Raw genomic sequence first — 57,112 nt, 5'->3', positions numbered from 1 at the left:
CGGGGCGATGCGCGAGGACGTCGAGCGCAGGCTCGCCCAGCACGCCCGCGGGGAGGTCGTCCCGTGGGCCGTCCGCCGCACGGGCGACGGCGCCGTCCTCGGCGTGACGACATTCCTCAACATCCGCGCGGACAACCGGCGCCTGGAGATCGGGTCCACCTGGATCGCCGGCAGCGCCCAGGGCACCGGGGTCAACACCGAGATCAAGCTGCTGCAGCTCACCCACGCCTTCGAGACGCTCGACTGCATCGCCGTCGAGCTCCGCACGCACTGGCACAACCGACGCTCGCGGCGGGCCATTGCCGCTCTCGGGGCCAAGCAGGACGGTGTGCTGCGCAACCACGACCTGTGGCGCGACGGGACGGTCCGGGACGTCGTCGTCTTCTCGATCATCGACCGCGAGTGGCCCACGGTACGGCTGGGGCTCCGCGAGCGGCTGCGGGCGCAGGTCTCCGGCTGACTCGGCGCCGCGTCGGCGCCCCGCGGGCTCAGCCCTGCGGAAGGTCCATGGTCGCCGGGTCGCCGCCGGTGCGCTCCCCCGCGTCCAGGGCGTCGATCGCCGCCATCTGGTCCTCGTCGAGCTCGAAGCCGAAGAGGTCGATGTTCGCGGCGACCCGCTCGGGCGTCACCGACTTGGGGATGACGATGCGTCCGTGCTGGACGTGCCAGCGCAGCACGACCTGCGCGGGCGTGACGCCGAGCTCGTCGGCGGCTCCGGTGACCGCCGGCTTGGTGAGCGCGGCGCCACGGCCGAGCGGTGAGTACGCCTCGACCGCCACGCCGGCTGCCGCGGAGGCGTCGGCCACCGCGCGGTTCTGGTAGCCGGGGTGGACCTCGACCTGGTTCACCGCGGGCACGACGTCGGTCTCCGTGCGCAGCCGCTCGAGGTGCTCGGGAAGGAAGTTGGAGACTCCGACCGAGCGGGCCGCGCCGTCGGCGTGGAGCTTCTCCAGCGCCCGCCAGGTCTGGACGTACCCGTCCTTGCTCGGCACCGGCCAGTGGATGAGGTAGAGGTCGACGACGTCGAGCCGGAGCGCCGTGCTCGAGGCGTCGAACGCGGCGAGCGTCTCCTCGAAGCCGTGGTCCTTGTTCCGCACCTTGGTCGTGACGAAGACGTCCTCGCGGGGCAGCCCGACGGCGCGGAGCGCGGCCCCCACGCCCTCCTCGTTGTCGTACCCCGCCGCGGTGTCGATGTGGCGGTACCCCACCTCGAGTGCCGCCTCCACGGCGCGCTGGGTCTCCTCGGCCGGGACCTGGAAGACGCCGTAGCCCACCTGCGGGATCTGCACGCCGTTGTTGAGGGTGATGACGGGAACGCTCACGTCGGTCTCTCCTTGAGTCACATGCGGTGGATCGGGGCGCCGGCCGCGACGGCGCCGAGCTCGGAGATTGTCACACCCTCGAGCGTGCGCAGCATGCTGCGACCGGGAGCGGGCGGGATCTCCACCATGAGCGGGACGGCGATCGTGGCCGCTCCGGCTGCCTCCGCGGACGCGACGCCCGGGACGGAGTCCTCGATGGCCACGCAGCCACGGACGTCTGCGCCGAGCATCCGGGCCGCCGTGAGGTAGGGCTCGGGGTGGGGCTTGGGGTGGGTGACCGCGTCGCCCGTGACCACCGCGGCGAAGGTCCCCTCCGGGAGCGTCTCGAGGACCGCCTCGGCCATCTGGCGGTAGGACATCGTCACGAGCGCGTTCGGCACACCGGCCTCGACCAGCGCGGCGAGCAGCTCCCGTGCGCCCGGCCGCCACGGCGGGCCGTCCGTGCGGATGCGGTCCGTGACGCGGCCGACGAGCTCCGCGGCGACCTCGTCCTCGGTCCCGGGCACCCCGAGCGCGCGCAGCGCCGCGGCGGTGTGGACGATCGGACGCCCGACCATCGCCAGGCCCTGCTCGTGGGTCCAGGTCCCGCCGTGCTCGGCGGCCAGCTCGGACTCGGTGGCGATCCAGTACGGCTCGGTGTCGACGAGGGTGCCGTCCATGTCCCACAGGACCGCGGCGGGCGACGGCGGGCGGTGGGTGGGCAGCACGGAGGGCGTGGAGGAGGGTGTGGGCATGGCGTCCCAGTCTAGCCCGCGACACCCCCTCGCCCGGGCGCGCGCATAGGGTGAGGGCATGACCGACGAGCTCGACCCCACCGCCGACACGGAGCGCACCCCGGCGATCCTCCTCGCTGCCTTCGAGGGCTGGAACGACGCCGGCTCCTCCGCGAGCCAGTCGCTGGAGATGGTGGCGGACGCGTGGGAGGCCCGCAGCGTCCACGAGCTCGACCCGCAGGACTTCCACGACTTCCAGGTCAACCGACCGCTGAGCGTGCGCGACGAGGACGGCAGCCGCGTGCTCAAGTGGCCGACGACGACGATCTCGGTGGCGACCTCGCCCGTCGCCGGCCGCACGGTGCTCCTCGTCCAGGGCATCGAGCCCTCGTTCCGGTGGCTCGACTTCTGCGAGGAGATCCTGGACGTCGCGCAGCAGTGGGACGTCGGCAGCGTGGTCAGCGTCGGCGCGCTGCTCGCCGACGTCCCGCACACCCGTCCGGTCCCCTGCCAGGTGACGAGCGACGACCCGGGCGTCCAGGCGCTGCTCGGCGTCGAGGGCTCGGAGTACGAGGGGCCGGCAGGGATCGTCAGCGTCCTCGCGCAGCTCGCGCAGGAGCGCGGGATGCACGCGATGTCGCTGTGGGCGGCCGTCCCCCACTACGTCGCCCAGCCGCCCTCACCGAAGGCGACGCTCGCCCTGCTGAGCGCGCTCGAGGAGCTGGTCGGTGAGCCGCTGCCGCTCGGGGAGCTCGTCGAGGAGGCCCGCGCCTGGCAGGCCGGCGTCGACGAGCTCGCCGAGCAGGACCCCGAGGTCGCGGAGTACGTCCGCCAGCTGGAGGAGGCCAAGGACACGGCGGAGCTGCCCGAGGCGACCGGCGAGGCGATCGCCCGCGAGTTCGAGCGTTACCTGCGCCGTCGGGACCCGGGGAGCGGGCCCCAGTCCCCCGGTCGGTGACGGCTCAGTCGCCGGTGCGGGGCGCCTGCTGTCCCTCGCGTTCACGGGTCAGCTCGGCGTTGAGCACGCCGCCGGCGAGGATGACGATGCTGCTCAGCCAGAGCCACACGACCCCGGCCAGCACGAGCCCGATCGCCTGCGCCGCCCCGGTGACCACGGCACTGGGGGCGTTCTCGACGCCGGGGGCGTCCGGCCCGGCGACGTGGAGGTAGGCGCTGAACGCGAACGCGACGAGCACCAGCCCGGCGGTGCCGACGCCGGCGCCGGGCAGGCAGCGCTGCCACGTCGTGCGGACGTTGGGGCCGTACCGGTAGAGGATCGTGAGGTAGGTCGCCGTCACGGCCGCCAGCGTCGGCCACCGCGCGAGCGACCAGGCGACCTCGAAGACGGTGCCCAGGCCGAACCGGTCGGCGATCTCCCGGCCGTCCCCCAGCAGGGGGCCGATGACGACGAGGGCGAGGACGGCCACGAGCGTGAGCACGGCGCCCAGGGCGAGCGCGATCCCCAGGACGTACTGTCCGACGACGTTGCGTCGCTCCGGGACCCGGTACGCGTCGTCCAGGGCCCGGATGACCGCCCGGAACATCCGGCTCGCCAGCCACAGGGCGACCAGGACGCTTCCCACGGCCACCCCGGTGCGCTCCTCACGGAGCAGCCCCTCGATGAGCGGGGCGAGGACGTCCGCCGCCACCTGCTCGGCGAAGACGGTCGAGACGGCGTCGACGAGCGTGTCCTCGATGCGACCGACGGCCTCGGTGCCGACGATGCGTTCGAGGAAGCCGAGGCTGGCGCCGAACGCGGTGAGCAGCGGCACGAGCGAGATCAGCGCGTAGTAGGTCATCTCCGCCGCCAGGCCCGTCACACGCACGTCGGTGGCCCGCCCCACGGACCGCACGGCGACGGCGAGCAGGTTGGTGCTCCCGGGACCCACGTGGTGGCGCTCGGCCCAGCCCTCCACCCGCTCGACCACGCCCGGGGTGTCCGACGAGCGGTCCCGGAGCCGGTCGATGTACCGCCGGTTGACCGCCGCGCCGACGACGACAAGACCTCCGCCGGCAAGGGCAGCGACCAGCACCGTCAGCCAGGGCCGCCACGGCTCCGCGACCGTCTCCATGACGACGAGGCCGGTCACTCCCGCGCCGAGGACGGCGAGGATCGTCGTCGCCGCCGGGCTCAGCCGCTCCCGGGTCGGTGTCCAGCGCCGCGCGAGCACCGCGCAGCCCAGTCCCACGAGGACGACCGCGACCGGCAGCACGCCGTCAGACGACGACGCCGAGCAGCGCGTCGACGGTGCGGGCGGCCAGGCCCGGGCCGCGGTCCCGCTCGGTGCGCGCGGCACCGTCGTCGTACTCGGCGGCAGCGACCCACGCGTCGACCGCATGGATGGCGGACGGGGCGTCGAGGTCGGTGGCCAGTGCGGTCCGCACCTGGTCGAGCAGACCGGTGGCGTCCGGACCGACGTCGGCCCGCATCGCCCGCCGCCAGCGGGCGAGGCGCTCGGTGGCGGTCTCCAGCTGGGCGCCGGTGTACTCCCAGTCCTCCCGGTAGTGGTGGGCGAGCATGACGAGGCGCACCGCCATCGGGTCGACGCCCGCGGCGGTCAGCTGGGACACGAGGACGAGGTTGCCCAGCGACTTGCTCATCTTGGAGCCCGCGTAGGCGACCATGCCGCCGTGGGCGTGGACGGTCACGGGCTCGTCCTCGCCGGAGAGCATCCGCAGGTGCGACTCGCTGCAGGCGTGGTGGGGGAAGACGAGGTCGCTGCCACCGGCCTGGACCTCGACCGGCAGCCCGAGGAACTCACGCGCGATACAGGCGCACTCGATGTGCCACCCCGGCCGTCCGGCGCCCAGGCTCGCGCCCTCCCAGCTCGGTTCGCCCGGGCGCTCGGTGCGCCACAGCAGCGGGTCGAGCGGGCGCCGCTTGCCGGGACGGTCGGGGTCGCCGCCGCGCTCGGCGAAGAACTCGGCCATCTCGGCGCCGGACAGGCCGGTCTCCGTCGCGAAGGCCGGGTCCGCGGAGGTGTCGGCGTAGACGTCCCCGACGCCGTGGCCGTCCCCGTCGGGCACGTCCACCCGGTAGGCGGCGCCACTGGCGAGCAGCTCCTCGACGGCGGTGACGACGAGCGGGATGGTCTCCACCGCACCGACGAAGTCACGCGGGGGGACGACCCGCAGGGCGGCCATGTCGTTGCGGAACAGGTCGGTCTGCTCGGCCGCCAGTGCCTGCCAGTCGACACCGATGAGCGCCGCGCGCTCGAGCAATGGGTCGTCGACGTCGGTGACGTTCTGGACGTAGCGCACCTCACGCCCGGCGTCGAGCCACGCCCGCACGAGCAGGTCGAAGCCGAGGTAGGTGTTCGCGTGCCCCAGGTGGGTGGAGTCGTACGGCGTGATCCCGCACACGTAGAGCGTCGCCGGCCCCTCGAGCGACGTCGCGGAGAGCTCGCCGGTACCGGAGTCGGTGAGGCGGACCTGCTGGCCGCGGCCGGGGAGCTGAGGGATGGCGGAAGCGGACCAGGAGTGCACGAGCCGCAGCCTAACCCGGCCCGTCAGCCCACGCTGACCCGGACGCGGTTGCGCCACGGGTCCTCGACCTCGAGCGTCCGCCCGTCGTGACGGAACTGGAGCCCGCGGCTGCGCAACCGGTCACCGAGCGCGCCGATCTCGTCGTCGTCGGGGACGACGACGTCGACGACGCCCAGGCCCAGCGCGGGGACCCGCGGACCGGCACCGGCGCTGTTCCACGTGTTCATCGCCATGTGGTGGTGGTAGCCGCCGGCCGAGACGAACAGGGCGCTGGGCATCTCGAAGGTGGCCTCGAAGCCGAGGGTGGTGACGTAGAAGTCACGGGCCGTCGTCGTGTCGCCGACCTGGAGGTGCACGTGACCGACGACGGCGGGGTCCTGGGCCGCGTTCTCCAGCCGGTCCACGGTGAGGTGCTGACCCAGGTAGGCGTTGGGGTCCAGGGCGATGGTGTCCATCGCGACCTGCCCGTCGGTCCAGCGCCACGTGTCGCGGGGGCGGTCGAGGTAGAGCTCGATGCCGTTGCCCTCGGGATCGGTGAAGTAGAAGGCCTCGGAGACGAGGTGGTCCGAGCTGCCGACGAAGCTGCGCGGCGCGAGACGCGCGAGGGAGGCGACGGCCGCCGAGAGGGCGCCGGCGTCCTCGAAGAGGATGGCGGTGTGGAACAGGCCGGCGTCGCGGCGGCTGCCGCGCGGCAGGGTCGGGTCGTGGCGCAGCACGATGATCGGGCGCCCGCCGCGGCCGAGGACCGTCTCGTTGCCCTCCGCGCTCAGCACGGTCAGCGCGAGGCCGTCGACGTAGTAGGTCGTCAGCAGGTCCAGGTCGCCCACGAGCAGGGTGACGGGGCCCATGCCGGTGTCGGCGGCGAGCACGTCGCGGTTCGCGGTGGCGCGGGTGTTGGTACCAGGGGTCATTGAGGTCTCCACGTTCGACAGCATAGTTGACACGTCAACCATGTGGTCGGGTGGAGTATTCCCGGTGCGCGGGCGCAGCGTGCCTCGGGGCGCTGCGGTGCCCGGCGGCGGGTGGCTACCTCGCCGCGGCCGCCGCTCCCTCCGCGTCGAGCAGACCGCTGACGACGCCCGCGACCACGAGCACGGCCAGGAGGAGCCGGTAGACGACGAAGGGCATGTAGGAGTACGTCGACACGATCTTGAGGAAGGCGATGATGACGAGGAAGCCGACCCCGAAGGCGACGAGCGTCGCGATGGCCGTCGCCCCCGCGCCGGGCGCTCCGGGCGCCGGGTCGGCCGTGAAGAGCTGGAAGAACCCCGAGCCGAACACCGCGGGGATGGCGAGGAGGAAGGAGTAGCGCGCCGCCGCCTCGCGGGTGTAGCCGAGCACGAGACCCATCGTGATCGTGCCACCGGACCGGGAGACGCCCGGGATGAGCGCGAGCGACTGCGCCAGTCCGAAGAGCAGGCCGTCACGCAGCGTGAGCTCGCGCAGCTCCTTGCGCTTGCGGCCCAGCCGGTCGGCCGCGCCGAGGAGGACGGCGAAGCCGGCGAGCATGGCCGCGGTGATGAACAGGTGCCGCAGCGAGGTCTCGATCGCGTCCTGGAACAGCAGCCCGAACACCACGATCGGCACCGAGCCGATGATGATGTACCAGCCCATCCGCGCGTCGGGGTCGTCCCGTGGCACCGTGCCACGCCACGGCCCCACGGGCAGCGCCCCGAACCAGGCCGTGAGGATCCGCCAGATGTCCTTGCGGAAGTAGAGGAGCACCGCCGTCTCGGTACCGAGCTGGGTGATCGCCGTGAAGGCCGCACCCGGGTCACCCCCGCCCGGAAGGAGGTCCCCCACGATGCGCAGGTGTGCGCTGGAGGAGATGGGGAGGAACTCCGTGAGTCCCTGGACCACGCCGAGCACGATTGCTTCCCACCACGTCACGAGGGATCACCTTACGGCCGGGACGGTCGCGGGCCGCCCACCGTGGTGCGCGCCGCCGTGTTTTCTTCGCCACGCTGCGGCGCCGGTAGCGTGACGCCATGGAACTTCGCCGGGCGGGACGCAGCGGGCTGCTCGTGTCGTCGGTGGGTCTGGGCACGATGACCTGGGGCCGGGACACCGACGAGCACGAGGCAGCCGAGCAGCTCACCCTCTTCCTCGACGCCGGCGGCACGCTCGTCGACACCGCCGCCTCCTACGGGGACGGGGCCGCCGAGGGCCTCCTCGGCGGCCTCCTGGCGGAGGTCGACCGCCGCGACGTCGTGCTGTGCTCGAAGTCGGGCGTGCGGCGCACGGGCCACGGCACCCGCGTCGACACCTCCCGCTCGACACTGCTCGACACCCTCGACGAGACTCTCGCGGCCCTCGGCACCGACCACCTCGACCTGTGGCTCGTCCAGTCCCCCGACCTCGACGTCCGGGCGGAGGAGACGCTCTCGGCGCTGCGGCACGCCGTCGCGACGGGCCGCACCCGGTACGTGGGCCTGTCCAACCACCCCGCCTGGTACCAGGGGTACGCGGCGGCCACCCTCGCCGACGACGCGACGGGACTGGCCGCCGTCGAGGTCGAGTACTCCCTCCTCGAGCGCGGCGTCGAGGACGAGGTGCTGCCCGCTGCCGGGGCCCTGGGGACCGGGGTGCTCGCCTGGTCCCCGCTGGGCCGCGGCGTGCTCACCGGGAAGTACCGCAGCACGATCCCCGCCGACTCCCGGGCCGCCTCGCCGCACCTGCGGGGCTTCGTCGAGCCCTACCTCAACGACCGGTCGCACGGCATCGTCGAGGCCGTCGCCACCGCGGCCGACGGGATGGGTCGCATGCCGCTGGAGGTGGCCCTCGCCTGGGTGCGGGACGCCCCGGGGGTGAGCTCGGCCATCGTCGGCGCCCGCACCGCCGCCCAGCTGCGCGGGGTGCTCGCCGGGAGCGACCTCGAGCTCCCGGGCGCGATCCGCCGGGCGCTCGACGACGTCAGCGGCGGCTGAGGAGGTTCACTCCTCCTCGTCGTCCTCGTCGTCCTCGTCGAGCTCCTCGTCGAGGCTGAAGTTCTCGATGTCGTCGTCATCGTCGTCATCGTCGTCGTCGCCGTAGGCCTCGAGGGGCACCTCGACCTGGTAGCTCGTGTAGAGGGCGTCGTCGTAGGTGAAGAACGCGTCCTCCACGGCCCCGGCGGCGTCGTCCACCGCCGGCGACGACGACGGGTCCTGCGCGCTGCTGGCGGCCTCGAAGTGAGCTTCGAGCGCGGCGATGAAGCGATCCAGAGCGGCGCGCGGGTCGGTAGTCATGGGGAGACGGTATCGCGCCTGGTAGGAATGGCACACCCCGCACCGGGAGCCCCGAGCTTGGGAGACAATGGGTCACGACATGGACTGGTACATCCCTGATTCCCCGCCCCGTCCCGGCGTCTTCAACGCCTCCCAGTACGAGTTCCGGGTGCTCTCCCTCCCCGCCTCGGCGAGCCGCAACCAGGTGCGCCAGCTCCTCACCGAGGAGGCCGAGTACGGCCGGTGGGAGCTCGCCCGCACCCGCCTGTACATGGGCGGATCGCGCAAGGTCTGGCTGCGCCGCAAGATCATCAAGGTGCGCAGCACGCTCTGAGGCCTACCGGGCCGTCGGCCCCGCCGGGTCAGGCGGCGCGCAGGAGGCGTTCGAGGACGCGGACGCCGAAGCGCAACGCGTCGACAGGCACCCGCTCGTCGACCCCGTGGAACATCCCGGCGAAGTCCAGCTCGGGCGGCAGCTGGAGCGGGGCGAAGCCGTACCCGGTGATCCCCAGGCGTGCGAGCGACTTGTTGTCGGTGCCTCCGGAGAGCATGTAGGGCAGCACGACGGCGCCCGGGTCCTCGGCGTCGATGGCGGCCACCATCTGGTCGACGAGCTCGCCCTCGAAGGGCACCTCGAGCGCGATGTCGGCGTGGATGGGTTCGATCCGCACACCCGGTCCCGCGAGCTCGTCGAGCACGGTCCGCACCATCTCCTCCTCGCCGGGCAGGTAGCGGACGTCGACGGCGGCCTCCGCGCTCCCGGGGATGACGTTCGCCTTGTACCCGGCGGTCAGCTGCGTGGGGTTGGCGCCGGTGCGCAGGGTGGCGCCGACGAACTTCTGCGCCGGGCCGAGCGCCCGGACGAGGGCGTCGATGCCGTCCGGATCCTCCGGGTCGAAGGTCGTGCCGGTGAGCTCCGCGACGCCGCCGAGCAGCTGGCGGACCGTGCCGGTGAGGTGCAGGGGCCACGAGTGCGCGCCGATCCGCGCGACCGCACCGGCGAGCCGGGTGACCGCGTTGTCCGTGTTCACCTGCGAGCCGTGCCCGGCGCGGCCCTCCGCGAGCAGCCGGAGCCACGCCAGGCCCTTCTCGGCGGTCTGCAGGAGGTAGACGCGACGCCCGTCGATCTCCACGGAGTACCCGCCGACCTCGCTGATCGCCTCGCTGGCGCCCTCGAACAGCTCGGGTCGGTGGTCGACCAGCCACCGCGCGCCCTTGGCGCCGCCCGCCTCCTCGTCCGCGAAGAAGGCGACGACGACGTCACGCGCCGGCCGCCAGCCGGTGCGGGCCATGTCACGGACGACGGCGAGGATCATCGCGTCCATGTCCTTCATGTCCACGGCGCCGCGGCCCCAGATCATGCCGTCGCGGACCTCCGCGCCGAACGGGTCGACCTGCCAGTCCGCGGCCTGCGCCGGGACGACGTCGGTGTGGCCGTGGAGCACGAGCGCAGGCCTGGACCGGTCGGTCCCCTCGATGCGGAGCACGACCGATGCGCGGCCGGGCTCGGACTCGATGAGCTCTGGCTCCCAGCCGACCTCGGTGAGCAGCTCGCACACGTACTCGGCCGCCGCCCGCTCCCCCGGCCCCGATCCGTCGCCGTAGTTCGAGGTGTCGATCCGGATGAGCCGCCGGCAGATCTCGACGACCTCGTCGGTGGACACGGGCGTGGACTGGGGTGCAGGGATCGCCATGTCCCGACCCTAACGCGCGCCACCACGCCCCCAGCACGGCCCGGCGCTCCAGGGAAAGTCCCCCACCCCCCTCCCCCCAGGCGCCGACAGCGGAGTTGTTGCGGCGCCCGCTGCAACAACCCCACTCTCGACGCAGGGGTCGGGAGCGCGCCCCACCCCCCGCGCGGCCCGAGCCCCCGCCCCCCCCAGGCGCCGACAGCGGGGTTGTTGCGGCGCCCGCTGCAACAACCCCGCTCTCAACGCAGGGGTTGGGAGCGGGAACCTCCTCCCACCGGCGCCGACAGCGGGGTTGTGTCCACGATCGCCGCAACAACCCCGCTCTCGACGCAAGGGTTGGGAGCGCGCGCTCGCTCCCCCGGCCCGGGGGGCCTGGTCAGTCGGTGAGCAGGCCGCGGCGTTCGAGGAGGGGCTGGATGTCGGAGTCGCGGCCGCGGAGCTCGCGGTAGAAGCTCAGCGGGTCGGCGCTGTGGCCCCGGGAGAGGAGCACCTCGCGGAAACGCTGTCCGGCGGCCCGACCGGCTGCGCCGTCGTCGTCCCTGGGGGCATCGGTGCGGAACCACTCGACGGTGTCGGCGTCGAGGACCTCGCTCCAGATGTAGGAGTAGTAGCCCGCGTCGTAGCCACCGCCGAAGGTGTGGTTGAAGTACGTCGAGCGGTACCGCGGCGGCACGAGCGGGTGCGCGACGCCCGCCCGCTCGAGCGCCCGCGCGGAGAACGCCTCGACCTGCGCCGGGTCGGTGGGCACCTCGTCGGGCGTGACCTGGTGCCACGCCTGGTCGAGGAGGGCGGCGCCGAGGTACTCGGTGGTCGCGAAGCCCTCCCCGTACTGCGCCGAGCCGAGCAGCGCTGCCCGCAGGTCCTCGGGCAGCGGCTCACCGGTCTCGTGGTGGCGGGCGTAGCGCTCGATGACCCGCGGGTCCCGCGCCCACATCTCGTTGACCTGCGACGGGTACTCGACGAAGTCACGTGGCACGTTGGCACCGGAGAGCGACGGGTAGCGGACGGCGGAGAACAGGCCGTGCAGGGCGTGCCCGAACTCGTGGAAGGCGGTGATGACCTCGTCCCACGTGAACAGGGTGGGCTCGCCCGGAGCCGGGCGGGTGATGTTGAGGTTGTTGACGACGACCGGCCGCTGCCCGAGCAGGCCGGACTGGTCGACGAGGTTGTGCATCCACGCCCCGCCGCGCTTGCCCTCCCGGGCGTAGTAGTCGCCGACGAACAGGCCGAGCGGGCTGCCGTCCTCCTCGGCGACCTCCCACACCCGCACGTCGTCGGCGTAGCCGGTGAGGTCGGGGCGCTCGGTGAGCGTGATGCCGTAGAGCAGCTGTGCGGCGTGGAAGACGCCCTCCCGGAGCACGCTCTCCAGCTCGAGGTAGGGCCGCAGCACGGAGTCGTCGATGCTGAAGCGCTCCTGGCGCACCTTCTCGGCGAGGAAGGACCAGTCCCACGGCTCGACCGGCCCGCCGTGGACGTCGGCGAGGTCGCGTGCCTCCGCCTCCGCGTTGGCGACGGCGGGCGGCGCGAGACGACCGAGCATGTCGTTGACCGCGCGCGTGGTGCCGGCGGTGCCGTCCGCGGCGACGTAGGCGGCGTGGTGCTCGTAGCCGAGGAGCTGGGCGCGCTCGGCCCGCAGGCGGGCGAGCTCGAGGATCGTGGCCCGGGTGTCGCTCGCCTCGTCGACGCCGGTCCCCCGCTGGACCGACGCCGCGAGCAGCTGCTCACGGAGGTCGCGGTCCTCCAGCTGCGCGAGCAGTGCCTGCTGGGTGGGCAGCTGGAGGGTGATGAGGTGGCCCTCCCGCCCCCGGTCGGCGGCGGCCTGCGCGAGCCCCGCGATCGCGTCCTCGCTCAGCCCCGCGAGCCGGGAGGCGTCGGTGAGGTGGACGGCCCCGGCGTCGAGCGCCTTGACCACGCGCTGGGAGAACTCGGTCTCCAGGGTGGTGAGCCGGCTGTTGAGCTCGCGAAGGCGGTCCTGGCTCGTGTCGTCGAGCCGGACGCCGGAGCGGACGAAGTCCTTGCGGTAGGTGTGGAGCAGCCAGGCGGTCTCGGCCTCGAGGTCGGCGTCGGCGAGGGCCTCGAGGCGGGCGAAGATCCGGCGGTCGAGGTAGAGCGCGTCCCAGTGGGCCGAGCGCAGCGGGGCGAGCTCGGACTCGAGCTCCCGCAGTGGGTCGTCGGCGCGGGAGGAGACGAGTGTGTCGAGCACGGCCGTCACGCGGCGCAGGAGGCTGCCGGAGCGCTCGAGGGCCTCCAGGGTGTTGCCGACGTCCGGCTGCGCCGGGTCGGTGGCGACGGCCTCCCACTCGGCGCGCTGCTCGGCGAGGCCCGCGAGCATGGCCGGGCGCAGGTGCTCGTGGCGCACGGCGGTGAAGTCGGGCAGCTCGAAGGGCAGGGTCGACGGCGTCGCGAAGGGGTTGTCCGCGGCCAGGGTGGTGTCGGTCATGACGCCATTGTCACCCGTCCGCCTACCGGGCGTGCCGGGCCAGGACGGCGGCGACCTCCGGTGGACGGTAGCCCTGCGCCTTGAGCACCTTGCCGTCGGCACGCAGCAGCGGTGCGCCGTCCGGGCCGAGCTTGGAGAGGTTCGCGGCGTGCACCTCGGCGAGCACCGCGGGCAGCGGGATGCCGCACTCCTCGGCCATCCCGTACAGGACGTAGACGAGGTCGGCGAGGGCGTCGGCCGCGCCGACGGTGTCGCGCGTGGCGTCGTCCGCTGCCACCGCGCGCTCCACGCCCGCGGCGACCTCCTCCCCCGCCGCCGTCCCGTAGACGGCGGTGACGAGCTCGGCGAACTCCTCGGCGACGAGCGCCATCCGCAGGTGCACGCGGTCACGGTCCACCGAGGCGGCGTCGTCGGCGATCGGGACGCGGAAGTGCTCGTGGAACTGCCGGACGAGCGCCTCCGGGTCCCGACCCGTCGGGTCGGCGTGCCAGGACGGCGGTCCGTCCCAGGGCGCCGCCGGCTCGCGCGGGTCGTCGGCGAGCAGCGTCCCGACCCACTGGTCGACCCGCTCCCCCCGCTTGACCCCGAGCCCGCGGACCGTGCCCTCCTTGCGGAAGCCGTGCTTCCACACCACCCGCCAGGAGGGCCAGTTCCCGACGTCGGCACGCCACTCGACGCGGTCGAGCCCGAGCCGGTCGAAGGCGGCGTCGAGCACCAGCCCGACCGCGCGGGACGTCACCCCGCTCCCTCGTGCCTCGGGGGCCAGCCAGTACCCGATCTCCCCGCTGCCCTCCGCCCGGGAGACGCCCACCATCCCGACGAGCTCGCCGCCACGACGGATCCCCCACGTGAGGTTGTCCCCCCGTTCCCAGCCGCCGGGCACGAACCCCCCGACGAACCCCTCGCCGTCCTCCCGCCGGTACGGCGAGGGCACGATCGTCCACCGTTGGATCTCGGGGTCCTGACACAGCTCGGTGACGCGGTCGACGTCCGCGAGGGTCGGCAAGGTGAGCACGAGCTCGTCGTCGCGCAGGGTGAAGGGCTCCATGACGGCGCAGGCTACGCGACCCGGGTGTCGCGCCGTCGAGGGGAGCCGGACCGGCTGACGGACGGCCCCCGGTTGCCGGTCCGGGCGGAGCAGTGACCGCCCGCTCCGGATGCGCCCGCGAGCACCCGCCCGAAGGATTGGGCCATGGACATCGACACCGAAGCCATGAAGAACTTCCCGAAGCAGAGCCAGCCGTGGCCGGGCTGGACCGACCGGCTCGACCCGGTACCCGACCACGGCGAGACGAGCTACGTCGGCCGCGGCCGGCTCGAGGGCAAGCGCGCGCTCATCACCGGCGGCGACTCCGGCATTGGGCGTGCCACGGCGATCGCCTTCGCCAAGGAGGGCGCCGACGTCGCCATCTCCTTCCTCGAGGCCGAGCTGCCGGACGCGGAGGACACCAAGACGCACGTCGAGGCGGCCGGCCGGCGCTGCGTCCTCATCCCCACCGACCAGCGCACCGAGGAGGCGAACATCGCCCTCGCCCGGACCGCCGTCGAGGGGCTCGGCGGGATCGACGTCCTCGTCAACAACGCGGGCTACCAGATGGCCCAGGACTCCCTCGCCGACATCACCGACGAGCAGCTGCGCCAGACCTTCGAGACGAACATCTTCTCGATCTTCTGGCTCACCAAGGCCCTGCTCGACGACCTCAAGCCGGGCGCGAGCGTCATCAACTGCACGTCGATCCAGGCCTTCCAGCCCTCGGAGACGCTGCTCGACTACGCCTCGACGAAGGCCGCCATCAACAACCTCACCGTCAACCTCGCCGCCGAGCTCGGGCCGCAGGGCATCCGGGTCAACGCCGTCGCCCCCGGCCCGATCTGGACCCCGCTCCAGCCGGCAACCAAGCCTGCGGAGTCGATGCCGGAGTTCGGCAAGAACGCGCCGCTCGGCCGCGCCGGACACCCGATCGAGGTCGCCACAGCCTTCGTGTTCCTCGCCACCGACGACGCGAGCTACGTCTCCGGCACCGTCCTCGGCGTCACCGGCGGCAAGCCCGTCTTCTGACGGACGTCCCGTGCCCACCCGCGTGAGGACGACGACGGCGGTGCTCGCCGTCGTCGTCGTCCTCGCTGCGTGCGGGGCAGGTGAGACCGCCGACGACCCCGCCCCGACGACGCCGCCGGGAAGCACGACGCCTCCCGTCGAGGCGACTGCCCGGGACGAGCCGAGCGCCGCGCCGACCACCGACGTCCCGCAGGCGCCCGAGGAGATCGCGACCGGGCTGGACGTGCCGTGGGGCCTGGCGTTCCTGCCCGACGGGTCCGCGCTGGTGACCGAGCGCGACACGGCCCGGGTGCTCCACCTGCCCCCCGGCGGGCAGCCACGCGAGCTGGCGACCGTCCCCGGCGTCGTCGCACGGAACGAGACCGGCCTGCTCGGCATCGCGGTCTCCCCGGAGTACGAGGCGAACGGGTACGTCTTCGTCTACCTCACCAGCGCGCGCGACAACCGGGTGCTGCGGATGGTCCACGACGGCGCGGGGCTGCGGCCCGACGTCGTCGTCCTCGAGGGCATCCCGCGCGAGACGTACCACTCGGGCGGGCGGATCGCGTTCGGTCCGGACGGCTACCTGTACGTGGCGACGGGTGATGCGGCCGTGCCGTCCACCGCACAGGACCCGGGCTCGCTGGGCGGGAAGATCCTGCGGGTCGACGAGGACGGCGCGCCGGCCCCGGGGAACCCGACGGCGGGCTCGCCCGTGTGGTCGCTCGGCCACCGCAACGTCCAGGGCCTCGGCTGGGACACCGAGCGCCAGATGTTCGCCTCGGAGTTCGGGCAGGACACGTGGGACGAGCTCAACGTCATCGAGCCCGGCGGCAACTACGGGTGGCCGGAGGTCGAGGGCCGCGCCGACGCCCAGGGGTTCGTCGACCCCGTGCACCAGTGGTCCCCGGCGGACGCCTCACCCAGCGGCATCGCCGTGACGGACGACGCGGTGTACATGGCGGCGCTGCGTGGCGAGTCCCTGTGGCGGGTGCCCCTCGACGGCGGCGACCCGGAGCGCCTCCTCGCGGGCGAGTACGGGCGGTTGCGCACCGTCGCCGTGGCCCCGGACGGGCGGCTGTGGCTCCTTACCTCGAACACCTTCCGCGGCACACCCGCGGAGGGGGACGACCGGATCGTCGCCGTGGGCGAGCAGTGGCTGGCGGAGCGGGCGAGCCGCTGAGCGCGTCCTATGGTGTCCCGGTGGACACGAAGAGGGGCTCGGCACGCGGCGACCTCGAACGGCTCGTCACCCGCGCCGGCCGAGGTGAGCTCGGTGAGCTCCCCGACGTCCACCGCGTCGACGCGCGGGCGCAGTCGGACTTCCGCGACGCCGCCGTCCTCGTCCTCCTCACCCCGACGGCCGCGGCGAGCGCCGGACCGCCCGCGGCGGACCTCTTCCTCGTCCAGCGCTCGCCACTGCTGCGGCAGCACCCGGGGCAGATCGCGCTGCCCGGTGGCCGGCGCGACCCGCAGGACCGGGACATCGTCGCCACCGCACTGCGGGAGACCCACGAGGAGATCGGGCTGGCACCCGGACGGGTCGAGGTGATCGGCACGCTGCCCCGGGTCGCGGTGCCCGTCAGCCGCTTCATCGTGACGCCGGTCGTGGGGTGGGCGGCCGACGCCGACGCACTCGGCGAGGTGGAGGAGGGCGAGGTGCTCCACACGCTCCGGCTGCCGGTGAGCGGCCTGCTCGACCCCGCGTCCCGGGCCACGGTGACGATCCAGGGCTTCGGCAGCGCCGGCTTCGCCGTCCAGGGCGGCTGGGTGTGGGGCTTCACCGGCAACCTGCTCGACCACCTCTTCGACGAGCTCGGCTGGACACGTCCGTGGGACCGCGCGCGGACCTACGAGATGTCCTTCGCCGAAGCGCGCGGGGCGACGCTGCCCCCACCCACGCCCGAGGGGTAGCCCCGCGCGGACCGCGCGGACCGCGCGGGCCACGCAACGGGCCACACTCGGGTCAGGCGATCGTGGCGAACGCGCGGACGGTGAACGTCCCCACGCCCTCGACGGCCGGGGGTGCCGCGGTGAACCGGGCCCCACGGGCGGGCAGGCGGTCCAGGTTGGTGAGGTGCTCGACGACGGGGATGCCCGCGCCGAGCAGCAGCGAGTGCACCGGGCGCTCACCGCCACCCTCGGCGTCGTCGACGTTGAGCGAGTCGATGCCGACGAGCGCGACCCCGGCGTCGACGAGGTACTCCGCCGCCTCCCGGGTGAGGAACGGGGCGCCCCTGCCGTAGGCGGGGCTGCCGAAGTGGCGGTCCCAGCCCGTGTGGATCAGCACCGCCGCACCGCGCAGCTCCCGGTCGGCCAGGGTGACGTCCGTGATCCCACGGCGATCGGTGTCCCAGGCGTCGGCGAGGTGGAAGACCTCGGCGCGGAGGTCGACGAGAGACGCCAGGTCGAGCGCCGCGAGGTCCGCGCCCCCGGCGTATCGGTGGTGCGGGGAGTCCAGGTAGGTCCCGGTGTTGCCGACCAGGGTGACCGACTCGATCGTGAACTCGGTGCCCGGGGCGTAGTGCTCCCGCGAGGCCTCCCGCGTGAGGTGAGCGGTGATGCGGGGCGCCGGCAGGCCGGGGTAGGTGACGAGCCCGTCGCGGATCCGGTGACTGAGGTCGACGACGGCCGGCCGCTCGCGCGGCTCGCCGTGGACCGCGACACCGCGACTGCCCCGGTGCTGCTCCTCGACGACGCGCAGGCGCCGTAGCTCGACCGACTGCACCAGGGCCAGGCCGAGATGCCGGACGAGGAGGGCACCGATGGCGGCCTCGTCCTCCTGTCCCGAGGGCAGGTCCAGCCGGAAGTCCTCGCCACGCATGCCGCCACCGTTGGCGAACGTGATCTCGAAGTCCAGGTGCGCTCGGTACTCGGGCATGCCCGCTCCTGAATGGTCCGGCCGGTCTGTCCGCGGCCCACGGTAGCGCGGCGGATGACCGCCTGACAGGCCCTGGCCCGGGGTGGGGATCGGGCGCCCCGAGCCGGGACGGGGACCGGCGGCGCGGCCCCGAGCCGGGACAGGGACCGGCGGCGCGGCCCCGAACCGGGACGGGGACCGGCGGCGCGGCTCCGCGTCTCGGTGACAGGAGCCACGCGAGCGGGCATGCTGTGGCCACCTCGGACGGTGCCGACAACAGCGGAGGTCGTCGTGTCGCTCCTCGACCGCACAGGCGGCACCCCGCCGCGGACCCTCCCTGCGGAGTCGTTCTGGCGCACCGTCGCGGCCGGCGCCGTCGGCGGTGGCCTCGTCGGCCTGCTCACCGGTGGCGTGCTCGGTCGGCTCCTCATGCGCCTGCTGACGGTGACCTCACCGTCCAGCGCCCGAGGGCGCTTCACGGACGACCTCGCCCCGGTGGGGCGGATCTCCGTGGACGGCACCCTGGTGCTGTTCGCCACCACGATCACCCTCGGCGCGATCGCCGGCCTGGTGTACCTGTGGGTGCGGCGCGTCCTGCCGTCGACACCTCGGACCCGCGCGTGGCTCTTCGCGCTGTTCACGGGCAGCATCGGAGGAGCCATCCTGGTGCACGACCATCCGTCGTTCGACTACTCGGTGCTGAAGCCCGAGTGGCTCTCCGTCATGTCGTTCATCGCCATCCCCACCCTCTTCGGCCTCGTCGTCCCGGCCGTCATCGACCGGCTCGATGCCGCCGGGGGCTGGGCCCGCCGTGGTCCGGTCGCGGCCTGGGCCGTGGCCGGTGCGGCCGTGCTCAACCTGGCGCTGCTGGTCGTCGCCGTCCCGGTCGCCGTCGCGTTCGGGATCAGCCGTTCCCCGGCGCTGACGGGCCTGTGGCGCAGTCGCGCCGTGACGGTGGCGGGACGGGTCCTGTTCGTCGTCCTCGTCGCGTGGGGACTGTACGGGATCGCCGCGGACGTCGCGTCCATCGCGACGGACACACCGTCCGGGGCTCCGCTCAGCCCGTGACACTCAGAACAGGGCCGACTGCATGACCGCCTCGGGTGCTCCAGCGGGCGGCGAGGGTGCCGGGTCCTCGGGAGTGCGCAGCCGCGCGGGCTTGTCGAGGCCGTGCGCCCGGAGCAGCGGGCGCGCACGCTCGGCGAGCCACGTGCGGTAGGCGGACGGTGCGTAGGAGCCGCGCCCGTAGAGGCGCTGGTAGTCGGCGACGAGGTGCGGGCGGTGCTCTCGCAGCCACTGCAGGTACCAGTCGCGCACGCCGGGACGCAGGTGGGCGGCGAAGACGGTGGCCGACGTGGCCCCGGCACGAGCGACGGCACCGAGGAGCGCGTCGAGGTGCTCGCGGGAGTCGGTGAGCCACGGGAGTACCGGTGCCACCATGACGTGGCAGTCCAGGCCGGCGGCGCGCACGGCCTCGACGAGGTCGAGGCGGGCACGGGGGCGAGGAGTTCCGGGCTCGACGAGCTGCTGGAGGTCCTCGTCGATGAAGGCGAGCGAGATGCCGAGTGAGACGGGCACGTGCTGGGCAGCCTCACTCAGCAGGGGCAGGTCGCGGCGCAGCAGCGTGCCCTTGGTGAGGATCGACAGCGGCGTGCCCGAGTCGGTGAGAGCGCCGATGATCTCGGGCATCAGGCGGTAGCGGCCCTCGGCCCGCTGGTACGGGTCGGTGTTCGTGCCGAGGGCCACCTGCTCGCGGGTCCACGTCGGCCGGGCGAGCTCGCGGCGCAGCACCTCCGGGGCGTTGACCTTGACGATGATCTGGGAGTCGAAGTCCGCACCCGTGTCGAGGTCGAGGTAGCGGTGGGTGGCGCGCGCGTAGCAGTAGACGCAGGCGTGGCTGCATCCGCGGAACGGGTTGACCGTCCAGCGGAAGGGCATCTGGGAGGCCTCCGGCACCCGGTTGAGCACCGAGCGGGCGGCGACCTCGTGGAACGTGATGCCGGCGAACTCGGGGGTCCGGACGGTGCGCACCAGACCCGCCATCCGCCGCAGACCCGGCAGCGCGGCGTCGTCGTCGCCCGAGATGTCCTGCCCGTCCCACCGCATGCAGGTAGTCGAACACACGTACGACCAACCGTCAACCACCCGGCCGCCCGCCCACCCCTCCCCTTCCGTCGCCGAGAGCGGGATTGCGACAACTCCGCTCTCGGCGGCAGGGGGTCGCACCCCTTCCGTCGCCGAGAGCGGGATTGCGACAACTCCGCTCTCGGCGGCAAGGGGGTCGCACCCCTTCCGTCGCCGAGAGCGGGATTGCGACAACTCCGCTCTCGGCGGCAAGGGGCGGGGCGCTTGACGGGTTGGTATATTCGTCAAGCCACTCCCCCACCCTGGAGGTCCTGTGCCCGCACGTGCCATCGACGCGCCCGTCTACGTCATGAAGGCGGAACTGTTCAAGGCCCTCGGGCACCCCGTCCGCATCCGCACCCTCGAACTGCTCCGGGACGGTGACCGGCCGGTGAGCGCCCTCCTCGAGGAGATCGGGATCGAGGCGTCGCACCTGTCCCAGCACCTGGCGGTGCTGCGCCGGGCCGGCGTGGTGGACAAGTCCCGTCAGGGCAACACCGTCACCTACACCCTGGTGGACGACTCCCTCGCAACCATGCTCGACGCGGCTCGCGCCTTCCTCTTCGGCTCGCACGGCCGGACCAGCGACGCGCTCGGCGACGACGGGGAGGCGCGGTGAGCGGCCCCACTCCCCTGGCCGCGCGGCCGTCCTGGCGGCTGGCCGGACGGCACCTCGCGTCCCTCACCATCCCCCGGCGGTCGGACTACACCGGGCTCGCCCGGTCCTGGCGAGGCGACCTCGTCGCGGGCGTGACCGTCGGCGTCGTCGCGCTCCCCCTCGCCCTCGGGTTCGGCGTGGCCTCGGGCGTCGGCCCGGCAGCCGGCCTCGTCACCGCCATCGTCGCCGGATTCGTCGCCGCGGTCCTCGGGGGCTCCCACCTGCAGGTCTCCGGGCCGACCGGCGCGATGACCGTCGTCCTCATCCCGGTGGTCGCCCGGTACGGGCCGGAGGCCGTGTTCGCCCTGTCGATCCTCGCCGGGGTCCTCGTCGTCGTCATGGGGCTGGTGGGGATGGGGCGGCTCGTCTCCGTCATCCCGTGGCCGGTCGTCGAGGGGTTCACGCTCGGCATCGGCGTCATCATCCTCGTCCAGCAGGTGCCGCTGGCCCTGGACGTCGAACGCCCGGAGGTGGAGAACGCCACCGCCGCGGCCGTCCAGACACTACGGGTGACCGACTGGGAGCGCGCGGCCGCTCCCCTGGCGGTGACGCTCGGCGTCATCGCCCTCATGGTCCTCCTTGCCCGGCTGCGCCGGTCCCTGCCCGCCTCGCTCATCGCCGTCGCCGTCGCCACCGTGGTCGTCGAGCTCGCGTCACTCGACATCGACCGGATCGGCGCCCTGCCCGACGCGCTGCCCTCCTTCCAGGTACCGGCCTGGGACTCCGCGGCACTCGCCGCGATGCTGCCGTCGGCCATGGCGATCGCCGCGCTCGCGGCACTGGAGAGCCTGCTCTCGGCGCGGGTGGCCGACGGCATGGTGGAGACCGTGCCGGACACCGACGCCAACCGCGAGCTCGTGGGCCAGGGCCTGGCCAACGTCGCCAGCGGGCTCTTCGGCGGCATGCCGGCGACCGGTGCCATCGCCCGGACCGCCGTCAACGTGCGCGCCGGTGCCCGCACCCGCGTGGCCAGCGCGAGCCACGCCGTCGTCCTCGTCCTCATCGTCCTGCTGCTCACGCCCGTCGTCGCGCTCATCCCGATGTCGGCGCTGGCCGGCGTGCTCATCGTCACGGCGATCCGGATGATCGACCTGCACACGGGCCGCGCGATCCTGCGCGCCACCCGGGCCGACGCCGTCGTCTACCTGTCCACCGTCGTCGTGACGATCGTCTTCGACCTCATCGTCGCGGTCCAGGTCGGCGTGGCCGTCGCCGCGCTGCTCGCGCTGCGGGCCATGGCACGCGTCTCGGGCCTGAGCCGGCAGGACCTGCCGCCGGACATGGAGGCCGAGGAGGAGGACGCGCTCCTCCACGAGCAGGTGGCCGTCTACCACTTCCGCGGCGCGCTGTTCTTCGGGGAGACCAAGCGCTTCCTCGACGAGATGACGACGGTCAAGGACGTGCGCGTCATCATCCTCGTGCTGCGCGAGGTGCGCGTCATGGACGCCTCCGGTGCCCACGCCCTCGCCGAGATCATCACCGACCTGCGCCGGCGCGGGATCACCGTGCTGCTCAAGGGGCTGGACGCACAGCAGCTGAAGATGTCCGCGGCCGTCGGGGTGCTCGACGCCCTCGGCGACGACGGCCACTACTTCGCCGACCTTCCCGCCGCGGTCGCCCACGCGCGCAACCATGTGCGCTTCGAGGTCCGGGGCAGCGCCGAGCTGGAGTGCGGCACGGCGCGCGTCTGAGAGCCCGTTCCCGGCGGGTGGCCGGTCACGGAGCAGACCGCCGAGCTCGCAACCGGGGGCGCTGACAACGTGAGGGGTTCGGGTCCCCACAGGACCCGAACCCCTCACGATCGCGGCGCTGCCGGTTCTCAGCCCCTCGGCAGGCGCTCGACGATCTCGCCGAGCTCGCGCCGCGGTCCGGTGAAGAACGGGACCTCCTCGCGCACGTGGCGGCGCGCCTCGGTGGCGCGCAGGTCACGCATGAGGTCGACGATGCGACCGAGGTCGTCGGCCTCGAAGCCGAGCAGCCACTCGTAGTCGCCCAGCGCGAAGGAGGAGATGGTGTTCGCCCGCACGTCGGCGTAGTCCCGGGCGGCCAGGCCGTGGTCGCGGAGCATCGTGCTGCGCTCCTCCGCGGGCAGCAGGTACCACTCGTAGCTGCGCACGAAGGGATAGACGCACAGGAAGCCCCTGGGCTCCTCACCCATGAGGAACGCGGGCAGGTGCGCCCGGTTGAACTCGGCGGGCCGGTGGGTGCCCACCTGGGACCACACCGGCTCGAGGGCGGCGCCGAGCTCGCTCGCAAGCAGCCGGTGGTAGGCCTCCTGGACGGGCTCGACGTCCTCCGCGAACCACCAGACCATGAGGTCGGCGTCGGCGCGGAACCCGGCCACGTCGTACCAGCCGCGGACCGTCAGGCCTGGAACGCTCTCGACCGCGGCCAGGGCCTCACGGACCAGCGTGGTGCGGACGTCGTCGTGCTCCGGCAGCGGCTGGATCACGCGGAAGACGCTGTACATGACGTAGGCGCCCTGCGGCTGGTCGGTGTCGTTCTCACTCATCGGCTGCTCCTCGGGTGGGTGGGCTGTGCCCGACGGCGGCGCCGGGCTGTCGGGTGGACGTGCGGGTGCGGGGCCGACGAGCTGCACATGCTCCCGCCGTCGACACCACGGGGCGCCCCGCAACAACTCCGCTGTCGGCGCCCAAAAGAAAGGGGGGCGCCGCAGTGGGTCAGTCGACCGTACCGGCGAGGACGGGGATGCCGGTGACCTCGCCGAGGCGCATGCGGCAGCTGCCCGGGGGTGCGACGTCCGGGAAGGCGCCGAGCTCACCGCGGACGGTCACGGCGGGGTCCTCGCCCCGCTCGCGGAACGCCCGCTCGAGCACGAGGTCGACGAGCCCCTCGACGAACACCGGCGCGACCCCGGCCGTGGCGGCGCGCGCCGCGTGCAGCCCGAGCTCCTGGGCCGTCTCCATCGCCTCGGTGTCGAGGTCCCAGGCAACCTCCATGTGGTCGGAGATGAACCCGATGGGCGCGATGACCACACGCGTCACGCCGGCGGCTGCGAGGTCGGCGAGGTGGTCGTTGACGTCCGGCTCCAGCCACGGGGTGCGCGGGTCACCGGACCGGGAGCAGTAGGACAGCGACGACGTCACCGACAGGCCGCGCTCGCGCAGCTCGGCGTCGATGACGCGCTGGACGTCCTCGTGCTGCTCGCGGTAGCCCGGGCCGGTGACCGCCGAGGCCTCCTGCATCGTGTCCGGGATGGAGTGCGTCACGTAGGCGACGTGCACGCCCTCGCCCTCGGGCAGCCGGCCGATCGCGTCCAGGACGGCGGCGGTGTTCGCCTCGACGAACCCCGGGTCGTTGAAGAAGGGCCGCACGATGTCGATCTCCAGCTCGGCGCCCTCGGCACCCAGCTCCTCCACGGCCGCCGCGAGGTGCTCGCGGTACTGCCTGCTGCCGGAGTACGAGGCGTAGGCGCTCGTCACCAGGACGAGGATCCGCCGGGCGCCGAACGCGTGAGCGTCGCGGAGCGTGTCGGCGGTGTAGGGGTGCCAGTTGCGGTTGCCCCACAGGACGGGCAGGTCGGCGCCGCGGCGCTTCAGCTCCTCGGACAGCGCGGCGCGCAGCGCGAGGTTCTGCTCGTTGATGGGGCTCTTGCCGCCGAAGGCGAAGTAGTGCTCACCGACCTCGGTCAGCCGCTCGTCCGGCACCCCCTTGCCGCGGACGACGTTGCGCAGGAACGGCACGACGTCCTCACTCGCGTTCGGCCCCCCGAAGGAGCACAGGAGCAGGGCGTCGTACGGGGCGACGGGCGAGGTCATGGTGGGCGGCTCCAGTCAGCGGTCGGGCATGACAAACGGCCCACACCGTAACATCAGATGAAGTACTTGATCTGATGAAGTCGGTGTGTCACGTTTGTGCCGCGACGTCGGTCCGGGGACCCCGGTCCGACCCGCCCGCCGGACTGGGCGAACCGGGCCGGCGTCGCCCTGCCTCGCTGAGGCGCTCGGGCTGACGAGCACCGTGGAGGGGCGCGAGCACATCGTCCGGTGGATCGACGGCGGGCCCCGACGCCCGGTTCCTATACTGACCGCGACACGCGACGATCACAGTGCCCGGAGGCGAGACGATGGCGGGGAGCAGCGGCACGGAGCGCGCCCGCACCACCCTGGCCTACCTGCGCCGCCAGATCACCACCGGTGAGTGGGCCGTCGGGGCGCGGATCCCGATCGAGCCCGAGCTCGCCGAGGCCCTCGGCGTCGGACGCTCGACGATCCGCGAGGCGGTCCGGTCCCTGGCGAGCATCGGCATGCTCGAGACCCTGCCGGGCCGCGGCACCTTCGTCCGCTCGAACGCCCCGACGAGCAGCGTGCTCTCGGAGTTCCTCACCGCCTACACCCTCGAGGAGCTGCTCAGCTACCGCCGGGCGCTGGAGGTCGAGGCGGCCCAGCAGGCGGCCCGGCACCGGACCCCGGAGGACGTCGCCGCCCTCGAGGCCGCGGTGAGCACCACGCTGCGGCCCTCCCACTGCCCCGCGCACGGCGACGGGGAGACCGCGCACGAGCTCGCCTCCCGCTTCCACTACCTGCTCTTCGACGCCGCGAGGAACCGCCTGCTCGCCTCGCTGTACGCCGGCATCACCGAGAAGCTCGCCGAGCCGGGGCACGTCGAGCGCCTCACCCACGCCGGTGACGCGCACTCCATGCAGGCCGAGCACGAGCGCATCGTCGACGCCGTGCGCCGCGGGGACTTCATCGACGCCGTCCACGCGATGGCCGACCACATGGACAACGACCTCGTCATCCTCGCGCCCGACGACGAGGTCATCCCGCCCCTGCGCCGCTCCGCGGACGACAAGGAGCGCATCGAGGCGGCCCGCACCGCACAGCACCGCGAACGCGCCACCGGCTGACGGCTGGGACGCCCGAGGGTTGCCAACGGCCCCTCACGCGGCGAACCCGCACGCCCCGCCGTATCGTCGATGACGTGAGTACCACGGCACCTCCCGGCAACCGGCTTCACGGGCGCTTCGCGAGCGAGCTGCCCGAGCTGGCCGTGCCCTGGGCGGCGGTGGAGGTCGCCGCACCGCAGCTGCTCGTCCTCAACGAAGGCCTCGCCGCCGAGCTCGGGCTCGACCCGGACTACCTCCGCAGCCCGCAGGGGGTGCGCTTCCTCGTCGGCAACGAGGTTCCCGAGGGCACCACCCCGGTGGCGCAGGCGTACTCGGGCCACCAGTTCGGCCAGCACGTCCCGCGTCTCGGCGACGGCCGCGCCCTCCTCCTCGGGGAGCTCCTCGACGCGGGCGGGCGCCCGCGCGACCTCCACCTCAAGGGCTCGGGCCCCACGCCCTTCTCCCGCGGCGGCGACGGCCTGGCCGCCGTCGGCCCGATGCTCCGGGAGTACGTCATCAGCGAGGCCCTGCACGCCCTGGGGGTGCCGACGACCCGCTCGCTCGCCGTCGTCGCCACCGGCCGGGCGGTCCGTCGCGAGACCCCGCTGCCCGGCGCGGTGCTCGCCCGGGTGGCGAGCAGCCACCTGCGCGTGGGCACGTTCCAGTACGCCCGTTCCACCGGCGACACCGAGGTGCTGCGTCGCCTGGCCGACCACGCCGTCGCGCGCCACCACCCGCTCGCCGCAGGGGCCGAGAACCGCTACCTGGCGCTCTTCGAGGCGGTGCTCTCCGCCCAGGCCTCGCTCGTGGCGCAGTGGATGCTCGTCGGGTTCGTCCACGGCGTGATGAACACCGACAACACGACGATCTCCGGGGAGACGATCGACTACGGCCCGTGCGCCTTCCTCGACGCCTTCGACCCGGCCACCGTGTTCAGCTCGATCGACGTGCAGGGCCGCTACGCGTACGGCAACCAGCCGGTCATCGCGCAGTGGAACCTCGCCCGCTTCGGCGAGGCCCTCATCCCGCTCGTCCACGACGACCCGGAGCAGGCCGTCGCCCTGCTCACCGACGCCCTCAACGGCTTCCCGGCGCAGTACAGCGCCGCGTGGACGGCGGGGATGCGACGCAAGCTGGGCCTGGGCGAGCACGTCGACGACGACGTCGCCACCTCCGTCATCGGGCAGGTCACCTCGGCCCTCGTCGACGGTCACGTCGACCACACCGCCTTCTTCCGGCGCCTCACCGCGGCCGCGCGCGGCGACGACGGCCCGGTCCGTGCGCTCCTCGGCGACTCGACGGACTGGGTGGAGCGTTGGCAGGCGCTCGAGCCCGCCGCCGACGTCATGGCCGGCGTCAACCCCGTCTACATCCCCCGCAACCACCTCGTGGAGGAGGCGCTGGACGCCGCGACCGCCGGTGACCTCGGCCCGTTCACCGCACTCCTCGACGTCCTCGCGCAGCCCTACACCGAGCGCCCGGGCCTGGAGCGCTACGAGGAGGCCGCGCCCGCCGGGGGCGCCCCGTTCATCACGTACTGCGGTACCTGACGCAGCGGCGGCGCGCCGGTGCCGGGGACAACGGCCCCGGATGCCCCAGGATGGGCACGTGGACCCAGTCGCGCTCGTCGTCGTGGCCGCCGTGGTGCTCGGCGCGGTGCTGCAGCGGACGAGCGGGATGGGGACCGGCCTGGTCGTCTCCCCCACGTTCGTGCTCGTCGCCGGCCCCGTCGCCGGGGTCCTGCTGACCAACCTCACGACGGTCGTCTCGGCCCTGTTCCTCTGCGTCGCGATGCGCGCCGACATCGACTGGCCACAGTTCGTGCGCATCGCGCCGACGATCGTCCTCGGCTCCGTCCCGGCCGCACTGGTGGTGCGGGCGGCGGACGCCGGCTGGCTCGAGGTCATCATCGGTGCGGCGCTGCTGCTCGCGCTCGCCACCATGGTTCTCGCCACCGACCTGCCCGACCTCGGGCGGGCCGCGGCCCCGGTCGCCGGCCTCACCGGCGGGTTCCTCAACACCGCCGTCGGCGTCGCGGCTCCCGCCATGCTGCTCTACGCCCACGCCACGCACTGGTCCCAGCGGGCCTTCGCCGCCACCCTCCAGCCCATCTTCCTCACGATGGGCACGGTCTCCCTCGCCACCAAGCTGGCGGTGGGGGCCACCTCGGGTGCCGCCGGACTGCCGGAGTGGCCGCTCGTCGTCGCTGCCGTGGCGGCCGTCCCCCTCGGTGTCCTCGCCGGGGGCCCGGTGGCGCGCCGGGTGGGCCCGACGACGGCGCGGCGGGTCGCCGTCGTCGTCGTCACGGTCGGGGCCGGTGCCACCCTCGTCCGGGGTCTGCTCGACGTCGCCGGCTAACACGTTGACCGGGCGCGGCGGCGGCGGGACGATACGCACGACCCGCCGCGGCCTCGGCCGGCCCGGCCCCCGCTCGACGACGAGTCACCCAGCGCGCGGGTGCCCTGGGACCACCGTCGTACCCGCGGGAGACGAGGGAGCATGGACGCGCCAGTGGTGACACAGACCGAGGCCGACGAGCTGCGCGACTCGGTCCGGGGCACCGTGGTCACGCCCGAGGACGCCACCTACGGGCAGGCCCGTGCCGTGTGGAACGGGATGGTCCGGGCCGAGCCGCGCGTGGTCGTGAGGGTCGCGGACGCCGACGACGTCGCGACCGCCCTGGCGTTCGCCCGGGCGCACGGGCTGGGGGTCGCGGTCCGCGGCGGGGGGCACAGCGTCGCGGGCAACGGGACGGTCGACGGCGGGGTCGTCATCGACCTCGGGGACCTCACCACCGTCACGGTGGACGGGGCCACCGTCCGGGTCGGTGGCGGTGCGACGCTCGCGGACGTCGACCGCGCGACCACGCCGCACGGGCTCGCGGTGCCCATCGGGGTGGTCTCCCAGACGGGGATCGGCGGGCTGGCACTGGGCGGCGGCCTCGGCTGGCTCACCCGCACCTACGGCCTCAGCGCCGACAACCTCCTCGACGCCGACCTCGTGACGGCGGACGGACGCACCGTCCGGGCGTCGGACGACCCCGAGCTGCTGTGGGGGCTGCGGGGTGGTGGCGGGAACTTCGGCGTCGTCACGTCGTTCTCCTTCCGGTCCCACCGCGTGGGTCCGGACGTGTACGGCACGAACCTCATCTACCACCGGCCCGCGTGGCGGGCGGCCCTGCGCGCATGGGAGTCCTGGACCCGGGACCTCCCCGATGACATGCAGTCGATCGTCACCGTGCTGACACCACCGGCCGACTGGGACCTCGGCCCCGACCCCGTCCTCATCATCGGCGCGGTGTGGGTGGGGGCGGAGCCCGACGACGGCGAGCGGCACCTCGCCGCACTCCGGGCCGGTGCCCCGCCCGACGCCGAGGAGGTCGGCCAGGTCCCCTGGGCCGAGTGGCAGTCCGCGATGGACGAGCTCTTCCCCCGCGGGTCGCGCGCGTACTGGAAGAACACCTCCTTCGACCGCCTCGACGCCGAGGTCATCGACGTTCTCGAACGTCGCGGCGCCGAGCAGACCTGGCACGGCACGGCCTTCGACATCCACCACATGGGCGGCGCCTACGCCCGGGTGCCCGAGGACGCCACGCCCTTCCCGGCCCGCGACGCGCGGTTCTGGCTCAACGTCTACGGGTTCTGGTCCGACCCCGCCGACGACGACGCACGGACGGCCTACGTCCGCGGGGCCGCCGCGGACATGGCCCCGTTCGCGACCGGCGGGCAGTACGTGAACTTCATGGGCCGGGACCCCGCCGACCCGGTCGTGGCCGCCGAGGCCGTCTACGGGCCGGCGACGCTCGCCCGGCTCGTCGCCCTCAAGCGCAGGTACGACCCGGACAACGTCTTCCGGCGCAACCACAACATCCCGCCGGGCTGACGCGGCCACACTCGCGACTCGCCCGTACAGGTCCGCACGGATCCCGTGTGACCCGTGGCACAGTGTCTGCCAGCCCGTAGGGGGGTGACCGACTGCCAGGGGGAGCTCGTGGACGACATCGTCAATGACCTCAACACGTTCTTCCAGGACGTGTCGGGTGTGGTCTGGGGACCGTGGGTGCTCATCCCGCTGCTCTTCGGCGTCGGGCTCATCCTCACCGTGCGCCTGCGCGGCCTGCAGTTCCGCAAGCTCGGTGCCGCGCTCAGCCTGGGGATCCTCCGGCGCAGGGACGTCGGCGCCGAGGACGGCGACGTGTCCCAGTTCCAGGCGCTCACCACCGCCCTGTCGGCGACCGTTGGGACCGGGAACATCGTCGGGGTCGCCACCGCGATCGGCATCGGCGGTCCCGGAGCGCTGTTCTGGATGTGGGTCACCGGGCTCGTCGGGATGGCCTCGAAGTACACCGAGGCCTTCCTCGGCGTCTACTACCGCCGCACCGACTCCGCCGGCGAGAAGTCCGGCGGGCCGCAGTACTACCTCGAGCGCGGCATCAGGGGCCCGCTGGGCAAGGTGCTGGGTCTGATGTTCACCGTCATGGCGATCATCGCCTCCTTCGGCATCGGCAACCTGGTCCAGGGCAACGCCGTCGCCGAGAACCTCGAGGGCTCCTTCGGGGTCGCCCGGTGGGTCACCGGTGCGGTGCTGAGCGTCGCCGCGCTCGTCGTGCTCGTCGGCGGCATCAAGTCGATCGGCCGGGTCACCGCCGGCCTGGTGCCCCTGATGATCGTCTTCTACGTCGTCGGCGCGCTGTTCATCCTCGTCGTCAACCTCACCGACATCCCTGCCGCGATCGCCCTCATCTTCACCGACGCGTTCAGCGGCACCGCCGCCACCGGCGGGTTCATCGGGTCGACGATCATCATCGCCGTGCAGATGGGCGCGGCCCGCGGCATGTTCTCCAACGAGTCCGGGATGGGCTCGGCCGCCATCGCCGCCGCCGCGGCCAAGACCTCCCACCCGGTGCGTCAGGGACTCGTGTCATGACCCAGACCTTCATCGACACCCTCGTCGTCGTCACCTTCACCGGGCTCGTCATCGTCACCACGGGCGCCTGGCGCACCGAGACCGAGGCCGGGACGATGACCGGTGCCGCGTTCAGCACCGGGCTCCCCGGGCAGTGGGGCCACTACATCGTCACGATCGCGCTGGCGATGTTCGCCTTCTCCACCGTGCTCGGGTGGTCCTACTACGGCGAGCGGTGCATCGAACGCCTCGTGGGACGCCGCGGGGTCGTGCCCTACCGGGTGGTGTTCTCCCTCATGGTCTACGTCGGCGCCACGGTGTCCCTGGACGTCGTGTGGAACTTCGCCGACGTCATGAACGGGCTCATGGCCATCCCCAACCTCATCGGCCTCGTCATCCTCTCCGGGCTCGTCGCCCGCGAGACGAAGAAGTACCTCGAGCACGACCCCGGGCTGACCGCCACGCTCGACGAGGTGCGCGCCTTCTCGGGACGCAGCTTCGCCGACGACCCTGCCTAGACACCACCACCGCCGCCTGCATAGGCTCGGGCGCACAACCCCCGGGGAGCGCCGACGGCGCTGAGAGTGCGGAGAGCCCGCAGACCCGACACCACCTGATCCGGTTCGTACCGGCGTAGGGAGAGGGCACCTGCCGACGTGACGTCGGCAGGTCTTCATGTCACCCGTGGGGCCTGAGAGGGCCCGAGATGAGCACCACCCACCACCAGACCGCGACCACCGCCGCCCCGGCGCAGCTGGGCATCGGCGCGCGGTTCAGCCTCCATCCGCACTGCGACGACTTCGTCCGAGTCATCCTCGACGCGCTCGAGGAGGCGGCCGCCGGCGGTCGCACCGACGGCCTCGTGCTCCAGACCGATGAGGTGAGCACCTACGTCGGGGCGCTCGAGGCGCCCGCCGAGCAGCGCCTCACCGACTACCTCGCCGGTGTCGTCGCCGCCGCCTCCCGGCACAGCGGCGGCGGCCACGTCGTCGCCCACGTGCTCCTGTCCCGAGGCTGCCCCGGCGAGCGGACCTGCGACCTCACCGTGACCGGGCTACCGAGCCCGGAGCCCGTCGTCGTCGAGCCCACCGGGGTGCCCGCCGTCGCCCAGTGGTCCCTGTACCCGCTCCTCGACGGCGGCCCCGACGGCGGCGACCACATGGTCCCCATCGAGGCGGCCATCGCGGCCGCCCAGAAGCGCGGGACCGCCGACGGCGCCGCCCACTACGCCACCCGGCTCACCGGTGAGGTGGCCGAGGTCCTCGCGACCGCCGTCGACGCGTGGGCGGCGGTCGGCGCCCACGTCCCGCACGTCGTCTCGCACCTCACCGTCTCGGTGGGCTCCCCCAGCCTCCGGGCGGACCGGTGAGCGCCGGGCAGCGGCACCCGGCGGCACCGACGCCGGCCCGGGCCCCCGTCTGGGAGCTCAAGGACCTCATGCTCATGGTCGTCCTGGGGGTCGTCTTCGGGTTCGTCTACTGGGCGCTGGTCCAGGCGTGGAACGGGCTGGCGATCCTCATGGGGCCGGCCGGGGACCTCGCCCAGCACGTGCTCTTCGGCGGCTGGCTCCTCGTCGCCCCGATCGTCATCGCGATCGTGCGACGTCCGCTGGCCGGTGTCGTGGCCGAGGTCCTCGCCTCGGTCGTGGAGGTCGTCTTCCTCGGCTCCCCCGTCGGCCCCACGCTGATGATCGCCGCGGCGATCCAGGGCCTGGGCAGCGAGCTGCCCTTCCTCCTCACCCGTTACCGCCGCTTCGGGTGGACCGTCTTCGCGGTGTCCGGTCTCCTCGGCGCCGGCCTCGTGTTCTGCTACTCGGCGTTCCGCGCCGGGTGGTACGGGCAGGACATCCTCGTCCTGCGCCTGGTCCTGCAGCTGGTCTCCGGTGCCGTGCTTGGCGGCCTGCTCGCCAAGGTCGTCGTCGACGCGCTGGCCGGGACCGGTGTCGTCGACAACTTCGCGATCGGCCGGGCGGCGGCACGTCGTGGCTGAGGACCTCGCGGTCGACCTCGCCGGCGTCTGCGTCCACGTCCCGCGACGCCCCGGTCCGGTGCTCGACGGTGTCGACCTCCGCGTCCGTCCCGGCGAGCACGTCCTGCTCCTCGGGGCCTCCGGGTCGGGCAAGTCCACGGTCCTGCAGTGCGTGACAGGCGTCGTCCCGCACACGGTGGCCGCGCAGCTCACCGGTGAGGTGCGCGTGTGCGGCACCCGGACGACCGACGTCGCCGCGGTGGAGCTGTCCCGGCACGTCGGCGTCCTCGCCCAGGACCCGACGTCCTCCGTGTGCCTGCCGGACGTCGAGCAGGAGCTGGCGCTGCCGCTGGAGAACCACGCGGCGGACCCGGAGACCATCGGGCCGCGCATCGCCGCGGCGCTGGCGCAGGTCGGGGCCGCCCACCTGCGCACCCGTGCGACCGGCGAGCTCTCCGGCGGGGAGGCGCAGCGGGTGGGGCTGGCCGCGGCGCTCGTCACCGACAGCGACGTCCTCCTGCTGGACGAGCCGACGTCGATGCTCGACCCCGCGGGGGTGGCCGACGTGCGCGGCGCGCTCGCCGCTGCCGCCTCCCGGCCGGCCGTCGTCCTCGTCGAGCACCGCCTCGACGACCTCGCGGGAGCCGCCGGTCTCGCCGGGCTCCCCGCGCGGACGGTGGTTCTCGGGTCCGGCAGGGTGCTCGCCGACGGCCGCACCGACGACGTCCTGGGCACGCACGCCACCACGCTGCTGCGGGCGGGCTGCTGGCTCCCGCTCGAGTCCGAGCTCCGCGCCCTCACGGGCGCGGCCGGCGGGCTGTCCTCCGCACCCGCGACCGACCTGCTGCACCGGCTCGCGGAGGGCGAGGGCGGCGCCGGCGACGGCCCGTCCCACGAGCCCGGGCCGGTGGCGCTGCGGGCGCGCTCCCTCGCCGTGGCCCGCCGGTCCCGGCCGCTGCTCAGCGGCGTCGACCTCGAGCTCCGGGCCGGTGAGGTCACCGCGGTGCTCGGGCCCAACGGCGTGGGCAAGACCTCACTGCTGCTCACCCTGGCGGGACTGCTGCGCCCGGCCGCCGGGAGCGTCGAGGGTGAGCGGGCCGGGATGGTCTTCCAGAACGCCGAGCACCAGTTCGTGGCCCACACCGTCGCCGAGGAGGTGGCGCACGCGCTCGTCGGTCCGGTCGCGGAGACGGTGGCACGGCAGCTGCGCGCCCACCGCCTCGACCACCTGGCCGAGCAGAACCCCTTCCGCCTGTCCGGCGGCGAGAAGCGCCGGCTGAGCCTGGCGGCGATGCTCGCGCACGGGCGCCCTGTCCTCCTCGCCGACGAGCCGACGCTCGGCCTCGACCGGCGGGACACGATCGCGACGGCTGCAGCGTTCCGGTCCGCGGCAGCGCAGGGGTGCGCCGTCGTGCTCAGCAGCCACGACCTGCGGACCGTCGCGACGGTCGCGGACCGCGTCGTCGTCCTCGCCGAGGGCGGGGTGGTCGCCGACGGTCCGACGGTGCCGGTGCTGCGGGACCCGGACGTGAGGCGACGGGCAGGTCTCACCCTGCCGCCGCTGCTCGCCTGGCTCCTGGAGCACCTGGACGGCGATGCCGCGGCCCGGCGGGTGCTGCGGGCGCTGGACACGGCCGTGGACCAGCCGGAACCGGCCGAGGTACCCGTATGAGCGACGTCGTCGTCCCGGCCCTCGACCGGCGCAACCCGACGGTCAAGCTCGCCCTCGTCTTCGTCGTCTCGCTCGTGGTGATGTTCGTGCTGGACCCGCTCACGCCGGCGCTGCTGTACCTGCTGGCCCTCGGCGGCGTCCTCGCCTCGACGAGCGCCACGCCGCGGACGCTGACGATCGCGCACGTGCCCTTCCTCGCCTTCGCGACCGGGGTGCTCGTCGTCAACGCGCTCAGCAGGCCCGGCGAGGTGCTCTGGCAGGCCGGCGTGCTGCGCGTGACGGCCGAGGGGCTGACTGTCGGCGGGGCGCTGGCCGTCCGCACGCTCCTCGTCGGCGTCCTCGCGATCGGCTTCCTGCTGTCGACCGACGGGGTCGCCCTCATGCACAGCCTGCGGCAGAACGCCCGGCTCAGCCCGCGGGTGGCCTACGCCGTGCTCGCCGGCTACCGGCTCCTGCAGGACATGCCGCGGGAGTGGGTGACGATCCAGCACGCCCACGCGGTGCGCGCGCCCCGGCGGGCGGACGGTCGCCTCCCGCGCGGTCCCCGCCACCTCGGGCGGGTGGTCTTCACCCTCCTCGTCGTCGCCGTGCGCCGCGGCGAACGGATGGCTCAGGCGCTGGAGTCACGCGGCCTGGGGCTCGCGCCCCGCACCACGTGGCGACCGGTGCACGTCACCCGGGCCGACCTGGCGCTGGTCGCCGTGGTGCTCGGCGCCCTCGCGCTGGTCCTCGCGACGAGCGGCTGGCTCGGCGTGCTGCGAGGTCCCGGGGCGCTGACCGGCTGACCGGTCAGGGGCGGTGCACACCGAGGGTGTCGGTGCGGTTGCCGTCCCAGTCTCCGACCAGCACCGTGTCGCCCGGGCGCCCGTAGGTCTGGACGATGTCCGCGTTGCCGCCGGCGATGCGGTTCTTGATGTAGTAGGTGCTCCCGCGCCGCACGCCGAAGGTGTCGGACCGGTTGCCGTCCCAGTCGCCGACCAGGACCGTGTCGTCCGCGCGGCCGTAGGCCATCTCGTGGTCGGCCCTGCCCCCGGCGAGGGAGTTCTTCACGTAGAAGGTGCTCCCGCGCCGCACGGCGAAGGTGCTCCGCCGGTCGTTGTTCCAGTCGCCGACGAGCACCTCGTCGCCGTCGCGGCCGTAGGCGAACACGTCGTCGGCGACGCCGTTGGTGATGGAGTTCTTGGTGTAGAACGTGGTGCCGCGCCGCACGGCGAAGCTGTCCCTGCCGTCCCCGTCCCAGTCGCCGACGAGCACCTCGTCGTCGGGTCGGCCGTAGGAGGCGACCCACGCCCTGGCGCCGGTGGTGTTGCTGTTGAAGACGTGGAAGGTGCTGCCGACGCGCAGTGCCAGGGTGTCCTTGCCGTCGCCGTCCCAGTCACCGGTGTACACCTCGGTGCCGGCGTTGCCGAGGATGAAGTCGATGCTGTGCCACGGCCCCCAGTCGTTGTTGAGGTAGACCGTGGCGGTGTGCGCGAAGGGGTCGGTCGGGCGGACGTCGGGAGCCGACGGTGCGGGTGCCGGTGAAGGTGCGGGCGTCGTGACGCCGGAGCCGACGCGCTCGTTCGCGGCGCGGGCGAGCCACCCGATCCGGCCGTAGATGTCGTTGCCGGGGCAGGCGGTGGACGAGACGTCCTTGTGGGCGAAGACCCGCCCGAGGCTCTGGCCGGCCGGCCGCACACCCACGCCCTTGGCCGTGAGTCCGGAGAGGTGCGTCGCGTCCAGCCCGGCGCGGCCGAACTGCCAGGCGATGATGTCGGCCATGGCGTCCATCGCCGCCTGCGGCACGCCGACCTTGGTGTAGTCGCCCATGACGCTCAGGCCCATCGTGCCCGTGTTGAACGGGGCGGCGTGCGCACCGACCGGCATCTTCCCGGAGGCGGCGGCGAGGGAGCCGCTGCGGCCCTCGTAGATGCGGCCCCACTTGTCGACGAGGAAGTTGTACCCGATGTCGCCCCAGCCGCGCGTCACCGCGTGGTAGTGGTAGATCCCGCGAACGACCCCGGGGGTCTGGGACTGGGTGTAGTTGTTGCTCCCGGCCGTGTGGTGCACGACGGCGGCTCGCAGGTCCACGTGGTAGGGACGCCAGTTCATCTTCGCCTCGTCCGCGCCCCAGCCGGCTCGGCTGGTGATGCTGGGCCGGGGGGCGATGCCCGTGGCCATGACGCCGGAGCTCTGGGTCGAGGCGGAGGCGACGGCGGTCGTGGTCCCGGCCGGCTGCGTCACGGTGGGGGCGGCGGCCGGTGCGGCGGCCGTCTGCTGCTGGAACGGCAGCGCGCCGGCAGGCTCGGGGGCGAGCGGCTCGGCGGTCGGCAGCACGGGCGCGACGGGCGCCTCCTCCTCGAGGACGACCTCCTCGGCGCTGGGCCACTCGGGCGTGAGGTTGAGGCGGACACCCGCGGGGAGGCGGGCGGCGTCGCCGGTGATCTGCACCTGAACGGCCTCGGCGCCGGCGGCGACGTAGGGCTCGGTGCCGCCCGTGGACCCGGGCTCGTCGGCGCTGTTCTCCACCTCGAGCTCGGCCCACTGCTGCCACTGGCCGCCCTCCATCACGCGGATGAAGACGGCGGCGTCCTGCGGCATGGCCTGGGCACCGTCCCACGTGACGCCCGCGACGTAGAACTCCTCGGTGGCCAGCGGTGCGGTGAGGACGGCGACGCCCTCCGGCGCGGCACCCGTGGCCGGCTCGGGAGCGGCACTCTGCTCCGGTGCGGCGGTCGCGGCCGCGTCCGACTCCGGCTGCGCCGAGCTCGGTGCGATCTGCGCCGTGTCCGGTGCGGAGAGGGCCGCGTCCGGTGCGGACTGCTGCGCCGCGACGTCCTGCAGGTCGGTCAGCCCCTCGTCCGCGAGCGGGGTGAGGCTGCCGTCCTCGGTGGTGAGGGCGATGACGCTGACCGGCTGCTCCTCCCCCGTCACCGTCCCTGCCGCGGCCACCGGGAGGGCCCCGCCTGCGGCGAGTGAGGTGGCGAGGACCAGCGAACCGAGGTGTGTGTGCAGTGCCATGCGGTGCGACTTCCAATGCGACGTGAGTGAGCAGCACTGAGTGGTGCCACGGGGGTCTCTCCCGGTCCCATCGGCAGGCTCGCCCGAAACCTGAGGAAGTGCGACGGCCGTTCTCGCGACACAGGCACTGCACAAACACCAGAGCCGTGGGACCGTCTCGCGACGGTCCCACGGCTCAGGAGAGACAACGTGTCCGAGGGGGGACTTGAACCCCCACGCCCGATAAAGGGCACTAGCACCTCAAGCTAGCGCGTCTACCAATTCCGCCACCCGGACGAGTGGTCCGCCAGCAGCCGGGGCTGTTGGCGACGCCCGCAAAGATAGCACGGTGGCGGGGGCCGATTCGAACCGGTCCGACCCATTCCGGCGGAGTGTGGCGAGCACCACGGAAACCGGGGCGCCGCAGCCGACTTCTCGACGTGTCACCGGGCTGCCGGCGGACCGGTACGCCACACTGAGCACGTCCGTAACTCGAGGAGGACCACGGGATGAGGCTGTTCGGCAAGGTACGGACCCGCCGCCCCACGACGGCGACGACGCCCGCAGCGGGGCTCCCGCCGTCGTCGTCCTCCCCCACGGAGCGTGGTCTGCCGCGCGCCGCCCGGATGCCGCGTGCGTCGTCGTCGGCGGGGCGCCTCACGGTGCGCCGGATGCCCGAGCGCGCGCTCCACGAGCGTGACCAGATCGAGGTCCCCCGCTGGCTGCGGCGCTACGGCCAGATGTCCTGGCTGTTCATCGGGATCGTCATCGTGGTGGCGATGGTGGTGTTCGCGACCACCAGGATCCAGGCGGTGTTCATCGCCGTCTTCCTCGCGCTCGTCGTCACCTCGGTGCTCTACCCGGTGGTCACCGCCCTCGCCCGGGTCATGCCCCGCGCCCTGGCCACGGCCGTGGCCATGCTCGGGTCGCTCGCCGTGGTGGCGGGCATCTTCACCTACGTCATCACCTCGGTGACCGGTCAGTGGGAGGACCTCGCCGACCAGTTCGGCCAGGGCATCGACGACATCTTCGAGTTCCTCGAGACGGGTCCGCTGCCCTTCCACTTCACCCAGGCGGAGATCTACGACTGGATCAACGCGCTGATCGTCCAGGCCCAGGAGTACGTCTCGGCAAATGCCGGCGACCTCGCGGGCCAGGTGCTGAGCAACGCGGGCGCCGTCGCGCTGCTGTTCACCGTGTTCGCGCTGAGTCTCTTCGTCACCGTCTTCTTCCTGCTGCGCGGCGGGGACATGTGGCGCTGGTTCCTCAACCAGCTCCCCTCCCGCTCCCGGGACACGGTGCACCGGGCGGCCAGCTCGGGCTGGTACACCTTCGCCGGCTACGCCCGCGGCACGGTGATCGTCGCGAGTGCCGACGCCATCCTCGCCTTCATCCTGCTGGCGATCGTCGGGGTTCCGCTCGCCGCGCCGCTCGCGGTGCTCGTGTTCATCGGTGCCTTCATCCCCCTCATCGGTGCGCCGCTCGCGATGATCATCGCCGCGGTCGTCGCCCTGGCGGCCGGCGGCATCATCGACGCGCTCATCGTGACGATCGGGATTGCGCTCGTCGGGCAGATCGAGGGACACCTGCTCCAGCCGCTGGTCATGGGCAAGCAGGTCTCCCTGCACCCGGTGGTCGTGGCCCTCGGTGTGACGGCGGGGACGTTCCTCGCCGGCCTGCTCGGCGCGATCATCGCGATCCCGATCATCGCCGTCGCGTGGGCGGTCTACTCCGCCCTGCACAACCCCGACCCGCCGATCGAGGGACGGCTCCCCGACCCGCGGGGTATCGCCGAGGACGTCAACCGCCGACGGCAGCGACACAACGAGCGCTCGATGGACGCCGGTGGCGACAGCGACGGCAGCCCCACGACAGGCAGGGCCTACGGCTGACCGGGCGACGGGCGCCGCGAGCCCGCCGTCGGGCGCCCGGGGTCAGCGGAAGTCGCGCGACCGGGACGTCACCCGGAGCGGCAGGGGACGCAGGTGGTCGGCGACGAGGTTGAGCACCCCGTCCCCCCGCTCGATCGTCCCGCGGACGACGAGCGCCGCACTGGTCCGGGCCGCCTGCCGGTAACGCGCCCACAGGCCCGCGCTGCACACGACGTTGAGCAGCCCGGTCTCGTCCTCCAGCGACAGGAACGTCACGCCCCTGGCCGTCCCCGGCCGCTGACGGTGGGTGACGACGCCGGCCACCTCGACCCGGCGGCCGATCTCGCACCCGGCGAGCCCGGCGATGGTGTGGATTCCCTGCGCGGTGAGGTCCGGGCGCAGGAACTGGGTGGGGAAGCTGTCCGTGGAGACCCCGGTGGCCCAGACGTCGGCCACGGCGGTCTCCACCTCGTCCATCCCGGGGAGCATGGGGGCATCGAACCCGACGGCGGTGTGCGGCAGGGTCGCGTGCTCCTGCGCGAGGACGCCGGCCGCCCACAGTGCCTCCCGGCGTCCCACGCCGAAGCAGTCGAGGGCGCCGGCGGTCGCGAGCGACTCGAGCTGGGCGGCGGTCAGCCGCACCCGGCGGGCGAGGTCGGCGATGTCGGCGAACGGGCCGCGCGCCTCCCGCTCGGCGACGACCCGCTCGGCCGTCTTCTCCCCGATCCCCCGGACCGGCGCCAGCCCCAGCCGCACGGCGAGCTCGGGGTGCGGGTCGACGAGCGGCCGCCCGCTCTCCGCGTCCCGCGGCACGTCCTCCCGAGGATCCCCCGTCCCCCGAGCCCCCCCGCCGAGAGCGGAGTTGTGCGGCCCCCCACCCCCGCCGAGAGCGGAGTTGTGCGGCCCCCCACCCCCGCCGAGAGCGGAGTTGTCGCGCGATCGCGCCTGTCCTCCCGGCAACAACTCCGCTCTCGGCGTCAGGGGGGTGGGGGCGTGCTCGACCACGGCCTGGGCACCGGACTGCTGGACGTCGGCGCGCAGGACGCGCACCCCGTGGCGGCGCGCATCGGCCACGAGGGACTGTGGGGAGTAGAAGCCCATCGGCTGGGCCGCCAGCAGGGCCGCGAAGAAGGCCTCGGGGTGGTGCACCTTGAGCCACGCGCTGGCGTAGACGAGGTAGGCGAAGGAGAAGGCGTGGGACTCGGGGAAGCCGAAGTCCGCGAAGGCCTTGAGCTTGTCGTAGATCTGGTTCGCGACCTCACCGGTGACGCCGTTCCTCGCCATCCCGTCCAGCAGCCGGGAGCGCAGCGCCTCCATCCGCTCGGTGGAGCGCTTGGAGCCCATCGCCTTGCGCAGCTGGTCGGCCTCTGCCGGGCTGAAGTCGGCGACGTCGATGGCGATCTGCATGAGCTGCTCCTGGAACAGCGGCACGCCCAGGGTCTTGGACAGCGCCGGCTCGAGCAGGGGGTGGAGGTAGGTGACCTCCTCCCGGCCCCGACGGCGGTTGATGTACGGGTTCACCGAGTCGCCCTGGATCGGGCCGGGACGGATGAGGGCGACCTCGACGACGATGTCGTAGAAGCAGCGTGGGCGCAGCCGCGGCAGGGTGGCCATCTGGGCGCGGGACTCCACCTGGAACAGGCCGACGGTGTCGGCGGCGCACAGGAGGTCGTAGACGCGTGGGTCCTCCTGTGGCAGGGAGTGCAGGCCCACCGGCGGGGTGCCCGGCGCCGCGTGCGCGTTGACCTCGGCGAAGGCGAGGCGCAGAGCGGTGAGCATGCCCAGGCCGAGGAGGTCGAACTTCACCAGGCCGGCGTCGGCGCAGTCGTCCTTGTCCCACTGCAGGACCGTGCGCCCCGGCATGGTCGCCCACTCGACCGGGCAGACCTCGATGACGGGCCGGTCGCACAGCACCATGCCGCCGGAGTGGATGCCCAGGTGCCGGGGCAGACGCAGCATCTGCTCGGCGATGTCGAGCACCTCCTCGGGGATGCCGCTGAGGTCGTCGGCCGGTGAGGGTCCGCGGCCGTCGCGGGAGCCGCGGGCGTCATCGCCGTCGTCGGGCGCACGCAGGCTGCCCCACCGTTCGATGGACTTGCTCCAGGCGTCCTGCTGCCCGAGGTCGTAGCCGAGGGCGCGGGCGGCGTCGCGCACCGCGGAGCGTGGCCGGTAGGAGATGACGTTGGCGACCTGCGCGGCGTGGGTGCGCCCGTAGCGCTCGTAGACGAACTGGATGACCTCCTCGCGGCGGCCGGACTCGATGTCGAGGTCGATGTCCGGTGGACCGGAGCGTCCCGGGGAGAGGAAGCGCTCGAAGAGCAGCCGGTGCTGGACGGCGTCGACGGCGGTGATCCCCAGCGCGAAGCAGACCGCGGAGTTCGCCGCCGAGCCGCGCCCCTGGCACAGGATGCCCTGCTCCCGGCAGAAGGCGACGATCTCGTGGACGATGAGGAAGTAGCCGGGGAAGCTGAGGTCGATGATGACGTCGAGCTCGTGCTCGATCATCGCGTAGGCGCCGGGGATCCGTTCGGCGCCGCGGGGCCCGTAGCGCTCCGCGGCGCCGCGGTAGGTGAGCTCGCGCAGCCAGGTGGCCTCGGTGTGCCCGGGCGGCACCGGGTGGGGCGGGAGGTTCGGGGCGACGAGGGCGAGGTCGAAGGCGCACTCCAGTCCCAGCGCCGCCGCCGTCGCCACCGCCTGCGGGTGGCGGGCGTGGACGGCTGCCATCTCCGCCGGTGAGCGCAGGTGGGCGGCGGTTGCCGGACGCCAGCCGTCGATCTCCTCGAGGGTGGCACGGGCACGCACCGCGGCCAGGACGTCGGCGAGCGGCTGGTCGGCGGGCCGGGCGCAGTGGACGGCGCCGGTCGCGACGAGTGGGAGCCGGGCCCCGGCCGCGAGCTCGGCGAGCGCGTCGTTGCGGGAGGAGTCGAGCGGGTCACCGGTGTCGGTGATCTCGACGGCGACGTTGTCCCGGCCGAAGTGGGCGACGAGCTCGTCCAGGGCCGTGCGGGCGGCCCGCGTGCCGCCCTGGTCCAGGGCCCGCCGCACCGCTCCCTTGCGGCAGCCGGTGAGGACGAGCCACTGGTCGTCCGCCGCCGCGGCGAGCTCGGGCAGCCGGTAGTCGCTGCGCCCCTTCTCCCCGGTGACGAGGTGCCCCTCGGCGATGGCGCGGGAGAGGCTGCGGTAGCTCGCCGGCCCGCGGGCGAGGACGAGCAGGTGCGTGCCCGGCGGGTCCATCTGCCCGGTGGCCCGCTCCGTCCCGTCGAGGGTGAGCTCGGCGCCGATGACGGCGGGCAGGCCGAGCGCGCGGGCGGCCTCGGCGAAGCGCACCACCCCGTACAGGCCGTCGTGGTCGGTGACGGCCAGCGCCTCCAGGCCGAGGCGGTGCGCCTCCACCGCCAGCTCCTCGGGCTGGTTGGCGCCGTCGAGGAAGCTGAAGGCGGAGTGCGCGTGCAGCTCGGCGTAGCGCGGCGGCCTCCCCTCGTACATGTGTTCGAGTGTACGCCGGGCTCGCGCGGTCGTCAGGTCACGACGGTGTGCGGATCGCCTCCACCAGGTGCCACCGACGCTGGTGTGCTCCCTGATTCCGGACGGCGTCGCCCTCGACCGCGCGACGGCCCCACCCGGTGACTGGGGCGAGGAGCACGCGGGCCGGATCTCCGCGATCGGGCAGAAGCAGGACTCCAAGCAGGCCGGGTTACCGTGTCCCTCTCCGTGCCGACCCCGAGGAGATGAGTACGACGACGTCGCTGCAGAACGACACACCCCGCACCGCGCCGCGCACGGTGCGCCACGTGCTGCGGTTCGTGGTGCTGCCGATCGCTGTCACCGTGCTCCTCGCCGTCGTCGTCGCCCGCGGCATCGAGCTCGTCCACGTGCAGACCGAGCACTGGCAGGAGCCCGCCGAGCGGTGGGCGTCCCTGCCACCGCAGCTCCACGTGCTCGGTGCGCTCGCCGTCTGGCCGTTCGTGGCCCTGCTGCTGGCGGTGACCGGGTCGATGTGGGCCACCGCGGTCCTCGCCCTCGCGGCCGGCACGGTCATCGCCGTCGCGGACTACCAGAAGATGACGCACCGCGGTGAGCCGCTGTTCCCCTCCGACATCGGGTACCTCACCAACCCCGGCCTGCTCCTCGAGTCCGCGGGGATCAGCCCGGCGGTGGCCCTCGGCGGCGTCGTGCTCGTGGCGGTGGCGCTGGTTGCCGTCGCCGTGCTGTCGTGGCGGCGGCGGACGCGGCGACGGCGGGACGAACGCTGGTTCCGCTGGGGCTCGCGGGCCGCGCTCGCTGTGGCGGGGGTCGCCGGCATCGTCGTCGTCGCCGGCTTCCACGACTCCGGCAACCCCCTCCGGGAGGCCTACGACGACATCCCCGTGACGTGGGCGCCGTGGAACCAGGTGCAGAACTACGCCCAGAACGGCTTCGTCGCCGGCGCCCTGTACAACGTGCCGGGCACGGCGATGGAGCGGCCCGAGGGGTACGGCGAGGAGCGGATGGAGGAGCTCGTCGCCACCTACGCGCAGGTCGCCGCCGAGGCCAACGCCACCCGCCAGGCCGGCGCGCTCGAGGACACCAACGTCCTCGTCGTGCTGGGCGAGACCTTCACCGACCCGACCTGGCTGGACGGCGTCGACCCGGCCCAGGACCCGATCCCCTTCACCCGCTCGCTCATGGAGCAGACCCCCTCGGGCCGGATGCTCACCCGGGGATTCGGCGGAGGCACGGCGAACGTGGAGTTCGAGGTGCTCACCGGGATGTCCGTGGCGAACTTCCAGCCGCAGATGCACGCCCCCTACCCGCTGCTCGTGCCCCGGTACGACCACTTCCCCTCGTTCGTCGACTCCCTCGCCCCGGAGCACGGCACTCTCGCGATCCACCCCTACGCCGCGGACTTCTACCGACGGGAGGCCGTCTACCCGGCGCTCGGCTTCGACCGGGCGACCTTCCGGGACGACATGCACCACCGGGACAGGATCGGCAACGGCTCCTACATCTCCGACGCGGCCACCTACCAGGAGGTCCTCGACGAGCTGCGCGCCTCGGCCGCCCCGCTCATGGTCAACGTCGTGACGATGCAGAACCACAGCCCCTACTCGGGAGTCTACGTCGACCCGATCGACGTGAGCGGCGCGTTCGACGCCGATGAGGGCGAGGAGGTCGGTCAGTACCTGCGGGCGCTGCGGCACAGTGACGAGGCGATCGCCGACCTCGTCGCCGAGCTCGAGACGTTCGAGGAGAGGACGGTCGTGCTCTTCTACGGGGACCACCTGCCCGCGATGTGGCCCCAGGGCGTCCAGGAGGCCAACGACGCCCAGGGGCTGCGGGAGACACCGTGGTTCGTCTGGGCGAACTTCGAGACCGTCGACGTGCAGCCACCGCCGGTCCTGGGCCCCAACCAGCTCGTCCCTCAGCTGCTGGCGGCGACCGACGCCCCCCTGTCCCCGTACGCCGCGCTGCTCACCGAGCTCTCCGCGGAGGTCGCGGCGCACGAGGGGACCATCATGCTCGACGGTCGGGGCCGGCCCGTCAGCGAGGCCGACCTGTCCCCACGCGCCCAGGAGCTGCTCGCCGACTACCGGCTTGCGCAGTACGACCTCTCGGTCGGCGAGGGGTACGCGACGGGCGCGTTGCTCGCCGTGCCCTGACGCCTGCCCGGTCAGCGCCCGAACCCTCGCGAACAGGGTGCCGGACGGGGAGGATGGACCGATGGAACGCGACGCCTCGGCCCGGGTCCGTCGGGCAATGGACGACGTCGACCGGCGCGGGTTCCTGCCCGAGGACCAGGAGCGCTTCGCCGACGCCGACCAGCCGTTGAGCATCGGTCACGGCGCCACCTGCTCCCAACCCACGACGGTGCGCGAGATGCTCACCCTGCTCGAGGTCGACCCCGGGCAGCGGGTGCTCGACATCGGGGCCGGCTCGGGCTGGACCACGGCGCTCCTGGCGAGCCTCGCCGGCCCGGACGGCGAGGTGGTCGGCGTCGAGCTCGAGCCCGCGCTCGTGGAGTTCGGGCGCACGAACGTCGCGACGTGGGCACCCGGGAGGGACTGCGCGCCCGCGCGGATCGAGCTCGCGCGGCCGGGCGAGCTCGGGCTGCCGGACGCGGCCCCGTTCGACCGGATCCTCGTCTCGGCGGAGTCCAAGCGCCTGCCCGAGGAGCTGGTGGCCCAGCTGGCCGACGGCGGACGGATGGTGATTCCGGTGCGCGGCGCGCTCGTCGTGGCCGACCGGGCCGGCAGCGCGGTCACCACCCGGGCCGTGGGGAGCTTCCGCTTCGTGCCGCTGCGTGAGCCGTCGGCCGAGGCGTAGCCGACGTCCCGGGCTTCGTCGCTCGCGTCAGCGAGACCCGCACCCACGGGGTACGGGCCTCGCCCACGCGCGGTGGTGCGGTGACCACCGGGGCGGTCAGGGGGTGCGACGCACCCCCAGGGTGGTGGCGCCGTCGCCGTCCCAGTCGCCGGCGTGGACCGCATCACCGGCGCGGCCGTACACCAGGACCAGCTCCGCGTACCCACCGGTCAGGGAGTTGTCGACGTGATAGGCCGCACCGCGGCGCACCGCGAAGGTGTCCCGACCGTCCCCGTCCCAGTCGCCGGCCAGCGTGCCGTCCGTCGGCCGGCCGTAGGAGAAGACCACGTCGGCGTCGCCGGCCGCGATGGCGTTCTTCACGTGGTACTGCGCCCCGCGGCGGACCGCCAGGGTGTCCTTGCCGTCGCCGTCCCAGTCACCGACGAGGGCCTCGTCGTCCGCGCGGCCGTACCGGACGACGACGTCGGCGGGACCGGACGCCATCGTGCTGCGGAGGTGGTACTCCGCTCCTCGGCGGACCGCCAGGGTGTCCTTGCCGTCGCCGTCCCAGTCGCCGACCAGGACGGCGTCGCCGGGCCGGCCGTAGGCGATCACCGTGTCGGCCTCCCCGCCACGGGCCGCGTTGTTCACGTAGAACCGGTTGCCGCGGCGCACGGTGATGGTGTCGGTGCCGTCGCCGTCCCAGTCGCCCACGAGCACCTCATCGGTGTGCCGGCCGTACTGGAAGGTGACGTCGGCCCACGCGTCCCAGCCGTTGTTGAGGAAGAACCCGTAGCGCTGCTCCGGCTCCGGCTGGGGCTCCGGCTCGGGCTCCGGCTCGGGCTGCGGGCCGGGGAGCACGGCGAGGGCGGCCGCGGCCTGCCGTAGCAGCGCTGACCGTGCGCCGGCGTCCGCGACGGAGCCCTCGACCTGGGCGACGACGAGCTCGAGCTGCTCGACGGCCTGGTCGAGCTCGCCGTCGTCGGCGTGGAGTGCGGCCCGCTCGGCGAGGGCGGTGAGCCCGGAGGCGACGTCGCCCGGGATCCGCTCCTCGGCGGCGAGGTCGCCCACGAGGTAGGACAGGTCCGAGTACCACGCCTGGTCGGCGGCGACGTTCGCCGGCACGTGGCCCCGCTCGACCGCGCGGGCGGTCGCGGCGGCGACCTGGTCGGCGTAGGCGTCGGCGGTGGGGTAGAGCTCGGTGAGCACGTCCTCGGGCAGCGGGACGGAGCTGCCGTCCAGGAAGCAGAAGCCGGGGCCGGTGTTGACGCCGCTGTTGACCCGCACCGGGACCTCCTGCGCCGCCAGGCGGATGCCGCCCTGGGCGAGGCCGAGCTCGTCGCGGACCACCTCCCCCTCCGCGTCGAGCTCGATCGGGTCCGCCGTCGGCGGCTGGACACCGTGGGCGACCCAGTCGACGGTGTGGTCGTAGACCGCCGCCTGCACCTGGTGCTGGGGCACCCGGGAGAGGGACGGCAGGTCGCACGTCTGCGGGATGTCCGGGTGGCCGCCGGGCAGGGTGCCGATGTCGCGCAGGCGGAGCGGGCCGTAGTCGGTGATGAGCTTCCAGTCCCCGTGGGAGGCACCGGCCACCTCCCAGGTCCGCAGCACGTCGGAGTCCGGCTGGCGCTGGGCCGCGCCGAGGAGGTCGATCGCGACGTCCCCCTCGGAGTTCAGCTTGAACAGGGGTGTGTCGAGGTCCGTGCGCACCGGCCCGCCGCCGCCGTGCAGGACGACTGCGTCGAGCACGTCGGTCAGCGGCTGGACGCTGTTGTAGTACGTGTGCAGGCGGCCCGCGGACTGCGAGTGGCCGGTGGCGATGACGTAGTCCGGGTCGAGCGGACCCAGTGGGTCCGTGCCCGCCGGGTCGCGCAGCGCCTGGACCGCCTGGCTGAACACGTCGAAGGACAGGGTGTCGTCCTCGATGGTGCCGCCGTCGGTGAGGTCCAGCGTGCCGTAGCGCTCCGGGCTCCAGGCGCGCAGACCGGTGCCGGAGTGGACGCCGGCGCGCTGGGCGGAGACCCCGACCCACGTGTAGCCCTCACGCATGAGGTGCTCGTGCGTCTGGAACCAGTCGACCTCCTGGTCCCACTGGTTGGAGACGTTGAGCCACTCGGCGATGACGACGCCGTTGAAGTGGGCCTCCTGCGCCGGGCGGCGGACGACGATGCGCGTGGTGTACGGGTGCCCCGTGCTCGTCACGGTGGCGTCGGTCTGCCCGTCCGCGGCGTAGCGCGTGGCCTCGCCTGACACGAGGAACTCCTCCTCGACGTAGCCGGCGGAGTCCAGGTCGACGTCGGTGGCGAGGAACGGGTAGCCGTGGCTCGGGTCGCCGACCGGGCTGGTGCGGGCCAGCGGCCCGCTGACGGTGGGTGCCGCGACGGTCTCGGTCGACGACGCGAGCCGCTCGGGCCCGGGCGGCGCGGCGAGCGCGGGCGGTCCGAGTACGGCGGGCAACGTGAGGGTGGCCGCGGCGACGAGCGCGGCGAGGGGACGGGCCATGGGATCCTCCGGGATCGACGTCGGCCGGGGAAAGATACGGACGGGACAGAACCTAGAAGCGGGATCAGACCGTGTCAATGGTTCGAATTCGTACAATTGAGTAGGCTGGTTCCATGTCCGATGACGCCACCGCACGCGCCGTCAGCGCCCTGCGCGAGCACGGGCCCATGACACGCGCCGAGCTCGCCCGCCGCACCGGGCTGCCGAAGTCGACCGTCTCGGGCGTGACCGCCGCACTGGTGGCGAGCGGCGCCGTCCACGAGACGGGGACGGCAGAGCCGCTCGGGGCCCGGCGTGCCGGGCCCGGACGTGGGCGGCCGGGGACGCTGCTCGCTCTCGACGCCGGTCGTGGCGAGGTCGTGGGCGTCGAGTTCGGCGCGTCGCACGTCCGGGCGCGGGTCCTCGACGCCGGGCACGGCCGCGGGCCCGGAGCGGTGCGTCGGCTGCCGCTCGCCTTCGGCGCCGCCGACGCCCTGGACGCGACACTCGACCTCGTGCGCGAGCTGACGACGCGGCCGGGTGCGGCGCCGTTGCTCGGCGTCGGCCTCGCGCTCGCGCTCGGCCTGGGGCCGGCGCTCACGCCCCCACCCACCAGGCCGCGGGGCATGCGTCAGGGCTGGGAGGAGCTCGATCTGCCGGCTCGGCTCGCCGACACCCTGGGCGTGCCGGTGACCGCGGACAACGACGCGAACTGCGCGGCTCGCGCGGAGCTGCTGTGGGGTGCGGCGCGCCCGTACGAGGACTTCGTGCTCCTCAAGCTGCACGCCGGTGTCGGCGGCGCGGTGGTCATCGACCGGACGGTGCGGGCCGGCCGCCGCGGAGGTGCCGGGGAGTTCGGGCACGTGCCGGTCGACCCGCGCGGACCGCTGTGCCGCTGCGGGGGCCGAGGGTGCCTGGAGGTGTACGCCGGCGTGCCGGCCGTGCTGGGTGCACTCACCGTCCACCCCGGCGGGCAGCCGACGCCACACGAGGTGCTCGAGGGGGCAGCGGCCGGAGACCCGGCGTGCCGCCGGGCGCTCCGCGACGCGGGGGAGGCGACGGGGCAGGTCGCGGCGTGGCTGTGCAACGCGCTCAACCCGCAGGCGATCGTGCTGACCGGCGCGCTCAGCGGGGCCGGTGAGCTGCTCGCGGGCCCGGTCCGCGACTCAGTGTCCCGCACCGCGCTGCCGCTCAACGCCGACGTCGACGTGGTCGTCGGGGCGTTGGGGCGCGACGCCGGTCCGCTGGGAGCGGCCGCGCAGACCCTGGCGTCGGTCCCGGCCTGACCGAGCGCACCGCTCGACGTCAGTCGTAGACGCCCTCCAGCCACCACCTCCCCGCCTCGAGGGCGAGCAGCCGGGCGACGCCGTCGGACAGCGCGACCTGGAGCCAGGCCCGCCGCCTGCCCTGCGCCCACCACCGCTCACGCATCGGCCACGGACCGGCCCAGCCGACCACCTCCCACCTGTCCTCCTCGTCGACCACCCGCGCCGGCTCCCCGCTCAGCCGGACCCGCCCGTCCACCGACACAGGTGCTCCACCGGCGTCGAGGACGACGACGGCGCGCCGTTCTCCCAGCAGCGTCGCCGGTGCCGGGGTGGGCAGCTGCCCCGGCCAGGGGGCGTCCGGCCGGAGCGCCGGGACGGGGTCGTCCCCCCAGGCCACGAGCCGGACCCGGGTCCGCGGGTCCCGCCCGCCCTGGAGTACCGGGACGAGCACGCCCTCGGCGCCGAGCAGGCCCTGCACCCGCAGGGCCGCCCGTTCGGCCTGCACCTCCCCGCGGCCCCGCCTGCCCCACAGGCCGTCGCTCACCACGCCCGCGGGGCTGATCTCCTGGGCGAGCAGCTCGAGGTGCACGAGCGGGGCGCTGGGCGGCCGAGCGCTACGGCCGGCGAGCCAGCCGTCCAGCTGCCACCGGACGCGGTCGGTGAGGTCCGCGGCGCTGGGCGCCACGTCCAGCCGCCAGGTACGGGCCAGCTCGGTCCCGTCCTCGGTCCGGGCCAGCACCTGGACCCGCCCGCACACGACACCGCGGCGCTGCAGCCGCTCGGCGAGCTCCTCGGCCAGGGCCCGGGCGGCGAAGGCCGCGACGTCGGATCGGGCGGCGGGTGGGTCGAGGTCGGTGCGCACGGTGACGTCCTGCTCCGGGCGGCGGGTGGCCGGGGCGGTGACGTCACCGCCGCGGGCCAGCCGGTGCGCGAGGAGACCGAGGGTGCCGAAGCGTGCGGCGACGTCTCCGGGCGCCAGGCCGGCCAGGGCACCGAGGGTCCGCAGCCCCAGCCGCCGCAGGAGGTCGGTGAGCTCGCCGAGCTCGGCGCGGCGTTCCCGCGTGGTGGCGGCGAGCTCGACCAGCCGCACGTCCTGCGGCGCGAGGAACGCGGCGCCCTGCCCCGGCGGCACGACGACCCCCGCCCGTGCCGCGAGCAGCGCGGCGAGCAGACCGTCGGCCACCCCTACCTGGCACTCGGCGCCGGTGTCCTCGGCGACCACACCGACAAGCAGCTCGGCGAGGGCCTCCTCACCTCCGGCATGGCGCGCCGGGCCCCGCGCGGCCATGAGCAGCACCCCGGGCCGGGCGACCTCCACACCGGCGACGACGTCCTCGACCGCCTGCACCACCGGCTCGAAGGCGCGGGCGTCGCGGTTCTCGTCCATGGCGAGGAGCACGAGCCCGGGGCACAGCCCCTGGGCGGTCCGCCGACGCATCCCGCGGCGCACCCCCTCCGCCCGGGCGGCCGCGGAGCAGACGACGACGCCCCGGGAGTCGTGGACGGCCACCGGTTCGTGGCTCGCCACCGTCCCCTCCGCGACGGCGGCGGCCACCGGCCAGTCCGGCACCCACAGCACCGCGCGACGCAGGGCCGGGACCGACGACGCACCCGCCGAGGTCACCACCGTCGCCGTCATCAGGACACCGCCTGGAGGGGGGACCGCACCGGGTCGACGACGGCAGGCACCGGACCGGCGGGCAGCGGTGCGGCAGGTCCCGGTGCGGCAGGTCCCGCGACCGCCTGGCCGGCGACGACCGGGACGGTGGGTGCGGCGACGGCGGGTGCCGTCCCGGTGGCGCCGAGGCCGGGAGCGTCGTCGTCCAGGGCACCGAGCCCACCCGCGCCGAGGCGTACCCGCACCCGGCCGGCGATCCCGTTGCGTCCACGGCCGTGGACGGTCATCTCCCCGGCCGCCACCCGGCCCCACCCCCGGCCGAGGCCCTCGGTGCGGGTCTCCCCCGCCCGCAGCACGACGTCGGCACCGGGCCAGTGGGCCGTGCTCAGCAGCACCGCCCCTCGGCTACGCAGCCGAGCGGACAGCAGCCGCCGGTCGCGGGCGCTCAGGGCCCGGCAGTCACCGACGGCCAGGACGTCGACGCCGTCGACGAGGGCACCGACCACGGAGGCCGCCTCCGGGCCGGGGCGTGGCACGAGGAGGCTGCGCTCGAGCGACAGCCCGGCATCGGCGGCGGCCTGGAGCCCGATGTCCGGCAGGGCGGCCAGCGCGACCCACCCCTCCCCCTGGGCGGCCGCGAGGAGGGCGAGCAGCAGGGAGGAGGACCCCCCGGCCTGGACCACGCTGCCGCGCCGCAGACCGGCGGGCGGGAAGAAGCCGGCCAGTGCGGCCGGGACGGGAAGGTGGTCGGCGACCGTTCCTCCCACGGCGACCGGACCGGCGGAGCCCTCGACGACCGGCCGCAGCGTGTCGGCCACCGGGCGCGCGCCGTCGTCGTCCAGGTCCCCGACCGGCTCGAGGACCCGGCCGTCGCCGGTCACCGAGCGGCCGGTGCCCGAGCCCGTGTGGCCGGCGACCGGCCCGGCACCCCAGCCCGCGCCGTCGTCGACAAGCCGCACGGGTGCCGCGAGACGGGTCCGCAGCCCGGCCGCCGCCTCGGCCCGTTCCAGGGCACGACGCGCGGTCGCCATGCGCTCCGCCGCGGTCATCTCCACCTCCACATTCTATCGAACTTGTGTTCGATGATGGCACGTGGGTCCGACATCGCCACCCGTCCCCGGCGTGGCCATCGCTGCATGACCCGGTGGGGCGTCGTAGGTTGAAGGGACCCACACCGAGGAGGCCACGATGGACCTGCAGCAACGCCCCGTTGCGCCCGCCCCGTACGACCTGCTCCCGCCCGTGCCGTCCTTCACCGTGACGAGCACCGACATCACCGACGGGCAGCCGCTCGACCCGACGTTCTCCGCGGCGGGCGGCGACGTCTCCCCGCACCTCACGTGGTCGGGGTTCCCGCCGGAGACGCAGAGCTTCCTCGTCAACTGCTTCGACCCCGACGCACCGACGCCGGCCGGCTTCTGGCACTGGACGGTCGTCGACCTGCCCGCCGACCTCACCGAGCTCGAGCAGGGCTGGGGCGAGAGCGACCTCATGCTTCCCGGCGCGGCCTTCCACGTGCGCAACGACGGCGGTGGGCACGCCTACACCGGCGCCGCACCACCCCCGGGCGACCGCCCGCACCGCTACTACTTCGCGGTGCACGCCCTGGACGTCGACACCCTCGAGCTCGACGCCGACGACAGCCCCACCAAGGTCGCGTTCACGGCCGTGTTCCACACGATCGCCCGGGCGGTCATCGCCCCCACCTTCCCGCAGTGAGCGAGCCGACGACGGCGGCCGACGGGTCGCTGCGGTACGGCACCCTCACCTGGGTACCGGCCCTGCAGCGACCCGACCTGCTCGCCGAGCCGGTCCGCGCCGCGCTGGAGTCGCTGCCGTCCGCCGACCGGGTCCACGTCGCCGAGATCGACCCCGAGCACGCCGACACGGCGGCGATGACCGAGGCCTACGAGCTCCCGCCGGAGGCCTCGGTCAACTGCGTGCTCGTCGCCGGCAAGCGTGCGGGCGAGGAGCGCGTGGCCGCCTGCGCGGTGCGGGCGACGACGCGCGCCGACGTCAACTCCACCGTCCGGCGGCTGCTCGACGTGCGCAAGGCGTCGTTCTGGCCGACGGACCGGGCGGTCGAGGCCTCGGACATGGAGTACGGCGGCATCACGCCCGTCGGGCTGCCCCGGGAGTGGCGGGTGCTCGTCGCCGACGACGCCGCCACCGGGTGGGCGATCATCGGCAGCGGGGTGCGCCGCTCGAAGCTCCTCCTGCCCGGGGAGGTGCTCGCGACGCTGCCGGGCGCCGAGGTGGTCGAGGGGCTGGGTCTGCCGGTCGGCTGAGCCAACCCTGCTCCCCCCGCTGGGTCCCACATCCGGTCGCGCAGAAGGCCGACGGTCACCCCGGAGACGTCACTGCGTCCCAGCGACGTGCCGTGGCGAGTTCATCCCTAGCCGAATCGAGTGCTGTGACCGCGTCATCCCCTGCCCGTCGCCCGGTGCCCACGCGCCAGCTGCGCAACGCCCGGTCGGCCACCGGCGCCCTGTTCTTCACCAACGGCGCCATCTTCGCCAACCTGCTGCCGCGCTACCCGAGCGTCAAGGACGGTCTGGACCTCAGCAACACCGAGTTCGGGCTCGTCGTCATCACCTTCCCGGTCGGCGCGATCCTCGCCGGGCTCGGGGCCGCGGCCGCGATCCGCCGCTTCGGCGCCGCGAACGTCGCCGTCGGCGGCACCGTGCTGACGGCGTCGGGCATCATCCTCGCCGGGTGGGCGCCGTCGCTGTGGCTGCTGGTGCTCGGCCTGTTCGTCGCCGGCTCGATGGACTCCATCACCGATGTCGGGCAGAACAGCCACGGCATCGCCGTCCAGCGGGGCTACGGCCGCTCGATCATCAACTCCTTCCACGCGGTGTGGAGCGCCGGGGCCGTCACCGGCGGCCTCATGGGCACCGCTGCCGCCGCGAACTCGCTGCCGCTGGGGATCCACCTGACCATCTCCAGCCTCGTGTGGGTGGCGGTCGCGTTCGTCGCGCACCGCTTCACCCTGCCGGCCGGCATGTCCGTCGGCCCGCCGCTCGTCGAGGAGCACACGGCCGGAGGCGGACCCGCGCGGGCGTGGCTGCGACGGCCCTCGGTGTTCATCGCCGCCCTCGTGCTCATCGCCATGAGCGGCACGATGGTCGAGGACGCCGGCAACACGTGGTCGGCGGTCTTCCTGACCCAGGAGCTCGACGCCGGACCCGCGCTCGCCGGGTTCGGTTTCGTCGCGACCGTCGGAGCCCAGTTCGTCGGCCGGGTCGTCGGGGACCCGATGACCGACCGTCTCGGTCAGCGGACCGTCGCCCGGATCGGGGCCGGCCTCATCGTCGTCGGCATGGGCGTCGTCGTCCTGGGACCGTCGACGGCGGCCGTGATCGCCGGGTTCGCGCTTGCCGGTTTCGGCTCGGCCACCCTGGTGCCCGCCGCGATGAACGCGGCCGACGACATGCCCGGGATGCGGGCGGGCACCGCCCTGACGGTCGTCTCGTGGCTCATGCGCGTGGCCTTCGTCGTGTCGCCGCCGCTGGTCGGAGCGCTGGGTGACGCCTTCGGGCTCCGCGTCGGCCTCGCCGTCGTCCCCGTGCTTGCCCTCGCCACGCTGCTGCTCGCCGGGGTGCTGCGCGGACGGCAGGTGCAGGCGGCCGGGCCGCGGGCCGCGTAGCCGAGTGCCCGAGCGGCCGGGTCCCGCGCCGCCGGGTGGGTGGGCGTGGCTGTCAGGCCGGCGGGATCTGGCGCGTGTCCGACCGGTCGTCGTCCTGCACGAGCGCGGTGAAGATCTGCGCGAACAGCTCCTCGACGCGGCTCTCGACGGCGTCGGCGTCCTTCGTCTGCGCCTTGCGGTCGTGGACCGACATGAGGTCGATGGCGCCGTCGAGCTTGTCCGCCTGCGCGAGCCACCCCTCGGCCCGGGCGACGTCGTCGGGGGTGGTCGCAGCCGACAACGCGCGCTGCGCCTGCGCGCGAAGGACGCCCACCGAGCGCCGCAGGCTCTCCGGCCGCGACCGCGCGGACCTGGCCTTGGCGAACCCGTCGACCACCTTCTGCGCCTGCTTGGCGAGCTCGGGGTTGTCACGCAGCATCGAGGCCACCCGCTTCACCGCCGGGTAGGCCACCGGCCCGAACTTCGCTGCCGCCTTGATGATCGCGGTCACCTTGCCCATGTGCGCTCCTTTCGTTGGCCCGAGGTTACGTCGAGACGCGCGGCTTCCGCGCGGGCGGCGCGCGGAGCCGGCGCCACCACGGGCTAGGAGCCGCCCGCGTAACCGTGCTGCCGCCACGCCTCATAGGTGGCGATCGCCGCGCAGTTGGACAGGTTCATCGACCGGGCGCCGGGCAGCATCGGGATGCGCAGGCGCTCGGTGACCCGCGGGTCGTCGAGCACCTCGTCGGGCAGACCCGTCGGCTCGGTGCCGAACAGCAGGACGTCACCCGGCTCGTACCGCACGTCCGCGAAGGACACCGTGCCACGGCCGGTGAAGGCGAAGATGCGCGCCGGACCGATCGAGTCGAGCGCCGCGTCCAGGTCCTCGTGGACGACGACGCGCGCGAGGTCGTGGTAGTCGAGCCCGGCCCGGCGCAGGTTCGCGTCGCTCAGGTCGAAGCCGAGCGGCTCGACGAGGTGCAGGGTGGCGCCGGTGCACGCCACCATCCTGATGGCGTTGCCGGTGTTGGGCGGGATCTTCGGCTCGTGGAAGACGACGTGGAACACCGCGTCATCCTCGCAGAACCAGTGGGTCTCGGGCCTGTGCCGGGGGGCGTGCCGATCGACGCCAGGTGCCCTGCTCAGGCCGACGGCGACGAGACGGCCCGACGCGCGAACGTCAGGTGCGTGACGCCGCTGGGGGACGAGACGGCCTCGACGTCGTACGCCTCCTCGAGCCCCTCCAGCCCGTCCCAGAGCCGAACACCGCGGCCGAGCACGATGGGCACCTGGACCAGATGCATGTGGTCCACGAGTCCCGCGGCGAGGAAGTCACGCACGACGGTGGGGCCTCCGCCGATCCGGACGTCCTGCCCACCGGCCGCCGCGCCGGCAACCTCGAGCGCGTCGACCGGGGACGCGTCGAGGAAGTGGAACACGGTGCCGCCCTCCATCTCCATCGCAGCGCGCGGGCGGTGGGTGAGCACGAAGGTCGGTGTGTGGAACGGCGGGTTCGGCCCCCACCAGCCCGTCCAGTCCGGATCGTCCTGCCAGCCCGGCGGGCCGAACTTGTTGGCGCCCATGATCTCCGCTCCGACGCCGACGCTGTGGCGCTCGGCGAAGGCGTCGTCGACGCCCGCTGACCCGCGCGCCGCATGGTCCGACGAAGCCCCCGTCGCCCAGAACCGCGTGCGGAACATCCACTCGTGCAGGCGCTCACCCGCATGACCGAAGGGCGCCTCGGCGGACTGTGGCTCGCCGGTCGCGAAACCGTCGAGCGAGATGGAGAGGTTGTGGATCCGGGTGCGCGGCATGTGGCTTCCTCCGTCGGTGCGGCTCGCCTGATGGCCGGGTGTGATGAGGTTGACCCGCGTCGGCCGGCGTTGTCATCGGCCGCCCGGTCCGAACGTGTGGACGGGCGCGTCCCCCGGTGCCCGCCCGAGGATCGAGCACCACCCCGCAGCGCCTCCCCCGCCAGGGGTCAGCGCGCTCGGGTCGCCCAGAAGCCGACGGCGGACGCAGCCGCCACGTTGAGGGAGTCGACGTCACCGCTCATGGGGATCCGCACGACGACGTCGGCCGCGGCGATGGTCCCGCGCCGCAAACCGTCGCCCTCGGTGCCCAGCACGAGGGCCACCTTGGAGTCCGGTGCCGTCACGGCCGCGGTCTCCGCGAACTCGTCGAGGCTCACCGAGTCGGGCGACAGTGCCAGCGCCGCGACGGTGAAGCCGGCCGCGCGCAGCTCGTGCGACCCTGCGGGCCACGCGGTAATGCGTGTCCACGGGACCTGGAACACCGTGCCCATCGACACGCGCACCGAGCGCCGGTACAGCGGGTCGGCGCAGCGGGGCGTGACGAGGACCGCGTCCACGCCCAGACCTGCGGCCGAGCGGAACATCGCCCCGACGTTGGTGTGGTCGACGATGTCCTCGAGCACCGCCACCCGTCGCGCGCCTGCCCCGTCGCGCGCCCGGGCGAGCACGTCGGCCACGGGCTCCAGCGCGGGCCGGTGCATGGCGGCGAGGGCGCCACGGTGCAGGTGGAACCCGGTGATCTCCCGTAGGACCGGCTCCTCCGCGACGAAGACGGGAACGTCCGGTCCGCCGTCGTCGTCGCCACCACAGCCCGAGGCGATGACGGGAGCCATGCCGGCCAGCCACTTCTCGGCCATGAGGAACGAGCGTGGCCGGTGCCCCGCGGCGATCGCCCGCGTGATGACGTTGGTGCTCTCGGCCATGTACAGGCCGCGCTCGGTCTCCAGGCGACGGCGCAGCGCGACGTCGGTGAGGCTCGTGTAGTCGGCGAGTCGTTCGTCGGTGGGGTCGGTGATGCGGATCAGCGGCACCGCCCCATTGTGCCGTCGCCGCCGTCGGTGGCTCGCCGCCCGAGGGGAGGCGCCGCACACAGTCCGGCGCTCGGCGACGGTTGGGGGGATGACCGCGCCGCAACAACTCCGCTCTCGGCGACGGTTGGGGAGATGACCGCGCCGCAACAACTCCGCTCTCGGCGACGGTTGGGGAGATGACCGCGCCGCAACAACTCCGCTCTCGGCG

Annotated in this window: 48 protein-coding genes, 1 tRNA gene, 1 pseudogene and 1 riboswitch (1 of these 51 cut by a window edge); of the genes and pseudogenes, 26 read left to right on the top strand and 24 right to left on the bottom strand. The window is 73.7% G+C overall.

What is annotated here, in order from left to right:
- Nucleotides 1–460, top strand: partial view of a GNAT family protein gene (locus tag VR894_RS14990; RefSeq protein WP_324652809.1) — the 3' portion only. 140 nt of this gene lie to the left of the window's left edge; only the last 460 of its 600 coding nucleotides appear in the window; the start codon falls outside the window, past its left edge; the stop codon is at nucleotides 458–460.
- 28 nt (nucleotides 461–488) lie between these two features.
- Here the strand turns inward: VR894_RS14990 and VR894_RS14985 are convergent, their stop codons facing one another.
- Both VR894_RS14985 and VR894_RS14980 read right to left on the bottom strand, forming a co-directional pair.
- Entirely contained in the window at nucleotides 489–1,322 is an 834-nt protein-coding gene (locus tag VR894_RS14985) for an aldo/keto reductase (protein ID WP_324652808.1), read from the bottom strand.
- Between the two features lie 17 nt (nucleotides 1,323–1,339).
- Nucleotides 1,340–2,056, bottom strand: coding sequence for an HAD family phosphatase (locus tag VR894_RS14980; RefSeq protein WP_324652806.1), 717 nt, complete (start codon nucleotides 2,054–2,056; stop codon nucleotides 1,340–1,342).
- A gap of 58 nt (nucleotides 2,057–2,114) precedes the next feature.
- On the opposite strand from VR894_RS14980, the gene VR894_RS14975 reads away from it, so the two are divergent.
- Entirely contained in the window at nucleotides 2,115–2,993 is an 879-nt protein-coding gene (locus VR894_RS14975) for a PAC2 family protein (protein ID WP_324652805.1), read from the top strand.
- 4 nt (nucleotides 2,994–2,997) lie between these two features.
- On the opposite strand, the gene VR894_RS14970 is transcribed toward VR894_RS14975, so the two are convergent.
- From VR894_RS14970 to VR894_RS14955, 4 genes are all read right to left on the bottom strand, one after another.
- Nucleotides 2,998–4,248: a YihY/virulence factor BrkB family protein gene (locus VR894_RS14970; RefSeq protein WP_324652804.1), complete on the bottom strand. Its 1,251-nt coding sequence runs from the start codon at nucleotides 4,246–4,248 to the stop codon at nucleotides 2,998–3,000.
- A gap of 4 nt (nucleotides 4,249–4,252) precedes the next feature.
- A complete protein-coding gene (gene mshC, locus VR894_RS14965; RefSeq protein WP_324652803.1) occupies nucleotides 4,253–5,521 on the bottom strand; it encodes a cysteine--1-D-myo-inosityl 2-amino-2-deoxy-alpha-D-glucopyranoside ligase in 1,269 nt (422 codons plus the stop codon).
- A 23-nt stretch (nucleotides 5,522–5,544) separates the two neighbouring features.
- Nucleotides 5,545–6,432, bottom strand: a complete 888-nt coding sequence (locus VR894_RS14960; protein WP_324652801.1) for a VOC family protein — start codon at nucleotides 6,430–6,432, stop codon at nucleotides 5,545–5,547.
- A 115-nt stretch (nucleotides 6,433–6,547) separates the two neighbouring features.
- The gene (locus VR894_RS14955; RefSeq protein WP_324652799.1) at nucleotides 6,548–7,411 is read right to left on the bottom strand and encodes an undecaprenyl-diphosphate phosphatase; all 864 of its coding nucleotides are present in this window, start codon (nucleotides 7,409–7,411) and stop codon (nucleotides 6,548–6,550) included.
- Nucleotides 7,412–7,509: 98 nt separating this feature from the next.
- On the opposite strand from VR894_RS14955, the gene VR894_RS14950 reads away from it, so the two are divergent.
- Nucleotides 7,510–8,448 (top strand): aldo/keto reductase, encoded by a 939-nt coding sequence (locus VR894_RS14950; protein ID WP_324652798.1) that lies wholly within the window; start codon nucleotides 7,510–7,512, stop codon nucleotides 8,446–8,448.
- A gap of 6 nt (nucleotides 8,449–8,454) precedes the next feature.
- Here the strand turns inward: VR894_RS14950 and VR894_RS14945 are convergent, their stop codons facing one another.
- Complete coding sequence (locus VR894_RS14945) at nucleotides 8,455–8,748, bottom strand: DNA primase (RefSeq protein ID WP_324652797.1); 294 nt, start codon at nucleotides 8,746–8,748, stop codon at nucleotides 8,455–8,457.
- A 79-nt stretch (nucleotides 8,749–8,827) separates the two neighbouring features.
- On the opposite strand from VR894_RS14945, the gene VR894_RS14940 reads away from it, so the two are divergent.
- A complete protein-coding gene (locus VR894_RS14940; protein ID WP_324652795.1) occupies nucleotides 8,828–9,061 on the top strand; it encodes a DUF5703 family protein in 234 nt (77 codons plus the stop codon).
- A gap of 28 nt (nucleotides 9,062–9,089) precedes the next feature.
- On the opposite strand, the gene VR894_RS14935 is transcribed toward VR894_RS14940, so the two are convergent.
- From VR894_RS14935 to VR894_RS14925, 3 genes are all read right to left on the bottom strand, one after another.
- Entirely contained in the window at nucleotides 9,090–10,421 is a 1,332-nt protein-coding gene (locus tag VR894_RS14935) for a M20/M25/M40 family metallo-hydrolase (protein WP_324652794.1), read from the bottom strand.
- A gap of 373 nt (nucleotides 10,422–10,794) precedes the next feature.
- Nucleotides 10,795–12,858: a M3 family metallopeptidase gene (locus VR894_RS14930; RefSeq protein ID WP_324652792.1), complete on the bottom strand. Its 2,064-nt coding sequence runs from the start codon at nucleotides 12,856–12,858 to the stop codon at nucleotides 10,795–10,797.
- 22 nt (nucleotides 12,859–12,880) lie between these two features.
- A complete protein-coding gene (locus VR894_RS14925; RefSeq protein ID WP_324652790.1) occupies nucleotides 12,881–13,906 on the bottom strand; it encodes a bifunctional GNAT family N-acetyltransferase/nucleoside triphosphate pyrophosphohydrolase family protein in 1,026 nt (341 codons plus the stop codon).
- Between the two features lie 144 nt (nucleotides 13,907–14,050).
- On the opposite strand from VR894_RS14925, the gene VR894_RS14920 reads away from it, so the two are divergent.
- The 3 genes from VR894_RS14920 to VR894_RS14910 are packed head-to-tail and all read left to right on the top strand — an operon-like array spanning nucleotide 14,051 to nucleotide 16,810.
- Nucleotides 14,051–14,917, top strand: a complete 867-nt coding sequence (locus tag VR894_RS14920; RefSeq protein WP_324652788.1) for an SDR family oxidoreductase — start codon at nucleotides 14,051–14,053, stop codon at nucleotides 14,915–14,917.
- A 10-nt stretch (nucleotides 14,918–14,927) separates the two neighbouring features.
- Nucleotides 14,928–16,079 (top strand): PQQ-dependent sugar dehydrogenase, encoded by a 1,152-nt coding sequence (locus VR894_RS14915; RefSeq protein ID WP_324652786.1) that lies wholly within the window; start codon nucleotides 14,928–14,930, stop codon nucleotides 16,077–16,079.
- A gap of 20 nt (nucleotides 16,080–16,099) precedes the next feature.
- Complete coding sequence (locus VR894_RS14910; RefSeq protein WP_324652785.1) at nucleotides 16,100–16,810, top strand: CoA pyrophosphatase; 711 nt, start codon at nucleotides 16,100–16,102, stop codon at nucleotides 16,808–16,810.
- Between the two features lie 52 nt (nucleotides 16,811–16,862).
- Here VR894_RS14910 and VR894_RS14905 read toward each other — a convergent pair whose 3' ends face one another.
- A complete protein-coding gene (locus VR894_RS14905; protein ID WP_324652783.1) occupies nucleotides 16,863–17,777 on the bottom strand; it encodes a cyclase family protein in 915 nt (304 codons plus the stop codon).
- 270 nt (nucleotides 17,778–18,047) lie between these two features.
- Here VR894_RS14905 and VR894_RS14900 point away from each other — a divergent pair, with 270 nt between their 5' ends.
- Complete coding sequence (locus VR894_RS14900) at nucleotides 18,048–18,824, top strand: hypothetical protein (protein ID WP_324652782.1); 777 nt, start codon at nucleotides 18,048–18,050, stop codon at nucleotides 18,822–18,824.
- 3 nt (nucleotides 18,825–18,827) lie between these two features.
- On the opposite strand, the gene VR894_RS14895 is transcribed toward VR894_RS14900, so the two are convergent.
- The gene (locus tag VR894_RS14895) at nucleotides 18,828–19,862 is read right to left on the bottom strand and encodes an Rv2578c family radical SAM protein (RefSeq protein ID WP_324652780.1); all 1,035 of its coding nucleotides are present in this window, start codon (nucleotides 19,860–19,862) and stop codon (nucleotides 18,828–18,830) included.
- 292 nt (nucleotides 19,863–20,154) lie between these two features.
- Between VR894_RS14895 and VR894_RS14890 the strand changes: the two genes are divergently transcribed.
- Together VR894_RS14890 and VR894_RS14885 are read left to right on the top strand one after the other, a co-directional pair.
- The gene (locus tag VR894_RS14890; protein ID WP_324652779.1) at nucleotides 20,155–20,499 is read left to right on the top strand and encodes a metalloregulator ArsR/SmtB family transcription factor; all 345 of its coding nucleotides are present in this window, start codon (nucleotides 20,155–20,157) and stop codon (nucleotides 20,497–20,499) included.
- A complete protein-coding gene (locus VR894_RS14885) occupies nucleotides 20,496–22,229 on the top strand; it encodes a SulP family inorganic anion transporter (RefSeq protein ID WP_324652777.1) in 1,734 nt (577 codons plus the stop codon). Before VR894_RS14890 ends, VR894_RS14885 begins: the two co-directional genes overlap by 4 nt.
- 128 nt (nucleotides 22,230–22,357) lie before the next feature.
- Here the strand turns inward: VR894_RS14885 and hemQ are convergent, their stop codons facing one another.
- Entirely contained in the window at nucleotides 22,358–23,050 is a 693-nt protein-coding gene (gene hemQ, locus VR894_RS14880) for a hydrogen peroxide-dependent heme synthase (RefSeq protein ID WP_324652775.1), read from the bottom strand.
- 169 nt (nucleotides 23,051–23,219) lie between these two features.
- Nucleotides 23,220–24,317 (bottom strand): ferrochelatase, encoded by a 1,098-nt coding sequence (locus tag VR894_RS14875; protein ID WP_324652773.1) that lies wholly within the window; start codon nucleotides 24,315–24,317, stop codon nucleotides 23,220–23,222.
- Nucleotides 24,318–24,625: 308 nt separating this feature from the next.
- On the opposite strand from VR894_RS14875, the gene VR894_RS14870 reads away from it, so the two are divergent.
- The 9 genes and pseudogenes from VR894_RS14870 (at nucleotide 24,626) to VR894_RS14830 (ending at nucleotide 34,717) form a co-directional block, all read left to right on the top strand.
- Nucleotides 24,626–25,408, top strand: a complete 783-nt coding sequence (locus VR894_RS14870; protein WP_324652771.1) for a FadR/GntR family transcriptional regulator — start codon at nucleotides 24,626–24,628, stop codon at nucleotides 25,406–25,408.
- Between the two features lie 74 nt (nucleotides 25,409–25,482).
- The gene (locus tag VR894_RS14865) at nucleotides 25,483–26,937 is read left to right on the top strand and encodes a protein adenylyltransferase SelO (RefSeq protein WP_324652770.1); all 1,455 of its coding nucleotides are present in this window, start codon (nucleotides 25,483–25,485) and stop codon (nucleotides 26,935–26,937) included.
- A 58-nt stretch (nucleotides 26,938–26,995) separates the two neighbouring features.
- Nucleotides 26,996–27,745: a sulfite exporter TauE/SafE family protein gene (locus VR894_RS14860; RefSeq protein WP_324652768.1), complete on the top strand. Its 750-nt coding sequence runs from the start codon at nucleotides 26,996–26,998 to the stop codon at nucleotides 27,743–27,745.
- Between the two features lie 141 nt (nucleotides 27,746–27,886).
- Nucleotides 27,887–29,269 (top strand): FAD-binding oxidoreductase, encoded by a 1,383-nt coding sequence (locus VR894_RS14855; protein ID WP_324652766.1) that lies wholly within the window; start codon nucleotides 27,887–27,889, stop codon nucleotides 29,267–29,269.
- Between the two features lie 117 nt (nucleotides 29,270–29,386).
- Nucleotides 29,387–30,810: pseudogene (locus VR894_RS14850) on the top strand (alanine/glycine:cation symporter family protein).
- Nucleotides 30,811–30,842: 32 nt separating this feature from the next.
- Nucleotides 30,843–30,950: riboswitch (TPP riboswitch) on the top strand.
- Nucleotides 30,951–30,998: 48 nt separating this feature from the next.
- Complete coding sequence (locus VR894_RS14845) at nucleotides 30,999–31,661, top strand: YkoF family thiamine/hydroxymethylpyrimidine-binding protein (protein WP_324652764.1); 663 nt, start codon at nucleotides 30,999–31,001, stop codon at nucleotides 31,659–31,661.
- Complete coding sequence (locus VR894_RS14840) at nucleotides 31,658–32,281, top strand: ECF transporter S component (protein ID WP_324652762.1); 624 nt, start codon at nucleotides 31,658–31,660, stop codon at nucleotides 32,279–32,281. Before VR894_RS14845 ends, VR894_RS14840 begins: the two co-directional genes overlap by 4 nt.
- Nucleotides 32,274–33,932, top strand: coding sequence for an ABC transporter ATP-binding protein (locus VR894_RS14835; protein ID WP_324652761.1), 1,659 nt, complete (start codon nucleotides 32,274–32,276; stop codon nucleotides 33,930–33,932). Before VR894_RS14840 ends, VR894_RS14835 begins: the two co-directional genes overlap by 8 nt.
- On the top strand, nucleotides 33,929–34,717 hold the full coding sequence (locus VR894_RS14830) for an energy-coupling factor transporter transmembrane component T (RefSeq protein ID WP_324652760.1): 789 nt from the start codon (nucleotides 33,929–33,931) through the stop codon (nucleotides 34,715–34,717). Before VR894_RS14835 ends, VR894_RS14830 begins: the two co-directional genes overlap by 4 nt.
- 4 nt (nucleotides 34,718–34,721) lie before the next feature.
- Here VR894_RS14830 and VR894_RS14825 read toward each other — a convergent pair whose 3' ends face one another.
- On the bottom strand, nucleotides 34,722–36,932 hold the full coding sequence (locus tag VR894_RS14825) for an N-acetylmuramoyl-L-alanine amidase (protein WP_324652758.1): 2,211 nt from the start codon (nucleotides 36,930–36,932) through the stop codon (nucleotides 34,722–34,724).
- A 190-nt stretch (nucleotides 36,933–37,122) separates the two neighbouring features.
- Nucleotides 37,123–37,208 (bottom strand) — tRNA-Leu (locus tag VR894_RS14820).
- A 212-nt stretch (nucleotides 37,209–37,420) separates the two neighbouring features.
- Between VR894_RS14820 and VR894_RS14815 the strand changes: the two genes are divergently transcribed.
- Nucleotides 37,421–38,803, top strand: coding sequence for an AI-2E family transporter (locus tag VR894_RS14815; protein ID WP_324652756.1), 1,383 nt, complete (start codon nucleotides 37,421–37,423; stop codon nucleotides 38,801–38,803).
- A 42-nt stretch (nucleotides 38,804–38,845) separates the two neighbouring features.
- On the opposite strand, the gene VR894_RS14810 is transcribed toward VR894_RS14815, so the two are convergent.
- The gene (locus VR894_RS14810) at nucleotides 38,846–42,268 is read right to left on the bottom strand and encodes an error-prone DNA polymerase (RefSeq protein ID WP_324652754.1); all 3,423 of its coding nucleotides are present in this window, start codon (nucleotides 42,266–42,268) and stop codon (nucleotides 38,846–38,848) included.
- Nucleotides 42,269–42,510: 242 nt separating this feature from the next.
- Here VR894_RS14810 and VR894_RS14805 point away from each other — a divergent pair, with 242 nt between their 5' ends.
- On the top strand, nucleotides 42,511–44,421 hold the full coding sequence (locus VR894_RS14805) for an LTA synthase family protein (protein WP_324652753.1): 1,911 nt from the start codon (nucleotides 42,511–42,513) through the stop codon (nucleotides 44,419–44,421).
- Nucleotides 44,422–44,482: 61 nt separating this feature from the next.
- The gene (locus VR894_RS14800; RefSeq protein ID WP_324652752.1) at nucleotides 44,483–45,085 is read left to right on the top strand and encodes a protein-L-isoaspartate O-methyltransferase family protein; all 603 of its coding nucleotides are present in this window, start codon (nucleotides 44,483–44,485) and stop codon (nucleotides 45,083–45,085) included.
- Between the two features lie 96 nt (nucleotides 45,086–45,181).
- Here the strand turns inward: VR894_RS14800 and VR894_RS14795 are convergent, their stop codons facing one another.
- Nucleotides 45,182–47,566, bottom strand: coding sequence for an alpha/beta hydrolase domain-containing protein (locus VR894_RS14795; protein WP_324652750.1), 2,385 nt, complete (start codon nucleotides 47,564–47,566; stop codon nucleotides 45,182–45,184).
- A gap of 113 nt (nucleotides 47,567–47,679) precedes the next feature.
- Between VR894_RS14795 and VR894_RS14790 the strand changes: the two genes are divergently transcribed.
- Nucleotides 47,680–48,831 (top strand): ROK family transcriptional regulator, encoded by a 1,152-nt coding sequence (locus tag VR894_RS14790; protein ID WP_324652749.1) that lies wholly within the window; start codon nucleotides 47,680–47,682, stop codon nucleotides 48,829–48,831.
- 19 nt (nucleotides 48,832–48,850) lie between these two features.
- On the opposite strand, the gene VR894_RS14785 is transcribed toward VR894_RS14790, so the two are convergent.
- Together VR894_RS14785 and VR894_RS14780 are read right to left on the bottom strand one after the other, a co-directional pair.
- Nucleotides 48,851–50,452: a DNA polymerase Y family protein gene (locus VR894_RS14785; protein WP_324652748.1), complete on the bottom strand. Its 1,602-nt coding sequence runs from the start codon at nucleotides 50,450–50,452 to the stop codon at nucleotides 48,851–48,853.
- Nucleotides 50,452–51,486: a hypothetical protein gene (locus tag VR894_RS14780; RefSeq protein WP_324652746.1), complete on the bottom strand. Its 1,035-nt coding sequence runs from the start codon at nucleotides 51,484–51,486 to the stop codon at nucleotides 50,452–50,454. Before VR894_RS14780 ends, VR894_RS14785 begins: the two co-directional genes overlap by 1 nt.
- Nucleotides 51,487–51,619: 133 nt before the next feature.
- Here VR894_RS14780 and VR894_RS14775 point away from each other — a divergent pair, with 133 nt between their 5' ends.
- The 3 genes from VR894_RS14775 to VR894_RS14765 all read left to right on the top strand — a co-directional run bounded on the left by VR894_RS14775 (nucleotide 51,620) and on the right by VR894_RS14765 (nucleotide 54,080).
- Nucleotides 51,620–52,150, top strand: a complete 531-nt coding sequence (locus tag VR894_RS14775) for a YbhB/YbcL family Raf kinase inhibitor-like protein (protein WP_324652744.1) — start codon at nucleotides 51,620–51,622, stop codon at nucleotides 52,148–52,150.
- Entirely contained in the window at nucleotides 52,147–52,719 is a 573-nt protein-coding gene (locus VR894_RS14770; protein ID WP_324652743.1) for a YbaK/EbsC family protein, read from the top strand. The genes VR894_RS14775 and VR894_RS14770 overlap by 4 nt, the downstream gene beginning before the upstream one ends.
- Nucleotides 52,720–52,874: 155 nt before the next feature.
- The gene (locus VR894_RS14765; protein WP_324652742.1) at nucleotides 52,875–54,080 is read left to right on the top strand and encodes an MFS transporter; all 1,206 of its coding nucleotides are present in this window, start codon (nucleotides 52,875–52,877) and stop codon (nucleotides 54,078–54,080) included.
- Nucleotides 54,081–54,132: 52 nt separating this feature from the next.
- Here the strand turns inward: VR894_RS14765 and VR894_RS14760 are convergent, their stop codons facing one another.
- The 4 genes from VR894_RS14760 to VR894_RS14745 form a co-directional block, all read right to left on the bottom strand.
- Nucleotides 54,133–54,579 (bottom strand): hypothetical protein, encoded by a 447-nt coding sequence (locus VR894_RS14760; RefSeq protein WP_324652740.1) that lies wholly within the window; start codon nucleotides 54,577–54,579, stop codon nucleotides 54,133–54,135.
- Nucleotides 54,580–54,662: 83 nt separating this feature from the next.
- Nucleotides 54,663–55,127, bottom strand: coding sequence for a tRNA (cytidine(34)-2'-O)-methyltransferase (locus tag VR894_RS14755; RefSeq protein ID WP_324652739.1), 465 nt, complete (start codon nucleotides 55,125–55,127; stop codon nucleotides 54,663–54,665).
- 74 nt (nucleotides 55,128–55,201) lie between these two features.
- Nucleotides 55,202–55,873, bottom strand: a complete 672-nt coding sequence (locus VR894_RS14750) for a dihydrofolate reductase family protein (RefSeq protein WP_324652738.1) — start codon at nucleotides 55,871–55,873, stop codon at nucleotides 55,202–55,204.
- Nucleotides 55,874–56,040: 167 nt separating this feature from the next.
- The gene (locus tag VR894_RS14745) at nucleotides 56,041–56,904 is read right to left on the bottom strand and encodes an RNA methyltransferase (protein ID WP_324652737.1); all 864 of its coding nucleotides are present in this window, start codon (nucleotides 56,902–56,904) and stop codon (nucleotides 56,041–56,043) included.
- Nucleotides 56,905–57,112: the final 208 nt, after the last annotated feature.

The organism is Georgenia sp. H159 (assembly GCF_035607575.1).
GTDB lineage: Bacteria > Actinomycetota > Actinomycetes > Actinomycetales > Actinomycetaceae > Oceanitalea.
This window is presented reverse-complemented; position numbering and strand designations above follow the sequence as displayed.

Bases quoted from the DNA above. Each gene is read 5' to 3' on its own strand.
- VR894_RS14855 (WP_324652766.1), top strand. From the start codon at position 27,887: ATGGACGCGCCAGTGGTGACACAGACCGAGGCCGACGAGCTGCGCGAC.
- hemQ (WP_324652775.1), bottom strand. From the start codon at position 23,050: ATGAGTGAGAACGACACCGACCAGCCGCAGGGCGCCTACGTCATGTAC.
- VR894_RS14795 (WP_324652750.1), bottom strand. From the start codon at position 47,566: ATGGCCCGTCCCCTCGCCGCGCTCGTCGCCGCGGCCACCCTCACGTTG.
- VR894_RS14815 (WP_324652756.1), top strand. From the start codon at position 37,421: ATGAGGCTGTTCGGCAAGGTACGGACCCGCCGCCCCACGACGGCGACG.
- VR894_RS14775 (WP_324652744.1), top strand. From the start codon at position 51,620: ATGGACCTGCAGCAACGCCCCGTTGCGCCCGCCCCGTACGACCTGCTC.
- VR894_RS14940 (WP_324652795.1), top strand. From the start codon at position 8,828: ATGGACTGGTACATCCCTGATTCCCCGCCCCGTCCCGGCGTCTTCAAC.
- VR894_RS14875 (WP_324652773.1), bottom strand. From the start codon at position 24,317: ATGACCTCGCCCGTCGCCCCGTACGACGCCCTGCTCCTGTGCTCCTTC.
- VR894_RS14980 (WP_324652806.1), bottom strand. From the start codon at position 2,056: ATGCCCACACCCTCCTCCACGCCCTCCGTGCTGCCCACCCACCGCCCG.
- VR894_RS14870 (WP_324652771.1), top strand. From the start codon at position 24,626: ATGGCGGGGAGCAGCGGCACGGAGCGCGCCCGCACCACCCTGGCCTAC.
- VR894_RS14845 (WP_324652764.1), top strand. From the start codon at position 30,999: ATGAGCACCACCCACCACCAGACCGCGACCACCGCCGCCCCGGCGCAG.
- VR894_RS14960 (WP_324652801.1), bottom strand. From the start codon at position 6,432: ATGACCCCTGGTACCAACACCCGCGCCACCGCGAACCGCGACGTGCTC.
- VR894_RS14805 (WP_324652753.1), top strand. From the start codon at position 42,511: ATGAGTACGACGACGTCGCTGCAGAACGACACACCCCGCACCGCGCCG.
- VR894_RS14830 (WP_324652760.1), top strand. From the start codon at position 33,929: ATGAGCGACGTCGTCGTCCCGGCCCTCGACCGGCGCAACCCGACGGTC.
- VR894_RS14760 (WP_324652740.1), bottom strand. From the start codon at position 54,579: ATGGGCAAGGTGACCGCGATCATCAAGGCGGCAGCGAAGTTCGGGCCG.
- VR894_RS14790 (WP_324652749.1), top strand. From the start codon at position 47,680: ATGTCCGATGACGCCACCGCACGCGCCGTCAGCGCCCTGCGCGAGCAC.
- VR894_RS14825 (WP_324652758.1), bottom strand. From the start codon at position 36,932: ATGGCACTGCACACACACCTCGGTTCGCTGGTCCTCGCCACCTCACTC.
- VR894_RS14785 (WP_324652748.1), bottom strand. From the start codon at position 50,452: ATGACGGCGACGGTGGTGACCTCGGCGGGTGCGTCGTCGGTCCCGGCC.
- VR894_RS14800 (WP_324652752.1), top strand. From the start codon at position 44,483: ATGGAACGCGACGCCTCGGCCCGGGTCCGTCGGGCAATGGACGACGTC.
- VR894_RS14930 (WP_324652792.1), bottom strand. From the start codon at position 12,858: ATGACCGACACCACCCTGGCCGCGGACAACCCCTTCGCGACGCCGTCG.
- VR894_RS14750 (WP_324652738.1), bottom strand. From the start codon at position 55,873: ATGCCGCGCACCCGGATCCACAACCTCTCCATCTCGCTCGACGGTTTC.
- VR894_RS14920 (WP_324652788.1), top strand. From the start codon at position 14,051: ATGGACATCGACACCGAAGCCATGAAGAACTTCCCGAAGCAGAGCCAG.
- VR894_RS14975 (WP_324652805.1), top strand. From the start codon at position 2,115: ATGACCGACGAGCTCGACCCCACCGCCGACACGGAGCGCACCCCGGCG.
- VR894_RS14925 (WP_324652790.1), bottom strand. From the start codon at position 13,906: ATGGAGCCCTTCACCCTGCGCGACGACGAGCTCGTGCTCACCTTGCCG.
- VR894_RS14810 (WP_324652754.1), bottom strand. From the start codon at position 42,268: ATGTACGAGGGGAGGCCGCCGCGCTACGCCGAGCTGCACGCGCACTCC.
- VR894_RS14895 (WP_324652780.1), bottom strand. From the start codon at position 19,862: ATGCGGTGGGACGGGCAGGACATCTCGGGCGACGACGACGCCGCGCTG.
- VR894_RS14935 (WP_324652794.1), bottom strand. From the start codon at position 10,421: ATGGCGATCCCTGCACCCCAGTCCACGCCCGTGTCCACCGACGAGGTC.
- VR894_RS14945 (WP_324652797.1), bottom strand. From the start codon at position 8,748: ATGACTACCGACCCGCGCGCCGCTCTGGATCGCTTCATCGCCGCGCTC.
- VR894_RS14905 (WP_324652783.1), bottom strand. From the start codon at position 17,777: ATGCCCGAGTACCGAGCGCACCTGGACTTCGAGATCACGTTCGCCAAC.
- VR894_RS14950 (WP_324652798.1), top strand. From the start codon at position 7,510: ATGGAACTTCGCCGGGCGGGACGCAGCGGGCTGCTCGTGTCGTCGGTG.